This window comes from Pseudomonas fluorescens, assembly GCF_902497995.1.
GTDB classification, from domain to species: Bacteria; Pseudomonadota; Gammaproteobacteria; order Pseudomonadales; family Pseudomonadaceae; genus Aquipseudomonas; species Aquipseudomonas fluorescens_BK.
The window spans coordinates 1-54,014 of sequence record NZ_CABVII010000014.1; the positions used below are offsets into that span (position 1 = coordinate 1).

At 59.4% G+C, this 54,014-nt stretch carries 59 protein-coding genes and 1 pseudogene (1 of these 60 running past the window's edge); 19 read left to right on the forward strand and 41 right to left on the reverse strand.

Going from position 1 to position 54,014, the window contains the following annotated elements; all coding sequences use genetic code 11:
- Positions 1-233 precede the first annotated feature (233 nt).
- The 3 genes from F8N80_RS17060 to F8N80_RS17075 form a co-directional block, all read right to left on the reverse strand.
- Positions 234-578, reverse strand: a complete 345-nt coding sequence (locus tag F8N80_RS17060; protein ID WP_150748098.1) for a YegP family protein — start codon at positions 576-578, stop codon at positions 234-236.
- Between the two features lie 196 nt (positions 579-774).
- Positions 775-1,080 carry a ribbon-helix-helix domain-containing protein gene (locus tag F8N80_RS17070; protein ID WP_150748096.1) on the reverse strand — a complete coding sequence of 102 codons (306 nt, stop codon included), beginning with the start codon at positions 1,078-1,080 and terminating at the stop codon, positions 775-777.
- A gap of 14 nt (positions 1,081-1,094) precedes the next feature.
- Entirely contained in the window at positions 1,095-1,676 is a 582-nt protein-coding gene (locus tag F8N80_RS17075; protein WP_064679303.1) for a DJ-1/PfpI family protein, read from the reverse strand.
- A gap of 223 nt (positions 1,677-1,899) precedes the next feature.
- On the opposite strand from F8N80_RS17075, the pseudogene F8N80_RS17080 reads away from it, so the two are divergent.
- Positions 1,900-2,175: pseudogene (locus F8N80_RS17080) on the forward strand (EamA family transporter); the annotation flags it as partial.
- 46 nt (positions 2,176-2,221) lie between these two features.
- On the opposite strand, the gene F8N80_RS17085 reads toward F8N80_RS17080, so the two are convergent.
- The 3 genes from F8N80_RS17085 to F8N80_RS17095 all read right to left on the reverse strand — a co-directional run bounded on the left by F8N80_RS17085 (position 2,222) and on the right by F8N80_RS17095 (position 4,202).
- Positions 2,222-3,427: a class I SAM-dependent methyltransferase gene (locus F8N80_RS17085; protein ID WP_150748094.1), complete on the reverse strand. Its 1,206-nt coding sequence runs from the start codon at positions 3,425-3,427 to the stop codon at positions 2,222-2,224.
- 131 nt (positions 3,428-3,558) lie between these two features.
- Entirely contained in the window at positions 3,559-3,921 is a 363-nt protein-coding gene (locus F8N80_RS17090) for a hypothetical protein (protein WP_150748093.1), read from the reverse strand.
- Positions 3,918-4,202, reverse strand: a complete 285-nt coding sequence (locus F8N80_RS17095) for an ogr/Delta-like zinc finger family protein (RefSeq protein ID WP_150748092.1) — start codon at positions 4,200-4,202, stop codon at positions 3,918-3,920. Before F8N80_RS17095 ends, F8N80_RS17090 begins: the two co-directional genes overlap by 4 nt.
- Before the next feature lie 302 nt (positions 4,203-4,504).
- Here F8N80_RS17095 and F8N80_RS17100 point away from each other — a divergent pair, with 302 nt between their 5' ends.
- Positions 4,505-4,930, forward strand: a complete 426-nt coding sequence (locus F8N80_RS17100; RefSeq protein WP_224790709.1) for a helix-turn-helix domain-containing protein — start codon at positions 4,505-4,507, stop codon at positions 4,928-4,930.
- A 24-nt stretch (positions 4,931-4,954) separates the two neighbouring features.
- Here F8N80_RS17100 and F8N80_RS17105 read toward each other — a convergent pair whose 3' ends face one another.
- From F8N80_RS17105 to F8N80_RS17130, 6 genes are all read right to left on the reverse strand, one after another.
- Complete coding sequence (locus tag F8N80_RS17105) at positions 4,955-5,233, reverse strand: phage holin family protein (RefSeq protein WP_150784304.1); 279 nt, start codon at positions 5,231-5,233, stop codon at positions 4,955-4,957.
- Entirely contained in the window at positions 5,233-5,589 is a 357-nt protein-coding gene (locus tag F8N80_RS17110) for a putative holin (RefSeq protein WP_150748089.1), read from the reverse strand. Before F8N80_RS17110 ends, F8N80_RS17105 begins: the two co-directional genes overlap by 1 nt.
- Entirely contained in the window at positions 5,576-5,878 is a 303-nt protein-coding gene (locus F8N80_RS17115) for a helix-turn-helix transcriptional regulator (protein ID WP_150748088.1), read from the reverse strand. Before F8N80_RS17115 ends, F8N80_RS17110 begins: the two co-directional genes overlap by 14 nt.
- Positions 5,879-6,015: 137 nt before the next feature.
- Complete coding sequence (locus tag F8N80_RS17120) at positions 6,016-6,633, reverse strand: TPM domain-containing protein (protein ID WP_150748087.1); 618 nt, start codon at positions 6,631-6,633, stop codon at positions 6,016-6,018.
- Between the two features lie 39 nt (positions 6,634-6,672).
- A complete protein-coding gene (locus tag F8N80_RS31915) occupies positions 6,673-7,422 on the reverse strand; it encodes a TPM domain-containing protein (RefSeq protein ID WP_150748086.1) in 750 nt (249 codons plus the stop codon).
- A gap of 43 nt (positions 7,423-7,465) precedes the next feature.
- Positions 7,466-8,077, reverse strand: coding sequence for a LemA family protein (locus F8N80_RS17130; RefSeq protein ID WP_150784305.1), 612 nt, complete (start codon positions 8,075-8,077; stop codon positions 7,466-7,468).
- 238 nt (positions 8,078-8,315) lie between these two features.
- On the opposite strand from F8N80_RS17130, the gene bglX reads away from it, so the two are divergent.
- Positions 8,316-10,607: a beta-glucosidase BglX gene (bglX, locus tag F8N80_RS17135; protein WP_150784306.1), complete on the forward strand. Its 2,292-nt coding sequence runs from the start codon at positions 8,316-8,318 to the stop codon at positions 10,605-10,607.
- A 141-nt stretch (positions 10,608-10,748) separates the two neighbouring features.
- Here bglX and F8N80_RS17145 read toward each other — a convergent pair whose 3' ends face one another.
- From F8N80_RS17145 to F8N80_RS17165, 5 genes are all read right to left on the reverse strand, one after another.
- Positions 10,749-11,906, reverse strand: a complete 1,158-nt coding sequence (locus F8N80_RS17145) for a phospholipase D-like domain-containing protein (protein ID WP_150748083.1) — start codon at positions 11,904-11,906, stop codon at positions 10,749-10,751.
- 1 nt (position 11,907) lies between these two features.
- Positions 11,908-12,498, reverse strand: a complete 591-nt coding sequence (locus F8N80_RS17150; protein ID WP_150784307.1) for a YceI family protein — start codon at positions 12,496-12,498, stop codon at positions 11,908-11,910.
- A gap of 331 nt (positions 12,499-12,829) precedes the next feature.
- Positions 12,830-13,159, reverse strand: a complete 330-nt coding sequence (locus F8N80_RS17155) for an amidase (protein WP_150784308.1) — start codon at positions 13,157-13,159, stop codon at positions 12,830-12,832.
- Positions 13,156-14,247 (reverse strand): serine hydrolase domain-containing protein, encoded by a 1,092-nt coding sequence (locus F8N80_RS17160; RefSeq protein ID WP_150748080.1) that lies wholly within the window; start codon positions 14,245-14,247, stop codon positions 13,156-13,158. Before F8N80_RS17160 ends, F8N80_RS17155 begins: the two co-directional genes overlap by 4 nt.
- 180 nt (positions 14,248-14,427) lie before the next feature.
- Positions 14,428-15,315 (reverse strand): acyl-CoA dehydrogenase family protein, encoded by an 888-nt coding sequence (locus tag F8N80_RS17165; protein ID WP_150784309.1) that lies wholly within the window; start codon positions 15,313-15,315, stop codon positions 14,428-14,430.
- Between the two features lie 154 nt (positions 15,316-15,469).
- Between F8N80_RS17165 and olsB the strand changes: the two genes are divergently transcribed.
- Together olsB and F8N80_RS17175 are read left to right on the forward strand one after the other, a co-directional pair.
- Positions 15,470-16,225, forward strand: a complete 756-nt coding sequence (olsB, locus tag F8N80_RS17170; protein WP_150748078.1) for an L-ornithine N(alpha)-acyltransferase — start codon at positions 15,470-15,472, stop codon at positions 16,223-16,225.
- On the forward strand, positions 16,225-17,016 hold the full coding sequence (locus tag F8N80_RS17175) for a lysophospholipid acyltransferase family protein (RefSeq protein WP_150748101.1): 792 nt from the start codon (positions 16,225-16,227) through the stop codon (positions 17,014-17,016). The genes olsB and F8N80_RS17175 overlap by 1 nt, the downstream gene beginning before the upstream one ends.
- A 126-nt stretch (positions 17,017-17,142) precedes the next feature.
- Here the strand turns inward: F8N80_RS17175 and F8N80_RS17180 are convergent, their stop codons facing one another.
- Positions 17,143-17,721: an ACP phosphodiesterase gene (locus tag F8N80_RS17180; RefSeq protein WP_150784310.1), complete on the reverse strand. Its 579-nt coding sequence runs from the start codon at positions 17,719-17,721 to the stop codon at positions 17,143-17,145.
- Between the two features lie 171 nt (positions 17,722-17,892).
- Here F8N80_RS17180 and F8N80_RS17185 point away from each other — a divergent pair, with 171 nt between their 5' ends.
- From F8N80_RS17185 to F8N80_RS17195, 3 genes are read left to right on the forward strand one after another with little or no spacing between them, the layout of a single operon-like run.
- On the forward strand, positions 17,893-18,213 hold the full coding sequence (locus tag F8N80_RS17185) for an ArsR/SmtB family transcription factor (protein ID WP_074874210.1): 321 nt from the start codon (positions 17,893-17,895) through the stop codon (positions 18,211-18,213).
- Between the two features lie 3 nt (positions 18,214-18,216).
- Positions 18,217-19,383, forward strand: coding sequence for an MFS transporter (locus F8N80_RS17190; RefSeq protein ID WP_150748076.1), 1,167 nt, complete (start codon positions 18,217-18,219; stop codon positions 19,381-19,383).
- Between the two features lie 21 nt (positions 19,384-19,404).
- A complete protein-coding gene (locus F8N80_RS17195) occupies positions 19,405-20,454 on the forward strand; it encodes an alkene reductase (RefSeq protein ID WP_150748075.1) in 1,050 nt (349 codons plus the stop codon).
- Positions 20,455-20,732: 278 nt separating this feature from the next.
- Here the strand turns inward: F8N80_RS17195 and F8N80_RS17205 are convergent, their stop codons facing one another.
- The 3 genes from F8N80_RS17205 to F8N80_RS17215 form a co-directional block, all read right to left on the reverse strand.
- Positions 20,733-21,221: a GNAT family N-acetyltransferase gene (locus tag F8N80_RS17205; RefSeq protein WP_150748073.1), complete on the reverse strand. Its 489-nt coding sequence runs from the start codon at positions 21,219-21,221 to the stop codon at positions 20,733-20,735.
- 95 nt (positions 21,222-21,316) lie between these two features.
- Entirely contained in the window at positions 21,317-21,802 is a 486-nt protein-coding gene (locus F8N80_RS17210; RefSeq protein ID WP_150748072.1) for a GyrI-like domain-containing protein, read from the reverse strand.
- A 67-nt stretch (positions 21,803-21,869) separates the two neighbouring features.
- Positions 21,870-22,532 carry a LysE family translocator gene (locus F8N80_RS17215; RefSeq protein ID WP_150748071.1) on the reverse strand — a complete coding sequence of 221 codons (663 nt, stop codon included), beginning with the start codon at positions 22,530-22,532 and terminating at the stop codon, positions 21,870-21,872.
- A gap of 139 nt (positions 22,533-22,671) precedes the next feature.
- Between F8N80_RS17215 and alaC the strand changes: the two genes are divergently transcribed.
- Positions 22,672-23,889 (forward strand): alanine transaminase, encoded by a 1,218-nt coding sequence (gene alaC, locus F8N80_RS17220; RefSeq protein WP_150748070.1) that lies wholly within the window; start codon positions 22,672-22,674, stop codon positions 23,887-23,889.
- Positions 23,890-24,231: 342 nt separating this feature from the next.
- Here alaC and F8N80_RS17225 read toward each other — a convergent pair whose 3' ends face one another.
- From F8N80_RS17225 to F8N80_RS17235, 3 genes are all read right to left on the reverse strand, one after another.
- The gene (locus tag F8N80_RS17225; RefSeq protein ID WP_095147509.1) at positions 24,232-25,263 is read right to left on the reverse strand and encodes an IS110 family transposase; all 1,032 of its coding nucleotides are present in this window, start codon (positions 25,261-25,263) and stop codon (positions 24,232-24,234) included.
- A gap of 131 nt (positions 25,264-25,394) precedes the next feature.
- Positions 25,395-26,747, reverse strand: a complete 1,353-nt coding sequence (locus F8N80_RS17230) for a GntP family permease (RefSeq protein ID WP_150748069.1) — start codon at positions 26,745-26,747, stop codon at positions 25,395-25,397.
- 82 nt (positions 26,748-26,829) lie between these two features.
- Positions 26,830-27,363 (reverse strand): gluconokinase, encoded by a 534-nt coding sequence (locus tag F8N80_RS17235; protein WP_150784311.1) that lies wholly within the window; start codon positions 27,361-27,363, stop codon positions 26,830-26,832.
- Between the two features lie 212 nt (positions 27,364-27,575).
- On the opposite strand from F8N80_RS17235, the gene F8N80_RS17240 reads away from it, so the two are divergent.
- The 4 genes from F8N80_RS17240 (at position 27,576) to F8N80_RS17255 (ending at position 31,020) form a co-directional block, all read left to right on the forward strand.
- Positions 27,576-28,607 (forward strand): LacI family DNA-binding transcriptional regulator, encoded by a 1,032-nt coding sequence (locus F8N80_RS17240; protein WP_150784312.1) that lies wholly within the window; start codon positions 27,576-27,578, stop codon positions 28,605-28,607.
- Between the two features lie 12 nt (positions 28,608-28,619).
- Entirely contained in the window at positions 28,620-29,303 is a 684-nt protein-coding gene (locus tag F8N80_RS17245) for a hypothetical protein (protein WP_224790710.1), read from the forward strand.
- Between the two features lie 20 nt (positions 29,304-29,323).
- Complete coding sequence (locus tag F8N80_RS17250) at positions 29,324-29,956, forward strand: glutathione S-transferase family protein (protein WP_150748066.1); 633 nt, start codon at positions 29,324-29,326, stop codon at positions 29,954-29,956.
- A 413-nt stretch (positions 29,957-30,369) separates the two neighbouring features.
- Positions 30,370-31,020, forward strand: coding sequence for a peptidase inhibitor family I36 protein (locus F8N80_RS17255; protein ID WP_191632939.1), 651 nt, complete (start codon positions 30,370-30,372; stop codon positions 31,018-31,020).
- Between the two features lie 46 nt (positions 31,021-31,066).
- Here the strand turns inward: F8N80_RS17255 and F8N80_RS17260 are convergent, their stop codons facing one another.
- Positions 31,067-31,729 (reverse strand): peptidase inhibitor family I36 protein, encoded by a 663-nt coding sequence (locus F8N80_RS17260; RefSeq protein WP_150784314.1) that lies wholly within the window; start codon positions 31,727-31,729, stop codon positions 31,067-31,069.
- A 548-nt stretch (positions 31,730-32,277) separates the two neighbouring features.
- Between F8N80_RS17260 and F8N80_RS17265 the strand changes: the two genes are divergently transcribed.
- Positions 32,278-32,706: a GNAT family N-acetyltransferase gene (locus F8N80_RS17265; RefSeq protein ID WP_150748063.1), complete on the forward strand. Its 429-nt coding sequence runs from the start codon at positions 32,278-32,280 to the stop codon at positions 32,704-32,706.
- Between the two features lie 115 nt (positions 32,707-32,821).
- On the opposite strand, the gene def is transcribed toward F8N80_RS17265, so the two are convergent.
- The 3 genes from def to F8N80_RS17280 form a co-directional block, all read right to left on the reverse strand.
- On the reverse strand, positions 32,822-33,361 hold the full coding sequence (gene def, locus F8N80_RS17270; protein WP_150748062.1) for a peptide deformylase: 540 nt from the start codon (positions 33,359-33,361) through the stop codon (positions 32,822-32,824).
- Positions 33,358-34,320: a YihY/virulence factor BrkB family protein gene (locus F8N80_RS17275; RefSeq protein ID WP_150784315.1), complete on the reverse strand. Its 963-nt coding sequence runs from the start codon at positions 34,318-34,320 to the stop codon at positions 33,358-33,360. Before F8N80_RS17275 ends, def begins: the two co-directional genes overlap by 4 nt.
- A gap of 170 nt (positions 34,321-34,490) precedes the next feature.
- Positions 34,491-34,682 carry a CsbD family protein gene (locus F8N80_RS17280; RefSeq protein WP_150748060.1) on the reverse strand — a complete coding sequence of 64 codons (192 nt, stop codon included), beginning with the start codon at positions 34,680-34,682 and terminating at the stop codon, positions 34,491-34,493.
- 198 nt (positions 34,683-34,880) lie between these two features.
- Here F8N80_RS17280 and F8N80_RS17285 point away from each other — a divergent pair, with 198 nt between their 5' ends.
- Entirely contained in the window at positions 34,881-35,258 is a 378-nt protein-coding gene (locus tag F8N80_RS17285; protein WP_150748059.1) for a hypothetical protein, read from the forward strand.
- Positions 35,259-35,441: 183 nt separating this feature from the next.
- Here the strand turns inward: F8N80_RS17285 and fadD1 are convergent, their stop codons facing one another.
- Both fadD1 and fadD2 read right to left on the reverse strand, forming a co-directional pair.
- Positions 35,442-37,142 (reverse strand): long-chain-fatty-acid--CoA ligase FadD1, encoded by a 1,701-nt coding sequence (fadD1, locus tag F8N80_RS17290; RefSeq protein ID WP_150748058.1) that lies wholly within the window; start codon positions 37,140-37,142, stop codon positions 35,442-35,444.
- Between the two features lie 412 nt (positions 37,143-37,554).
- Positions 37,555-39,243, reverse strand: coding sequence for a long-chain-fatty-acid--CoA ligase FadD2 (gene fadD2 / locus F8N80_RS17300; protein ID WP_150748057.1), 1,689 nt, complete (start codon positions 39,241-39,243; stop codon positions 37,555-37,557).
- Positions 39,244-39,484: 241 nt separating this feature from the next.
- Here fadD2 and F8N80_RS17305 point away from each other — a divergent pair, with 241 nt between their 5' ends.
- Together F8N80_RS17305 and F8N80_RS17310 are read left to right on the forward strand one after the other, a co-directional pair.
- Positions 39,485-40,429 carry an alpha/beta hydrolase gene (locus F8N80_RS17305; RefSeq protein ID WP_150748056.1) on the forward strand — a complete coding sequence of 315 codons (945 nt, stop codon included), beginning with the start codon at positions 39,485-39,487 and terminating at the stop codon, positions 40,427-40,429.
- Positions 40,430-40,470: 41 nt separating this feature from the next.
- Positions 40,471-40,941 carry a MaoC family dehydratase gene (locus F8N80_RS17310; protein ID WP_150745970.1) on the forward strand — a complete coding sequence of 157 codons (471 nt, stop codon included), beginning with the start codon at positions 40,471-40,473 and terminating at the stop codon, positions 40,939-40,941.
- Positions 40,942-41,070: 129 nt separating this feature from the next.
- Here the strand turns inward: F8N80_RS17310 and F8N80_RS17315 are convergent, their stop codons facing one another.
- From F8N80_RS17315 to F8N80_RS17330, 4 genes are all read right to left on the reverse strand, one after another.
- Entirely contained in the window at positions 41,071-41,931 is an 861-nt protein-coding gene (locus tag F8N80_RS17315) for an efflux RND transporter periplasmic adaptor subunit (protein WP_150784316.1), read from the reverse strand.
- 10 nt (positions 41,932-41,941) lie between these two features.
- Complete coding sequence (locus F8N80_RS17320; RefSeq protein WP_150745968.1) at positions 41,942-42,148, reverse strand: DUF1656 domain-containing protein; 207 nt, start codon at positions 42,146-42,148, stop codon at positions 41,942-41,944.
- Positions 42,135-44,123 (reverse strand): FUSC family protein, encoded by a 1,989-nt coding sequence (locus F8N80_RS17325; protein WP_150745967.1) that lies wholly within the window; start codon positions 44,121-44,123, stop codon positions 42,135-42,137. The genes F8N80_RS17320 and F8N80_RS17325 overlap by 14 nt, the downstream gene beginning before the upstream one ends.
- A 157-nt stretch (positions 44,124-44,280) precedes the next feature.
- Positions 44,281-44,748, reverse strand: a complete 468-nt coding sequence (locus F8N80_RS17330) for a ferritin-like domain-containing protein (protein ID WP_150745966.1) — start codon at positions 44,746-44,748, stop codon at positions 44,281-44,283.
- Positions 44,749-44,951: 203 nt separating this feature from the next.
- Here F8N80_RS17330 and F8N80_RS17335 point away from each other — a divergent pair, with 203 nt between their 5' ends.
- Positions 44,952-45,188 (forward strand): DUF3820 family protein, encoded by a 237-nt coding sequence (locus tag F8N80_RS17335; RefSeq protein WP_128870220.1) that lies wholly within the window; start codon positions 44,952-44,954, stop codon positions 45,186-45,188.
- Between the two features lie 300 nt (positions 45,189-45,488).
- Here F8N80_RS17335 and F8N80_RS17340 read toward each other — a convergent pair whose 3' ends face one another.
- From F8N80_RS17340 to zwf, 3 genes are read right to left on the reverse strand one after another with little or no spacing between them, the layout of a single operon-like run.
- Positions 45,489-46,154 (reverse strand): bifunctional 4-hydroxy-2-oxoglutarate aldolase/2-dehydro-3-deoxy-phosphogluconate aldolase, encoded by a 666-nt coding sequence (locus F8N80_RS17340; RefSeq protein WP_150745964.1) that lies wholly within the window; start codon positions 46,152-46,154, stop codon positions 45,489-45,491.
- Positions 46,155-46,171: 17 nt separating this feature from the next.
- Complete coding sequence (pgl, locus tag F8N80_RS17345) at positions 46,172-46,885, reverse strand: 6-phosphogluconolactonase (protein WP_150784317.1); 714 nt, start codon at positions 46,883-46,885, stop codon at positions 46,172-46,174.
- The gene (zwf, locus tag F8N80_RS17350; protein WP_150745962.1) at positions 46,872-48,341 is read right to left on the reverse strand and encodes a glucose-6-phosphate dehydrogenase; all 1,470 of its coding nucleotides are present in this window, start codon (positions 48,339-48,341) and stop codon (positions 46,872-46,874) included. The genes pgl and zwf overlap by 14 nt, the downstream gene beginning before the upstream one ends.
- Before the next feature lie 240 nt (positions 48,342-48,581).
- Between zwf and F8N80_RS17355 the strand changes: the two genes are divergently transcribed.
- Entirely contained in the window at positions 48,582-49,442 is an 861-nt protein-coding gene (locus F8N80_RS17355) for a MurR/RpiR family transcriptional regulator (RefSeq protein WP_191632942.1), read from the forward strand.
- Between the two features lie 159 nt (positions 49,443-49,601).
- Here F8N80_RS17355 and F8N80_RS17360 read toward each other — a convergent pair whose 3' ends face one another.
- The 4 genes from F8N80_RS17360 to F8N80_RS17375 form a co-directional block, all read right to left on the reverse strand.
- Positions 49,602-50,456, reverse strand: coding sequence for a D-hexose-6-phosphate mutarotase (locus F8N80_RS17360; RefSeq protein WP_150784318.1), 855 nt, complete (start codon positions 50,454-50,456; stop codon positions 49,602-49,604).
- A 209-nt stretch (positions 50,457-50,665) separates the two neighbouring features.
- On the reverse strand, positions 50,666-52,012 hold the full coding sequence (locus F8N80_RS17365; RefSeq protein WP_150745959.1) for a carbohydrate porin: 1,347 nt from the start codon (positions 52,010-52,012) through the stop codon (positions 50,666-50,668).
- A gap of 170 nt (positions 52,013-52,182) precedes the next feature.
- Positions 52,183-53,343 carry an ABC transporter ATP-binding protein gene (locus F8N80_RS17370; protein ID WP_150745958.1) on the reverse strand — a complete coding sequence of 387 codons (1,161 nt, stop codon included), beginning with the start codon at positions 53,341-53,343 and terminating at the stop codon, positions 52,183-52,185.
- Between the two features lie 3 nt (positions 53,344-53,346).
- On the reverse strand, positions 53,347-54,014 hold the 3' portion of the coding sequence (locus F8N80_RS17375; protein WP_150745957.1) for a carbohydrate ABC transporter permease. Its footprint extends 178 nt past the window's final position; the window shows 668 of its 846 coding nt (coding positions 179-846); its start codon lies beyond the right edge, outside the window; it ends in the stop codon at positions 53,347-53,349.

The window sequence follows — 54,014 nt, forward strand, 5'->3', positions numbered from 1 at the left end:
AGCTCTTCCAATTTTGGCCAGAAGCCGATGACGGCTTCCTCGAATAGGCCTAATACATAGATGCAACGGGGCGGCAGTTTTTTTGAAAGCGGGTAGACAGTGGGGGCGAGTCCATACATAGGAGCTGGCTTGCCAGCGAAGAGGCCATCACATCCGATAATGATGTTGCCTGACACGCCGCCTTCGCTGCGGTGCGGCGATCCGACAAGCCAGCTCCTACAGGGGGGGTGTCGTTAAAGCACCGGCAGGGTCTTGTCCTTGATCACCTTGGTCGGGCCATTGGCCTTCACACTGGCGATGCCTTTGTCCATCGCGGCATCGGAGGCGTAAGCCTCGCTGCTGCCAATCGTCTCGTGGTTACCGGCCTTGAGGTTGAAGTAAGGATGGCCGTCCCTGGTGGTTTTTTTCTCGTAGCGTTCATCCAGCGAGCTGTTGGACTGAACCGATGCGATGCCTTTGTCGGCGGCCGCACGGGAGGTGTACAGCTCGCTGGTCAGAATGGTTTCGGCGTTGGCGGCCTTCAGTACAAACCTGAACTGGCCACTGCTGCTTTTGCTCACTTCGTACCATCCAGACATGTTCATGCTCCTTGGCGATTGAGAGGTTTCGCGCTTCAGAGTAAAGACCACCTCGGGATTTCTGTCGCCTGTAACGGCCCTTTCGCGAGCAAGTCGAATCGTCGCACCGCCGCTCCCACAGTAGATTTGTGTACGCCGGTCATTGTGGGAGCGGGCTTGCTCGCGAAGGGGCCTGCAGGGTCACCGCAAAACCACCCTACTTCACCGCCGCCCGCACCACCGATAACTCCGGCGCCTGCACCCGTCGCTGACTCAGGTATCGCGTACAACTCACCCGCAGAAACGAAGCAAAATTGACCACCTCACCGCGATAATCCATCACCTCTTCATACAGCTTGGCGATCAACTGATTGGTGGTCATGCCGTCGACCTCGGCGATTTCGCCGAGGATGTCCCAGAACTGATTCTCCAGGCGCAAGGTGGTGACCACCCCGCAGATACGCAGCGAGCGGGAGCGCGATTCGTAGAGAATCGGATCGGCCTTTACGTAGAGCTCGCACATGCACAGGTCCCTCGTTACAGCGTTATTTTGGTGCCCAGCAACCCGAGGAAACCGGCCAGCCAGCTCGGGTGCGCCGGCCAGGCCGGGGCAGTGGCCAGATTGCCTTGAACGTGACCTTGCGTCACCGGGATATCGATGAACGTACCGCCCGCCAGGCGCACTTCCGGGGCACACGCCGGGTAGGCGCTGCACTCGCGACCTTCCAGAATGCCCGCCGCCGCCAGCAATTGCGCGCCGTGACACACGGCAGCGATCGGTTTGCCGGCCTTGTCGAACGCTCGCACCAGCTCCAGGACTTTTTCGTTCAGGCGCAGGTACTCCGGCGCACGACCGCCCGGCACCAGCAGTGCGTCGTAATCAGTTTCGGCAACCTTGGCAAAATCGAAGTTCAGGGCAAACAGGTGGCCAGGTTTTTCACTGTAGGTCTGGTCGCCTTCGAAGTCATGGATCGCCGTGCGCACGGTCTGGCCGGCGGTTTTGTCCGGGCAAACGGCGTGCACCGTGTGGCCGACCATCAGCAGTGCCTGGAAGGGCACCATCACTTCATAGTCCTCGACGTAATCGCCGACCAGCATCAGAATTTTCTTGGCAGCCATGGGGTGGACTCCTCTGGGGAACAGGTGGGTTTGCAGGAGTATTCAAGGTAGTCCTTAATCTGCATGGCAGGTAATACCCGACTACTACGCTGATCCCTGTAATTGGATGGACTCGCCCTAGCCGAGGCGTCAATGCGCCACGGTGGCAGTCTAAACAGCCATCGACAGCGAGGGCGAGTCCATGAAAAAGCATAGTTCGATTGATCAATCCCTGTCTTCTACCGATTTGTCGGCCTGCACAACCTTGGCGTTCGGATACGTCTCGCTGTTTTCGCAGTTCATCGGCTTCTTTGCCTGGTACGCCGGGCTGGCCATGGGCGGCATAGCCCGGGTCAGTCAGATCCAGCTGTTGCAGATCTTCTTCACCATCGCGTTTTCAGCGTTGTTCTTCGGGGAGCACATCGAGCCGATTACCTGGCTGTTTGCCGCCGGGGTGATCGTGACGGTGATGTTGGGGCGCAAGACCGCGGTCAAACCGGCGCAGGTTGCCGCGGCGTAATCCTGTAGGAGCCAGCGGTGCGGCGATCCGTCGTCTCGCGACAGGATCAGAGGTAACCGTCAGCCCGCAGCAGGGTTTCCAGGCAATGCTCGCTGATGTGGTAGAAATCCTTCAACTCCTGGATCTTCACCAACAGCTGAGCCGGGTCCACCGGTTCTGCGCGCTTGACCGCCAGGATCATCTTGTTCTTGTTGGTGTGCTCCAGGGAAATGAACTCGAAGACCTTGGTTTCATAACCGCAGGCTTCCAGAAACAACGCACGCAAACTGTCGGTGACCATTTCCGCCTGTTGGCCCAGGTGCAGGCCGTATTGCAGCATCGGCTTGAGCAGTGCCGGGCTCTGGATCTGCAGGCGGATCTGCTTGTGGCAGCACGGCGAGCACATGATGATCGAGGCCCCGGAGCGAATGCCGGTGTGAATCGCATAGTCGGTAGCGATGTCGCAGGCATGCAGCGCGATCATCACGTCCAGCTCGCTCGGCGCGACGCTGCGCACGTCACCGCATTTGAACACCAGCCCCGGATGTTCCAGCTTTGCAGCCGCGGTGTTGCACAGGCTGACCATGTCTTCACGCAGCTCGACCCCGGTCACCTCGCCTTCGGCTTTCAAGGTATTGCGCAGGTAGTCGTGGATCGCGAACGTCAGATATCCCTTGCCCGAACCGAAGTCCGCGACCCGTACCGGCTTGTCCAGCGCCAGGGGCGAGGAGGTCAACGCGTGGCTGAAGACTTCGATGAACTTGTTGATCTGCTTCCATTTGCGCGACATCGCCGGGATCAGCTCATGTTGCTTGTTGGTCACGCCGAGGTCGGCGAGGAATGGCCGGCTCAGGTCGAGGAAGCGGTTTTTCTCGCGGTTGTGTTCGGCGGACGGCACTTCGCGTAATTGCTGGGGTTTGCTCTTGAACAGCGAAGACTTGCCCTTTTTGCTGTATTCGAGCTGGGCTTCGTCAGTCAGCGCCAGCAAATGCGCATTTTTGAACGAGGCCGGCAGCAACCCGGCGATGGTCGCGATGCCCTCGGCAAGCGTCAGGTTCTTGGTGATGTCGCGGGTCTTGTAGCGATAGACGAAGGACAGGCAGGGCTGATCCTTGACCGTCAATTGCTTGATGATCAGCCGCTGCAGGTCTGTCTCTGTGCCAACATGCTTGGCCAGCACCAGCTTGATGAAAGCGTTCTGCTGCAGACTGGTCGCCAACAGGTCGATAAATTGCGCGTGATGATCCGGCGTGAGGCTGGCGGTAACGGACATGTAAAAAACGCCTCGGCGTGGAAAATCGGGAATGACCGGCATTTTAAGGGGGATGGGGGTTTTCGGCACGGGGTTATTTTTTGACAGGTCCCGGCAACGCCACCCAGGACCTGAATACATCCACGCAAAACTCAGGGTTCCACCAGCCGAAGTTTACGGTTGGTGGGGGAGTTGATGACGTACTTGACAATCAACCCCACCGGCACTGCCCAGGTCAGGCCGTTCGCCGGATCAGTGACCACGGCGACGGTTTCGGAGCTGGCCGAGATATCCAGGCGCCGGCGATCATGGCTGGACTTGAGCATTCCATAGGCATGGCTGACCAGCCTTTCCGCCAGATGCATCGGCACCTCGACACTCTCCAGGTGCTTCACTGCACGACAGAACAGCACCTGATCATCGATCGATCCGTCGCCCTCATGGCGGGCCAGAAATGCCTGGGCAATGGCCAACAACTCCTCATTCAATGCCTGGCTTTCATCGCCGTCTTTCATGCCAACGACTCCACTGGCGTGTCCGCCGACAAGGTCGCCACCGCAACAGGCCGGGCGGCGCGACGCAGATCGGGCCCCGCACAGGGTAAGTGCACGGCGGGATTAGGCATTCCACTGGGCGAAAGTTCATGGGTCATTTCGAATTCGGCCCGAACCGACCAGCCGCACGCCTCCGACGTACATTGCAGATACGCCACCCGCAGGAAAATATGACGGCCCTCGCTGGTACGGATGCGCATCCGGTTCAAACAGTGCGGACACACCATTTTGTAAGTGCTCATGCTTGACTCCCCGCGGTGATCAGGTGGCAATCAACAGGATCAAACGCAATACTGCTTGAAACATTGATCATTACCCCGGTCCGGTCTTGCGAATAACGTCTGCCTGACAAAAGGAAGTGCAATGGGCCGGTCCGTATCAGGTACGAGTCAAGCTCGTAGGAAATCACCCTGATACCATTAGGAAGTTTCGACATCGTATTGTTCTGATTCATAGTTGACGATTGATCACTCACAAGAAAAAAATACGCGATATGCGTAATTTAGACACTCAAAATGCATGTGTCAAAAGGAAGAGGCTAAAATTGAGTAGCAAAAAATCACAAGATATTCTGACTCGCCTAAAGCTGATAACAGGCACGAAAACCGATGCCTCCTTATCTTCCGCGCTGCAGATCAGCCCCCAAACACTTAGCAGCTGGAAAGGACGCGACAGCACACCATACTCATTATGCGTAGAAATCGCGCAGTCGCGCGGCATCTCGCTCGATTGGTTGCTACTGGGGGAAGGACCTATCCTGCGGCCTGCACTGGCCGCGCCCCCCGATGACACCCAAGAAAGCAAAACCCGGGAAAACACTATTCTCGCGCTCTGGCGATTGCTCAGCGAAGATGATCGCTGTGCCATACAACACGCACTGGAAGAAAAATGGCGACTGCGCGACATGGAACTCAAACTGTCGAAAATGGCTTCTATCCTCGCGACACTGCAACATTCGAACGACACATAAAGCCCTATGTAATCCCCCACTTCGCTACTTCAAGGCATGCCACAACTGCATGATGTTGCCGCTGCTGCGAATAATCAGTGCGCATGACAAAACGCTCACCACTGCATGCCACGGACTCACTGGCACAAATGCCAGCAGTACATCCATGCCGGCAAGGCAAAACACCCCTCCGCACAGGCTGATCAATAGTCCGTCACACCAGCAATGACGTTGTTCGTCACGCTGATAACAGGCAAGCCTGAACGCGCTCAGCAAATGAGCAACACCGGTGATGAAGACTAGCGCGATCATTTCATTGCCCATCATCCCCGTCCTCGCAGATGCCGAATGATTTCGCCGATACCGGCACCGTCAATCCACTGCATCAGCTTGATGCTGATGGGGATGACGATCAGTGCGCAGAAAAAGGCCGTCACGCCCCCGGTCAGGAATGGAGCCAGCCGCAACGCAACCGGGGTAAACAGATAGCCGACGCCTGCCGACAGCAGCCAGGAGCCGATACGTTGCCAGGCCTTGAAATTGCTCCCGGTCGTCGTGACGAGCCATGCCCCCAGCGCCGCACCGAACAGCGCCTCGCCATCGATCGAGGGCAGCGTCGCGATGCCCAATCCCAGCATGAGCCCACTGAGGCTATTGTAGGTCGAGTCAGTCAGGCTCATGGACGCCTCGCGGATCGATCTCTGCAATAACAATGACGCCTGCCTCAATGGCTTTGAGCAACGCGCTACTGCGCGAGTTGACGGCAAACTTGCGGCGGATATTGGAGAAGTGAAAGTTGATCGTGGAGACCGAGCAATTCTGAATCCTGGCGATTTCCCAGGAGGTTTTCCCTTGGTAGCACCAGATCAGGGCTTGCTTCTCTTTCGCAGTCAGCCGGGCCGATGGGGCATTACCTCCGCCACCGGGCACTGCACACACAAAAGAGTCGAGCGGTTGATGCGTTGACATGACAAAAACTCCCTCTATGTCAGAACCCCCGTTACCGGGCGCTCACTGTTAGAGAGAGATGTTGAAGACAGGCCTGCACTCGGGCAACTTGCCAAGGTTGTAGCGTCGCGCGCTACACAAACGGACCTGCACAGTCCTCAGCCAAGCACCACCAACCGGTTGGGCAACTCATTGCGCACATGGGTCACCGGAACATGCACCTTGAGCAATTCGCCGCAGGCTTCGACGCAGGTGACAAACCCCTGCAAGGTCTGCCCCTGTTTCACCTGCTCAGTGAACGCCGTCACAATCGTGTCCCAGTTCTTGTTGTCCAGGCGCTTCGAAATGCCCTCATCCACCAGGATCTCGACATAGCGCTCGGCCTCCGAGACGAAAATCAGCATGCCGGTGCTGCCCATCGTGTGGTGCAGGTTTTGCTCCAGGAACTGCCGACGGGCCAGGTTCGAGGCGCGCCAGTGACGCACCGAACGCGGAATCAGGTGCGTGGTGACTTTGGGAATTCGAAACAACAGGCACAGCACGATGAAGGTGACCCATTGCACCAGCAGCAGGCTGTGCAGAGTCAGCCAGCCGCTCAGGTAATGCACGACACCCGGCACCACCAGCGCCAGCAGACTGGCCCAGAGCAACGGGATGTAGGCATAGTCGTCGGCACGGGCCGCGAGCACTGTCACCAGTTCGGCGTCGGTATCGCGCTCGACCCGGGCAATCGCCTCGGCGACTTTGCGTTGTTCGTGTTCAGTCAGTAATGCCATGATTGAAGATGCCTGCTCGCTATGGTTTTACCCGTGTCATCACCAGCCGCCCGACGAACCGCCGCCACCGAAACTGCCCCCGCCGCCACTGAAGCCCCCGCCTCCTCCGCCACCAAAACCGCCACCGCCAAACCCGCCTCCCGAGCTGCCTCGGCCGCCACCGCTTGGCAGGATACCGAGCATCTGGCAGACGAAAATCGTCAGGATGAACAGCATCACCAGAAACACCAGCAACCCCGGATGCCGCGTAACGAAGTCGCTTTGCTGATCGCCTCGGGATTCGTAGACCGTGGACGGCTCATCCAGCGGGTTCCCCCCCAATACCACCAGCATCGCCGCGACCCCGTCGCTGATGCCCTTGCTGAAGTTGCCGGCCTTGAACGCCGGGGTGATCACCTGATTGATGATCACCGAACTCTGCGCATCGGTCAGGCGCTCTTCCAGACCATAACCGACTTCGATGCGCAACCTGCGCTCATCGCGAGCGACGATCAGCAACGCGCCGTTGTTCCTGTCCTTCTGGCCGATGCCCCAGTGGCGCCCGAGCTGATAACCGAAGTCCGCGATGTCAGTGCCCTGCAAATCCGGCAACGTGACCACCACCAACTGCTCACCGGTGGCCTTTTCATGGGCGTTGAGCTGTTGGGTGAGCTGCTCGCGCACCGACGGCTCGATCATCCCGGCGTTGTCCACCACCCGCCCGGTCAGCTGCGGGAACTTCAATTCGGCCTGGGCCGCCAGGGCCAACACCCAGAGCAACAGCACCAGGCCAACTTTCAACACGCGCATTGGCAACCTCATGCATGGTGACGCATCCAACCTGAACCGGCGCTTACTGGAACTTCACTTCAGGCGCTTTTTGCGCTTCGGGGCTGGTGGCCTCGAAGGTCTCGCGCACAGGCAGATCGCTGTACATCACCGTGTGCCACAGCCGACCGGGGAAGGTACGGATTTCGGTGTTGTACTTTTGCACCGCCAGAATGAAATCCCGGCGCGCCACGGCGATGCGGTTCTCGGTGCCTTCAAGCTGCGACTGCAACGCGAGGAAGTTCTGGTTGGCCTTGAGATCCGGGTAGCGCTCGACGACCACCATCAAACGACTCAATGCGCCGGTCAGCTGATCCTGGGCCTGCTGGAACTGTTTAAGTTTCTCCGGATTGTCCAGGGTGTTGGCATCGACCTGAATCGAAGTGGCCTTGGCCCGGGCTTCGACCACCGCGGTCAAGGTCTCCTGTTCATGCTGCGCGTAGCCCTTGACGGTTTCCACCAGGTTGGGGATCAGGTCGGCGCGGCGCTGGTACTGGTTCTGCACCTGGCCCCAGGCGGCCTTGGCCTGTTCGTCGAGGGTCGGAATGTTGTTGATGCCGCAGCCTGCCAGCAAGGCGCTCAGCAACATCAAGGCTGCCAGCTGCAGGCGGGTCCGATAGTGGTGTCGTACGTTCATCTGGTTGACGCTCCCTTGCACATTCCGTTGAAAAAACAACCTGCGAACTTCGAAGACGGCTCTTGGGGCATAATCTGCGCCACCACTGGATTGCATCGAGCCAATGGGCTAAAACATGCCCCAGCGCAAAAAACACTACCAAAGTGTGCTGCATTTACCTGAACAACAATAGTCGCTCCCTAAATTTTGGCTGACCGGCGCGTATTCACTGCCGTTTAGGCTTTAGAGAAAACCATTCATGAAGAAGCTGTGTTTGCTGGGCCTGTTCGTCAGCCTGGCCAGTCATACCGTATTGGCCGCCACGACGCCCGCACCTCTGGAGAACAAGGACGCCTTCGTCAGCAACCTGATGAAGCAAATGACCCTCGATGAAAAAATCGGCCAGTTGCGCCTGATCAGCATCGGCCCGGAAATGCCTCGGGAGCTGATCCGCAAGGAAATCGCCGCCGGCAACATCGGCGGCACGTTCAACTCGATCACCCGTCCGGAAAACCGTCCGATGCAGGACGCGGCCATGCGCAGCCGGTTGAAGATCCCGATGTTCTTCGCCTATGACGTGATCCACGGCCACCGCACCATTTTCCCGATTCCGATAGCCTTGGCTTCGAGCTGGGACATGGACGCCATCGGTCTGTCCGGGCGCATCGCCGCCAAAGAAGCCGCGGCGGACAGCCTCGACATTACCTTCGCGCCGATGGTGGACATCTCCCGTGACCCACGCTGGGGCCGCACCTCCGAAGGCTTCGGTGAAGACACTTACCTGGTGTCGCGCATCGCCGGCGTCATGGTCAAGGCCTTCCAGGGCGCGGGCGCAAACGCGGCCGACAGCATCATGGCCAGCGTCAAGCACTTTGCCTTGTATGGCGCGGTCGAGGGCGGTCGCGACTACAACATCGTCGACATGAGCCCGGTCAAGATGTACCAGGACTATCTGCCGCCGTACCGCGCTGCGATTGACGCCGGTGCCGGCGGCGTGATGGTTGCGCTGAACTCGATCAACGGCGTGCCGGCCACCGCCGATACCTGGCTGATGAATGACCTGTTGCGCCAGCAATGGGGCTTCAAGGGCCTGGCCGTCAGCGACCACGGAGCGATTTTCGAGCTGATCAAGCACGGCGTCGCCCGTGACGGTCGCGAAGCCGCGAAGCTCGCCATCAAGGCCGGCATCCACATGAGCATGAACGACACGCTCTATGGCAAGGAACTACCGGGATTGCTGAAGGTCGGCGAGATCCAGCAGAGCGACATCGACAATGCCGTGCGTGCCGTGCTGGGGGCCAAATACGACATGGGCCTGTTCAAGGACCCGTACCTGCGCATCGGCAAGGCCGAGGATGACCCGGTTGACACCTACGCCGACAGCCGCCTGCACCGCGCCGAAGCCCGCGATGTCGCGCGCCGCAGCCTGGTGTTGCTGAAGAACCAGGGCGAAACCCTGCCGTTGAAGAAAACCGCGAAAATCGCCCTGGTCGGCCCGCTGGCCAAAGCGCCGATCGACATGATGGGCAGTTGGGCCGCCGCGGGCCGTCCGGCTCAATCGGTGACCCTGTTCGACGGCATGACTCATGCGCTGGGCGCGCAGTCGACGCTGATCTACGCCCGTGGCGCCAACATCACCAGCGACAGGAAAGTCCTCGATTACCTGAACTTCCTCAACTTCGATGCCCCGGAAGTGGTGGACGACCCGCGTTCGGCCCAAGTGCTGATCGACGAGGCCGTGAAAGCCGCCAAGGAGGCCGATGTGGTGGTGGCAGCCGTGGGCGAGTCTCGCGGCATGTCCCACGAATCGTCGAGCCGTACCGACCTGAACATCCCGGTCAACCAGCGCGAGTTGATCAAGGCCTTGAAAGCCACCGGCAAACCACTGGTACTGGTGTTGATGAACGGCCGCCCGCTGTCGATTCTCGAAGAGAAGGAACAGGCTGACGCGATCCTGGAAACCTGGTTCAGCGGCACCGAAGGCGGCAACGCCATCGCCGACGTGCTGTTCGGCGACTACAACCCGTCGGGCAAACTGCCGATCACGTTCCCGCGTTCCGTGGGCCAGATTCCGACCTACTACAACCACCTGAGCATCGGCCGGCCGTTCACGCCGGGTAAACCGGGCAACTACACCTCGCAGTATTTCGATGACACCACAGGTCCCCTGTTCCCGTTCGGTTTCGGCCTGAGCTACACCCGTTTCAGCCTGACCGATATGGCACTGTCGTCGACCACGCTGAACAAGACCGGCAAGCTCGATGCCAGCGTCATGGTGAAAAACACCGGCAAGCGTGACGGCGAAACCGTGGTGCAGTTGTACATCCAGGACGTGACCGGCTCGATGATCCGACCGGTCAAGGAACTGAAGAACTTCCAGAAAATCATGCTCAAGGCCGGTGAACAGAAAGTCGTGCATTTCACCATCACCGAAGATGATCTGAAGTTCTTCAACGCTCAGCTCAAATACGCGGCGGAACCGGGCACGTTCAATGTGCAGATCGGCCTGGATTCCCAGGACGTGACGCAGCAAAGCTTCGAACTGCTGTAATCGTCCAAACACTGCAAAAACCTGTGGGAGCGGGCTTGCTCGCGAAAGCGGACTGTCAGTTGACATCATTGTTGACTGACACGCCGCCTTCGCGAGCAAGCCCGCTCCCACATTAGGTTTCCGGTGTTTTGAAGATTGGGGTTAGCCCCTACGATCCAGCACGTTCACCACCAGCCGATCCACCCACCCCCACACCCTTTGCTTCACCCGCCGCCACAATGGCCGGCGTTGCCACGCCTCGAGGCTGACCTCCTGGCTCAGGGTAAAGTCCTTCTCGAAACTCGCCGCCACCGCACGTGTCAGCCCTGCATCCAGCGCTTCAAGGTTGGCTTCCAGGTTGAAGCGCAGGTTCCAGTGATCGAAGTTGCACGAGCCGATACTCACCCAGTCGTCGACCAGCACCATTTTCAGGTGCAGGAAACACGGCTGGTATTCGAAGATTTTCACCCCGGACTTGAGCAATCGCGGGTAATAGCGATGCCCGGCGTAGCGCACCGAGGGGTGATCGGTGCGAGGCCCGGTCAGCAGCAGGCGCACATCGATGCCGCGGGAGGCCGCCCGGCGCAGTGAGCGACGGACTTTCCAGGTCGGCAGGAAATACGGGGTGGCCAGCCAGATCCGCCGCTGGCCACTGTTCAGGGCGCGAATCAGCGATTGCAGGATGTCCCGGTGCTGACGGGCGTCGGCATAAGCGACCCGGCCCATGCCCTCGCCCATGGATGGCACTCGCGGCAGACGTGGCAAGCCGAAGTGCGACGCCGGTTTCCAGGCACGGCGATGGCGGTTGGCGATCCATTGACGATCGAACAGCAACTGCCAGTCGATGACCAGCGGTCCTCTGATTTCCACCATCACTTCGTGCCATTCGCTGATGTCTTCTTCCGGTGTCCAGAATTCATCGGTGACACCCGTGCCGCCGACCACCGCCAGACACTGGTCGACCAGCAACAGCTTGCGGTGATCGCGGTAGAAATTGCCCACCCAGCGTCGCCAGCTCAGGCGATTGTAGAATCGCAATTCGACACCCGCAGCCATCAGCCGCTGACGCAAGGTCAGCGTAAACGCCAGACTGCCGTAATCATCGAACAGGCAACGTACCCGCACCCCGCGCTCAGCGGCCTGGACCAGCGCCTGGACCATGGCCTCGGCACAGGCGCCCGCCTCCACCAGGTACAGCTCCAGCTCCACCTGTTCTTCGGCGCGGGCAATCGCGACCAGCATCCGGGGGAAAAACTGCGGGCCATCGATCAGCAGTTCAAAAGCATTGCCTTCACGCCAGGGGAAAATTGCGCCGGCCATGTCAGCGCGCCGTGAAAATCAGTACCGCAGCCACCGGCACCGACAGACTGATGGCCGACAAGCCGGCGACCTTGCGCAAGCTTTCCAGGCCAGGTGCCAGGTCGAAATCTTCGGCGTTGATCACCAGCGGTTCGAGGGTCGCGACCTGAAAGCGTCGATCATCGAGGCGGGTCGCCAGCAGTTCGGCGTGGTATTGGTGTTGCTTGCCATGCAGGTCGACAGTCAACGGCAACCGCAATTCCAGTTGCGCACCCGGCGCGAGGTCGTTGATCGGGCGCAGATCGATTTGCGTGGTGATCAAGGCTTCGGGGAATGTCTGGATCTGGAACAGCTCCTTGCGCATGCGTTCGTCGCGCAACGGGATGCCGCTGTTCACCGAATCCAGTTCGACTTCCACCTCGGCCAGGCCCGTGGGGCTGACCTTGCCGTGCAGCACCAGGAAGCGTTGCACTTCGCAAATGTTGGCGTTTTTGGTGCTGATGAATGACAGCCGCGAGGATTCGCCGTCCAGGTACCAATTGGCCTGGGCCGACAATGCAGTGCCGGCCAGCAGCAGGAAGGCGAGGATTTTGGCAAGGGGACGGTTGAACATAGAGACTCGTGGGTAGATGAACCTGCACGAACCTTAACCGTCCGCGGGCCAGATGCAAACTGTCCATCACTGACACCCGGCATTGTGGTGATGGGGTTTGCCCTAATGCCTGTCAGTTAAGGGTAAATCGGACCTGTAGGAGCCAGGCTTGCCGGCGAAGGCGTCCTTAAGAGCGCCTTCGCCGGCAAGTCGGATCGCCGCACCGCTGGCTCCTACAGAAAAGCGGCTCATTCGCTTAACTGACTGGCATTAGGGCAAGCCCGGGCTTGCCCCTCACCACAAAAGCCCCCTCCTCACAAAAGCTCCTTTGCTAAAGAGCGCGTCATCGTATTCAAGGCTGCAGGCGGCAGCCTTGGCGCTCACCGACCCACACCGAGCTGTTGCTGCGCCCCATGCCGCTGACCGTTACGCGCTTGCTCTCCGCATCTTCGGTAAACCCGCTGGTGGGCAACCACTGCTTCACATAGCCATGGCAATACTCGGCGTCGTTATCCATCACGTACCGGCATGAGCAATATTCCTTGGCGGTGTAGGCGCTGATGATGTCCGGGAACGCCCACAGCGCCACCCGCTCCTGCCAGATCCAGCCGAGCACAACGATCAGCAGGATCATCCACAGCGTGCTGAACGGTCGCCGACGAACCAAACCGTGGCGGTTCATGGCTGCACCTTTGCGACAAAGGCCTTGAGCGCGAGCTTGAGCAGTTCGTTGTGTCGATAGCTGCCGTCGCGATCATCGCCGTAGCGAACGATCACCAGGTGTTCACCGGGAATCACATACATCGCCTGCCCCCAATGACCCAGTGCGGCGAATGTGTCGGCGGGAGCGTCGGGCCAGGGTTTTGCGGCACCCTCTATCGAGCGATTGAGCCACCAATGGCCGCCGGGCACCGCTTCGTCCTGATTAGCCTGGTAGCGGGCGAAAGGTTCGCGGTTGAAGGCGACCCACTCTTTGGGCACCACTTGTCGATCGCCCCAACGACCGTCACGGGCCATCAACAGGCCGACTCGCGCCAGGTCCCGGGCAGTGAGGTAGGCGTAGGACGAGGCGACAAAGGTGCCGCTGGCGTCGGTTTCCCAGACGGCATGGCGAATCCCCAAGGGGTCGAACAGCGCGGTCCAGGGATAGTCCGGATAACGGGTCGGACCGACGATGTTTTTCAGCGCCGCCGACAGCAGATTGGTGTCACCGCTGGAATAGCGGAACGCCTGGCCGGGCTTGGCGTATTCGTCGTGGCCTGCGGTGAACGCGGCAATATCCTGGCGGCCACGGGTGTAGAGCATGGCCACCACCGAAGACTTCAGAGGCGCGTATTCATAGTCTTCCTGCCAGTCCAGGCCCGAGGCCCAGTGCAGCAGGTCGGCCATGGTCATCGTCGGATGCGTTTGCAGCGCTGGATAAAACTTCAGCGCCGGGTCCTGGAGTTTGAACAGGCCTTCGCCATAGGCCACGCCGAGGACCGTGGCCATCAGGCTTTTGCTGATGGACCAGGTCAGGTGCGGGGTATCGGCGGTGGTCGGGCCGGCGTAGCGTTCGTAGATCAGTTGACCGTCTCGGATCACCAGCAAGGCATCGGTGCGGATGCCCTGGCGGGTGGTGTCGTTGCGGGGTGGGAAGGCGTAGTTTTCCAGGGCTTGAAGCGCCGGGCCGGTAGCTGCCGGGGCGGTTGACCATTGCTTGGCCGGCCAGTTTTCGGCGTGGGCCGTGAGGCTGAGCAGCAGGAAAAGCAGGGGCAAGCCTTTGAACATGGTGGGGGCTCGGGGGGATTGGCCTGCTGAGCCTAGTCGAGGTTGATGACAGTTCTGGAATGTGTGTTGTCCATGAGGTCGCCTTCGCGGGCAAGCCCGCTCCCACAGGATTTGCGTAGTACACAATATTTTGCACACTAGAGATCCCTGTGGGAGCGGGCTTGCCCGCGAAGAGGCCCGTCAATTCAGCGAAGATTCGGCAAGTGCCTTGGCCAGTCGCTTCCCCCTGGTCCCCGCCGCCAAATCCATCACCGCCCGATCCCGCTGCCACATCGCCGCCCACTGCGCTGGCCCATCGGCCAGTGCCTGATCCACCTCCGCCTTGAGCCCATCGAACTGCGCAAACAAACCACCGAGCAACACATGCCCGGCCAGGTTGTTCGGCGCCTGTCGGCAAGCTTCCGCGCACCCGGCCAGCAGCGCCAGCAAGCGCAACTGCAGCGATTGCGGCCAGTCACTGTCGTGGCCGACGCCATACAGCCAGGCCGTCATCGCGCTCAATACGTAGATGTCTTCAAGGGTACGGAACGGTTTGACGTAAGCATCCCAGCCATCCCCCGCCAGCAATTCGCATGACGCGCCATCGAGAATCAAGCGGCTGTGGCTGATGTCGGGCATCAGAGGAATCGCCGGCAGTTTTTCCAGGCGCACGCCCGGTTCATCGGGATAGACCACCGCCAGACTCAGGCGCGGGCTCTCGCCGGGCTCTTCACTGCGGGCCGCGACCAGCAACCAGTCGGCCGCGTCGCCAGCGGTGACGAAATCCTTGCGCCCGCTCACGCGCAATCCGCCCAGGCGGGTCTGCATGTCCGCCACCCGCAGACTGCGCTGTTCCGTCGCGCATAACGCGCCGAGGCTCGGCGGCGCGCTGGGCCAGAGCATGCGCAACGCCGCCTGATACCCCACCAGAAACGCCAGCCCAGGCGTTGCCATCAGGCGCCCGCCGAGCACCGCCAGTTCAAACGGTGTGACCGTGCCCAGCTGCAGCTGCAAGTTCGCGAATCCTTCGCCCAAGTCCGGGTTGGCGGGCAGGCGATCGCGGCGGTTCAACAGGGTTTGCCAGGGCATAAGAGGGTCCTCGTGGGCTGTCATACAAGCATCACCAAAGCTTCATGGCGATGACACCGGGGCTACATAGCCTGACTTTGCACAACACGGCTGCATAAAGAAAGTCGATCGGCTGCAACCCACGACGGATGAACAGCCCGTACGGAGACTCGCAATGACTCAGATCGCCCGCATCAGCGACACCGGCAATGAACGCCGCCTGCAAGCCGAACGCCTGGTGGGCGCCAAGGCCCTGCAGGAAGCCCAGGCCTTGCGCTTCAACGTGTTCAGCGGCGAATTCAACGCCCGGCTCAAAGGCGCGGAGCTGGGACTGGACATGGATGACTATGATGTTCACTGCGCGCACATCGGCGTGCGTGACTTGAACAGCGGGCGCCTGGTGGCGACCACCCGCTTGCTCGACCATACCGCCGCCAGCAGTCTGGGCAAGTTCTACAGCGAAGAAGAATTCAGCCTGCATGGCCTGGTCCATCTGAAGGGGCCGATTCTGGAAATCGGCCGCACCTGCGTCGACCCGGCCTACCGCAACGGCGGCACCATCGCCGTGCTCTGGGGTGAACTGGCTGAAGTGCTGAACCAGGGCGGCTACAGCTATTTGATGGGTTGCGCGAGCATTCCGATGCAGGACGGCGGCATCCAGGCCCACGCGATCATGCAGCGCCTGCGCGAACGTTACCTGAGCACCGAACACCTGCGGGCCGAACCGAAGAAACCACTGCCGACCCTGGCTATCCCGTCCAACGTCATCGCCGAAATGCCGCCGCTGCTCAAGGCCTACATGCGCCTGGGCGCAAAGATCTGCGGCGAGCCGTGCTGGGACGAAGACTTCCAGGTCGCCGACGTGTTCATCCTGCTCAAGCGCGACGAACTTTGCCCGCGTTACGCCAAGCACTTCAAGGCGGCCGTATGATGGGCCGGTTGCGGGTGTACGCGCGGATTGCGCGAGTGTTGGTGGTGGTCGCCCTGGGATTGACCATGGCCGGTATGTTCGGGCTATTCGAACGTTCGGGGATCGCCCATTCGATGGTCCGCCGCCAGCGTTGGTCGCGGTTCTTCATGGCGCGCCTGAGCAATGCCCTGCCCTTTCGCGTGACCGTGCACGGGACATTGCCGAAGGCACCGATGCTCTGGGTCAGCAACCATGTGTCCTGGACCGATATCCCGCTGCTGGGCATGCTCACACCGCTGTCGTTCCTGTCCAAGGCCGAAGTGCGCACCTGGCCCGTAGCGGGCTGGTTGGCGGCCAAGGCCGGCAGCCTGTTTATCCGTCGCGGGTCGGGCGACAGCCAGTTGATCCGCAAACAGATGACCCGCCATCTGGAGCAGGAACACCCGCTGCTGATGTTCCCGGAAGGCACCACCACCGATGGTCGTTCGTTGCGCACCTTTCATGGGCGATTGCTGTCGGCGGCGATCGATTGCGAAGTGAAGCTGCAGCCGGTGGCAATTCGTTATCTGCGTGACGGCGAGCTCGATACCCTGGCTCCGTTCATTGGCGATGACGATTTGCTCTCGCACCTGATGCGTTTGTTTGCCAATGATCGGGGGGAGGTGGAGATTCATCTGCTCAAGCCGATCGCCTGCGAAGGTCGCGAGCGGGCCGCGCTGGCGTTTGAAGCGCAGCAGGCGGTGCAGAAGGCGTTGTTTGGGGCGATTCCCGAAACGCAGAAAGCGCCCATGCGTCCGGCAATTGCAGCCTGACACGCACTTATATGAAGAAACAAAAATCCCCTGTGGGAGCGGGCTTGCTCGCGAATGCGGTGTGTCAGTCGACATCAATGGTGAATGACACACTGCATTCGCGAGCAAGCCCGCTCCCACAGGGATTTATGTCGCTGGGTGGTTCTGTGCGAAATCCTGAAGCTGCGGATAGAACAACCGGAAATCCTCGCTCAACGGCTCATACAACACCCGCAATTCCTGCATCGCCCCCGCCAACTCCTCCGGCCGGGTCAAGCGCCGCGAAATCCCCCGCAACACCTGCTCCAACACCGCAAACTCCCGGTAAGACCCCAACCAGTCATTAGCCACCATATGCGGCGCAATCATCGCCAGGCGTTCCGGCAATTGCGGCTCGGCGGACAACACCCGGTACACGTCCGAAGTGAATTGCTCCAGCGGTTGGTCGGCATACAACGTCCAGTCCCGGGCCAGGCAATGGTCGAAAAACACGTCGAGCACGATCCCGGCATAACGCCGGCGGGTCACGGCAAATCGCGACAATGAGATATCCACCAACGGATGGCGGTCGGTAAAGACGTCGATGCGCCGATGCAGGTGGATGGCCGCCTCGATCTCCGGATCGAACTGCCCTTGCAGCCGTCCTTTGACGAAATCGCCATACAGGCTGCCGAGCAATTGACCGGGGCGCTGGCCACCGAGGTGCAGATGTGCGAGATAGTTCATGGACGCAGCTTAGCACTGCGGCTTTACATCTGGACAACCAACATATCGTTATAACCCGATATACCGATTTACGCGGTCATCAGACCAAAATCATATTGGTATATCGCGAAGTACCGATTTAAAGTTCGCCTCATCGCGATATAGCGTTTTACTCATCACGAGCCCAACCCCATGACCATCGACCTCGACGAAATAATAAAAGCGCTGGCACACCCAGTACGCCGAGACATCCTCATCTGGCTGAAAGACCCCAAGACCCAGTTCCCGGAACAACTGCACAACCACGAGTACGGCATTTGCGCCGGACAGATCGATCAACGCTGCGGCCTGTCGCAGTCGACCGTGTCCGCTCACTTGGCGACCTTGCAACGTGCGGGACTGATCAGCAGTCAGAAAGCCGGTCAATGGCACTTCTTCAAACGCAACGAGGACGTGATTCAGGCGTTCCTCGACGCCATCGTCAAAGAGCTCAGCGCTCCGACAAGGAATTAGACAATGCCCCTCTCGCTACTCATCCTGGCCTTGAGCGCCTTCGCCATCGGCACCACCGAGTTCGTCATCATGGGCCTGCTGCCCGATGTGGCGGCGGACCTCGGCGTGTCGATCCCCGGCGCCGGCTGGCTGGTGACCGGTTACGCCCTGGGCGTGGCCATTGGTGCGCCGTTCATGGCACTGGCCACCTCCCGCCTGCCACGCAAGGCCGCCCTGGTAGCGTTGATGGGGATTTTCATTATCGGCAACCTGCTGTGTGCAGTGGCCAGTGACTACAACGTGCTGATGTTCGCCCGGGTGGTCACCGCCCTGTGTCACGGTGCGTTCTTCGGCATCGGTTCGGTGGTGGCGGCAGGCCTGGTGCCGGCGAACAAACGCGCCTCGGCCGTCGCCTTGATGTTTACCGGCCTGACCCTGGCCAACGTGCTGGGCGTTCCACTGGGCACCGCGCTCGGGCAGGAAGCCGGCTGGCGCTCGACGTTCTGGGCCGTGACCGTGATCGGTGTGATTGCGCTGATCGGCTTGATCCGCTTCCTGCCGGCCAAGCGCGATGAAGAAAAGCTCGACATGCGCGCCGAACTGCGCGCCCTGAAGGGTGCCGGGATCTGGCTGTCCCTGAGCATGACCGCATTGTTCGCGGCTTCCGTATTCACCCTGTTCACCTATGTCGCCCCACTGCTCGGCGATGTCACCGGCGTCTCGCCCAAAGGCGTGACCTGGACCCTGATGCTCATCGGTCTTGGCCTGACCGTCGGCAACATCATCGGCGGCAAGCTGGCCGACAAAGCCATGGCCGCGACGCTGATTGGGGTCTTCATCTCGATGGCCGTGATCTCTACCGTGCTGACCTGGACCAGCGTCGCGCTGATCCCGACCGAAATCACCCTGTTCCTCTGGGCCACCGCGTGCTTTGCCGCCGTACCCGCCCTGCAAGTAAATGTCGTGACCTACGGCAAGGCCGCACCGAACCTGGTGTCGACCCTGAACATCGGCGCCTTCAACGTCGGCAACGCACTGGGTGCCTGGGTTGGCGGCAGCGTCATCGCCCACGGTTTCGGCCTGACCAGCGTACCTCTCGCGGCAGCGGCACTGGCGGTACTCGCCCTGCTGGTGACCCTGATTACTTTCCGTCAGCGCAGCAATCCCGAACTGGCCCCCGCCACTAACTGATCTCTACAGGAGAGCGACTTCATGACGACTATTTTCGATCCGATCACACTGGGCGACCTCGAGTTGGCCAACCGCATCATCATGGCGCCCCTGACCCGCTGCCGCGCCGACGAAGGCCGAGTGCCCAACGCGCTGATGGCTGAATATTACGTGCAACGCGCCTCGGCCGGCCTGATCCTCAGCGAGGCCACCTCGGTCACCCCGATGGGCGTCGGCTATCCGGACACCCCGGGCATCTGGTCCAACGATCAGGTACGTGGCTGGACCAACGTGACCAAAGCGATCCACGGCGCGGGCGGCAAGATCTTCCTGCAACTGTGGCACGTCGGCCGGGTTTCCCACGGGTTGTACCTGAACGGAGAAGCGCCGGTCGCACCGAGCGCCATCCAGCAAAAAGGCCACGTCAGCCTGGTTCGCCCACTGGCCGACTACCCAACCCCCCGTGCTCTGGAAACCGCTGAAATCGCCGACATCGTCGACGCTTATCGTGTAGGTGCCGAGAATGCCAAGGCCGCCGGCTTCGACGGCGTGGAAATCCACGGCGCCAACGGTTACCTGCTCGACCAGTTCCTGCAAAGCAGCACCAACCAGCGCACCGACCACTACGGCGGCTCCCTGGAAAACCGTGCTCGCCTGTTGCTGGAAGTGACCGACGCGGCGATCGAAGTCTGGGGCGCGGGCCGCGTGGGTGTGCACCTGTCACCACGCGCCGATCTGCATGACATGGGCGACGACAATCTGTCCGAGACCTTCACCTACGTCGCTCGCGAACTGGGCAAACGTGGCATCGCCTTTATCTGCTCGCGCGAAAATGAAGCCGGCGACAGCATCGGCCCACAACTCAAGGAAGCCTTCGGCGGACCCTACATCGTCAACGAACGCTTCACCAAGGACAGTGCCAACGCCTGGCTGGCCAGCGGCAAGGCCGATGCGGTCGCCTTCGGCGTGCCGTTCATTGCCAATCCCGACTTGCCAGCACGCTTGAAGGCGGATGCGCCGCTGAACGAGGTCCGTCCTGAATTGTTCTACGCCAAGGGGCCGGTTGGTTACATCGACTACCCAGTGATGTAAGCGCCAGCCTCTGCAGCGCAAAAAGCCCCGACTCGAAAGAGCCGGGGCTTTTTTGTGGTTATCCACGCAATCCCGGGGAACACTGATAACGCAGTACCTGTAGGAGCCGGCTTGCTGGCGATGGACTCAAGTGCGCCGCGTTTAACCAGATCGCACGCGTTATCGTTAACGATCATCGCCAGCAAGCCGGCTCCTGCAAGGGACCGTGGCCACGCTGAAAATAAAATGATCTCCAGTCCAGTGAAGAACCTTTTTTCAGCCTCGACTGCTTCTACAGGTCAGAGTTCGAGCACCATCTCATGCCACGCCATCCCGCCATGGTCGGAGGCGGAAGGCTTGATGTAGGCGAAACCAAAACCCGCGTAGAACGGAATATGCCGCTCCTTGCACATCAGGTTGACGCTGCTCTTGTTCAACGCGCGCATCCGCTCGATGAACTCAGCCATCAAACGTTTGGCCAGGCCTTGCCCCTGAAAAGCCGGATGCACCACCACCGACATGATCACCACATGCGGACCCGCGGGGTCGTGGCCGATCAGCTCCTTGAATGCCTCGTCCGACATCTCCACCTGAAACGCCGCGCCGGAATTGATGAAACCGGCGACGACGCCGTCCACTTCGGCCACGATAAACCCCTCGGGCCAGGTGGCAATGCGGGTGGCGATTTTCTCCCGGGTCGCGGCTTCGTCACCTTCGTAGGCAAGGGTTTCGATGGCGTAGCAACGGTCCAGGTCAGCGGGGGTGACGTGGCGGATGACGGTGTTCATGGCAGCTCGGAATCAGCGAGGGAAAGGCGCGAATCATAAATCAGCGCCAGCTCGACATCGAGAGGCGAATCGCCGATTCGCCTCTCATCCGGCCGTCAGGGCTTGAGCGGCAACCAGATTTCCAGCTTGCCGGTGTTGAGCTTCGGGTTGAAGTCTTCGCTGTAGCGTTCGAACTCCGGGGCATCCGCCGCTTGATAACCGGACTGCGGCAGCCAGGTTTTCCAGATGTACTGAAACGTCTGGGGCAAGGAATCCAGAGAGCCCTTGTGCTCGAACACGGCATAGTGCTGAGGCTGGACCTCAACCCAACGGTATTTTTCCGGCAGGTCGTCGAGTTTGTCGATCTCGACGCCGGCAATGTATTCGAAGCCACCCTTGCCATCTGGATTGCAGCAAATGCCGTAGGTCACTTCGCTTTTTTGACCGGGAATTTTGCCAATTTCGGGAATGAATTTCTCCCAGAGATCGGGAATACCCTGGGTCGTACCTGCCGTAAATCGCCCGCCAAGCCCTGCAATAAGCAGAAAGTGCCCGTGTGCGAAGCGTGGCTTGGCCGTTTCGACGCCTGTTTGCTCATCCATGACTCGACTCCTGATACAAAAAAGTGGGTTCGGCTGGGAGTATAGAAGCCAAACCCGATTCGCCCAGTCAGAGCCCGTGAAGCGGTCCGACGGCGCTGGCACCAATAAACTCGTTGTATCCCGATACAATCACGTAGACCGCGAAATAGCAGAATATCGCCGACGATGCCAGGTAGGAATAACGCAGCAGCTTGTCGCCCAGCAGCTTGCCGCCATGGCTCGCGGCGAAGCACAGGCCGATGCACCACAGCACCCCGGCACAGAGAAATCCGCCTAGAAACAGCGCTGAACTCAGCGCGCCTGCGCCGCCGGAACGAGCGATCAGGGTGCCGCCCACCGCCGCGAACCACAAAATGGCACTGGGGGAAGACATGGCGAGGAAAATCCCGCGTAAAAACTCGTGCCGATGGGAGTTCTGCCCCACCTCCCCTGCCTGGGCCAGCACCGCCTCATGGTGAATCGCCGAATGGATCATTTTCGCCGCGAAGTACACCAGCAGCGCCGACCCGCCGATCCACAGCACCCAGCGCACCGTTTCGTATTGCAGTAAAACAGTCATGCCCGCCAGCGCCAGCACTGCGTAGATCAGATCGCCAACACAGGTCCCCAACCCCAAGGCAAAGCCTTGGAAATAGCCGCGTTGCATCGCCAGGGTGATCATCGCGATATTGGCCACGCCTATGTCCAGGCACAGCGAAAGGCTCAGCAGGAAGCCACTGGTAAATTCCATCAACCGATTTCCTTCGGACAAATTTGTTTACGTAGACGCTGGACAGTTTGCCACAGCTGCCCGTACATTCCGCCACAGGCCACCGCAGTGGCCAGCGTCGCTCGGACGGTTCCGGGCGCTCACGTTATCCGAGGCAACAATGGCAAACCCAGGTTCGCCGCGCCGCTTTGCGCGCATAGATCGACTCCCCCCTTACGTATTCAACATCACTGCCGAGCTGAAGATGGCCGCCCGTCGTCGTGGCGAAGACATCATCGACTTCAGCATGGGCAACCCCGACGGGGCGACGCCGCCGCATATCGTCGACAAACTCGTCACCGTCGCCCAGCGCGAAGATACCCACGGTTACTCGACATCCAAGGGTATCCCCCGTCTGCGCCGGGCGATTTCCAACTGGTACAAGGATCGCTACGCGGTCGACATCGATCCGGAAAGCGAAGCCATTGTCACCATCGGCTCCAAGGAAGGCCTGGCGCACTTGATGCTGGCCACCCTCGACCAGGGCGACACGGTGCTGGTGCCGAACCCGAGTTATCCGATTCACATCTACGGTGCCGTGATTGCCGGCGCCCAGGTGCGCTCGGTGCCACTGATTCCGGGCGTGGATTTCTTCGCCGAACTGGAAAGCGCGATTCGCGGTTCGATCCCGAAACCGAAAATGATGATCCTCGGCTTCCCGTCCAACCCTACCGCCCAGTGCGTGGAGCTGGATTTCTTCGAGCGGGTGATCGCCCTCGCCAAGCAGTACGACGTGCTGGTGGTGCACGACCTGGCCTATGCCGACATTGTCTACGACGGCTGGAAAGCCCCGTCGATCATGCAGGTGCCTGGCGCCAAGGACATTGCCGTGGAGTTTTTCACCCTGTCCAAGAGCTACAACATGGCCGGCTGGCGCATCGGCTTCATGGTCGGCAACGCCGAACTGGTCAACGCCCTGGCGCGGATCAAGAGCTACCACGACTACGGCACTTTTACCCCGCTGCAAGTCGCCGCTATTGCCGCACTGGAAGGCGATCAGCAGTGTGTCAAAGACATTGCCGAGCAATACCGCCAGCGGCGCAATGTGCTGGTCAAAGGCCTGCATGAACTGGGCTGGATGGTCGAAAACCCGAAAGCATCGATGTACGTCTGGGCCAAGATTCCCGAGGCTTATGCGCACCTGGGTTCGCTGGAATTCGCCAAGAAAATGCTCGCCGAAGCCAAGGTCTGCGTCTCGCCGGGTGTCGGGTTTGGGGAGTATGGGGATGATCATGTGCGCTTTGCGCTGATCGAAAACCAGGACCGGATTCGCCAGGCCGTACGCGGGATTCGCGGGATGTTCCGGGCGGATGGGCTTATCGCCAAATCTAATACCTGACACATGACAATGTGGGAGCGGGCTTGCTCGCGAAAGGGCCATCACATTCAAAGTAGATATTGAATGTAAGTCCGTATATGGACTCCCCCTCATTGCAAGCCCCGTTGCTTTGGCGCCCGTGCCGACTGCACACGTATATTCGGCCTCTAAATACGGCATCGTTTCGATGCAGGGCCATGATGGGCTATTCGCGCGCCGGCTCCCGATCGCTTTTTCGTGCTTTTCGCACTTGGACATTCGAGGGTTTTGCCGACGCCGGTTCGACCGGTTTGCCATCGTTCAGGTTGCTTCGCAATCGTGGTTAAGAGTTGTTTCTCTCGTAGAACACGTCGGGTAAATAGATCAGGCCGCTGCCTGATTCGGTTGGTAATCAGTGCCGTGACGCAGCATCGCCCAAGCCATGCGTGCAGTTTTGTTGGCCAGCGCAATAGCGGCCACATTGGGATGCGATCGCTCGGCTAAACGAACGGCCCACTGGCTGAGCCGATCCTCTTTGGATTTGGCTGTGCGTAGCGCCGAGCGTGCGCCATGCACCATCAATGTTCGCAGATACGTATCACCGCGCTTGCTGATACCGAGTAGTCGATCCTTACCACCAGAACTGTGTTGCCTCGGTGTCAGTCCCAGCGAGGCGGCAAACTGTCGGCCATTGGCAAACTGACGGGCATCACCGAGAGCGACGACGAGCGCTGTGGCGATCATTGGACCGACACCGCGCAGCTGTTGAAGGCGAACGGCGGACGGCTCGTTTGTCGCGATCGCAGTGATCTCGCCGTCGAGCTGGCAAACACGCCCATCCAGCGCACGAAGGTCGTCCCACAAACCATCCAGCAGACGACGAAAGCGTGCCGTCAAACCGTTATCCGCATCCCCTAGCCAGCATGGTATTGCACGACGCAGCATCAGCAATTCCTTCGGTGCAACGAGACCGTACTCGGCGACCAGCCCACGGATCTGATTGGCTTTGGCCGTCCGCTGTTCGATTAAGCCGGCCCGGATGCGATGCGTCGCCTGGATATCCTGTTGTTCGATGGTCTTGATGGCGACGAAGCGCATGCTGGGGCGGCTCATCGCTTCGCAGATCGCCTCGGCATCGTTCGCGTCGTTCTTGTTGCTCTTGACGTACGGTTTGACGAACTGCGGCGCGACCAGCTTTACCCGAAATCCGTGGGCTTGTAGCTGCCGAGCCCAGTGATGCGCACCGCCACAACTCTCCATCCCGATCTCACAGCCAGGTTCGATCTTTTCCAACACCGTTTGCAGCCAGCGATCACGCGGTAGGCGCTGCCGCCAGACGGGTAGCTCATGACAATCCACGCCGTGGATCTGAAATACGTTCTTGGCCAGGTCGACCCCAATTCGCATAAGCTTCATGTGTGGACTCCTTCTCACCGTTGACTGTGGTTCGCACTTTCAGTCTGGCACTCAAGATGCCGAAGTGAGGAGGAGTCCATCCCATTGCTTTCGCGAGCAAGCCCGCTCCCACATTTGGTTTTGCGGTGTGCTTAGACGAACAACGACAACAGCAGGATAAAGCCCAGGCCCACCACGGACAGGAGGGTTTCCATCGCCGTCCAGGTCTTGAAGGTTTCCGCCACGGTCATGTTGAAGTACTGCTTCACCAGCCAGAAACCGGCGTCGTTGACGTGGGACAGGATCAACGAACCGGCACCGGTGGCCAACACCAGCAGCTCACGGTTTACACCCGGAATCATCCCTACCACTGGCACCACAATGCCTGCGCCAGTAATGGTCGCCACGGTCGCCGAACCGGTCGCGATACGAATCACCGCCGCCACCAGCCACGCCAGAAGGATTGGCGAGATCTGCGCTTCCACCGCCATGTTGCCGATGACATTACCAACGCCGCTGGTCACAAGCATCTGCTTGAAGCCACCACCGGCACCGATGATCAGGATGATTGCGGCGGTTGGCGCAAGGCTGGCATCCAGCCATTTGAGCATCTGGTTGGACCCAATGCCCTGCTTGTAACCGAAGGTGTACAGCGACAGCAGCAACGCCAGCAGCAGTGCCGAGATCGGATGACCGATCAGGTCCATGAAAGTGCGGAAGAAGTTGCCTTCCGGCAGCACCACATCGGCAAAGGTCTTGAGCAGCATCAGGAACACCGGCGACAGCACGGTGATCAAGGTGATGGCGAAGCTCGGGAGATCGGCAGAATCGTTATCACGCGCCAGTTGATCGACCAGTTCCTGGTTAGGATGACCCGGAATGTACTTGGCAATGAACGTGCCGTAGATCGGGCCGGCGATGATAGCCGTCGGCAGCGCAACGATCAGGCCGTACAGAATGGTTTTACCGATGTCGGCACCGAACACGCCGATCGCCAGCAACGGGCCCGGGTGTGGCGGAACCAGACCGTGCACGGCGGAAAGACCGGCCAGCAGCGGGATACCGATCTTGATGATCGACACGCCGGTACGTCGGGCGACGATGAACACCAGCGGGATCAGCAGCACGAAGCCGATTTCGAAGAACAGCGGAATGCCGACCAGGAAGGCGGCGAACATCATTGCCCACTGCACCTTGTCCTTGCCGAACGCACGGATCAGGGTCTGGGCAATCTGATCCGCCCCGCCCGACTCGGCCATCATTTTGCCGAGCATGGTCCCCAGCGCAAGGATGATCCCGACGAAACCGAGCACCCCACCGAAACCGTCCTGGAACGCCTTGATGATGGTGCCGAACGGCATGCCGGAAGTCAGGCCGAGAAAGGCCGCGGCGATGATCAGGGCAATGAAGGGGTGGAACTTGAACTTGGTGATCAGGACGATAAGCCCGATCACCGTGACCACTGCGTCGAGCAGCAGGAACGTTTCGTGGGACATGCCAAACATTAGGGGTGTCTCCTGGTTGTTGTTGTTATTAAAGCGGGTAATTGGCGAGCCATCAGGACAGCGCTATCTTTTCGCGGCACATTCATACCGCGTGCTTCAGGCCATGTGCCTGCCACCAGATATGCGCCTGCTTCGCCAGTTGCTCGACGCTGTGGTTCGAAGCGTCCAGAGCCAGGGTCAAGGGCTCGCCAACGGGGGATTCGAGGGTCGCGAACTGGCTGTCGATCAGGGTCGATGGCATGAAGTGGCCCGGCCGATGGGATACTCGATCAGCGGCGACTTCAGGCGTCAGTTCCAGGAAAACGAAACCCAGGCCAGGCAAGGCGCTGCGCAGACGTTCGCGGTAAACGTGCTTGAGGGCCGAGCAGGTCAGCACCGGGCGTTGACCCTTGGCGTCGATGCGGCGCAGTTCATCGCACAGGCTGTCGAGCCAGCCTGCACGGTCTTCGTCGTTCAGGGGGATACCTGCGCTCATCTTTTCGATATTGGCGACAGGGTGAAAAGCGTCGCCCTCAATGGCGGTCGCGCCGCTGAGTTGGCACAAGGCCTCGCTGACGCACGTCTTGCCGCAACCGGCAACGCCCATGATGACCAGGGCGGTGATAGGATGATTCATGTAACACCTCAGCGCGCAGACAGCGCTACCTTTGCCGGTTATGACACAAGAGCAAAAGCAGAAGCCGACGCCTTCTTGTCATTTTTGTGGGTTGCAGCATGTTCGTTCTCACTGCCAAAGAGCGGGAATCAGGCAGATCCCGCTCACGCATTTGCAGCTGCATCGAGACAGCGCTACCTTAGTACCTTGAATTTTGTTTGGCAAGCAGCCCGATGACCTCTCCTAAAAACGATAAGAATACCCGCACCACTGGCCGCCCTACCCTCAATGAAGTCGCACACCTGGCCGGTGTCAGCCCGATCACCGCGTCCCGCGCCTTGCGCGGCGTCAGCACGGTGGCCACCGAACTGGTGGAAAAAGTCCAGAAAGCCGCCCTCGAACTCAATTACGTGGTCAACCCCGCTGCCCGCGCGTTAGCCTCGGCCCAGAGCCATTCCGTGGTGGTTTTGGTGCCGTCGCTGTCGAACTTGCTGTTCATCGATACGCTGGAAGCCATTCATCAGGTTTTACGTCCAAAGGGCTTCGAAGTGCTGATCGGCAACTTCCACTACTCGCGCGACGAAGAAGAAAACCTGCTGCGCAATTACATGGCCTATCAACCGCGTGGCTTGCTGCTGACCGGGTTCGACCGCACCGAAAGTTCGCGACGGATGATCGAGGCCAGCAACGTTCCGTGCGTATACATGATGGAACTGGACAGTGCAGCCGGCCTCAACTGCGTTGGTTTTTCGCAGCTTGCGGCCGGTGAAACGGCGGCGGAACATTTGCTCTCCCGAGGTCGCAAGCGCCTGGCCTACATTGGCGCGCAACTGGACCAACGCACGTTGCTGCGCGGCGAAGGTTTCCGCAAAGCCCTGCAAAAGGCCGGTCTGTATGACCCGGATCTTGAAGTACTGACCCCGCGTGCCTCCTCCGTCGGTTTGGGAGGTGAACTGTTCCTGCAACTGTTGGCCAGTCATCCTGATGTCGATGCGATCTTCTTCGGCAACGATGACCTGGCCCAGGGCGCACTCCTCGAAGCCATGCGCTGCGGGATCAAGATTCCGCAGCAGGTCGCAATCCTCGGCTTCAACGACCTGCCGGCCTCGGCCCACATGGTCCCGCGGCTGAGCAGCATCAGCACGCCGCGCGAGGCCATTGGCAGGCGTTCGGCGGAGTTGATGTTGACCTTGCTGGCCGGCAACCAGGTGGCCAAACCGGTGCAGGACATGGGGTTTGAGTTGAAGGTGCGCGAGAGTACCTGACACGGCACTTGATTGTTCCCAATCGATGCGATCTGCAATTTGAAACATCTTTTATCCGAAGCTTCATGGGTGTCGCATGCAAAATCCGCAGCGCTTCACGCAAACAAGAATATCGGCCGGCAGACCTCCAACCCACCGGACACTCAGATGCGCCAGATAATCATCTTGACCTCCCTCCTGATGCTCAGCCTCGCGCCGTCGCTCCAGGCTTCAGAAACAGACGATTGGACGCACTATCTGAACGACCCTCGTTTCATGCCAGCGATTAAAAGTTGTCTCGCTGCTCATCCGAAAGGTCAGGGGCCGGCAGTGGTGATGAATGTCTGGCATGCCAATCGCGATGAAGCCGGCGTTATGACAACCGACCTGAGCGGGCGTAAAAACTCATGTATGGCCCGCAAGGATACTGGCCTGGAGCGCCAATCCGAGACGGTATTCGATCTGCCGGGGCCGCTATTTGTGTCAGTCGATCAGGTGACGACCGCCCCTGAAGGTAGGTGCATTGAATCCACCCCGGTTTTCATCGACCAACAGCTTCAAGGGTGGATTCTCAGACAACCGGTACTTCTTGAGAACATCCCCAGTGCCTGCTCGAGCCCGATCTGGAGCGAATTGTCATCAGTTCTACCGAACCGGGATCAAGCAGACTTGATGTCTCCCGTTGGCAGGCACACTATTAAATCCCCGAAGCCTTGATCCGCTAACGGAGCAGCCCGATGGAACATCCACTGAAAATTCTGGGTAAAGCTTCATCAATCAACGTCAGAAAGGTCCTGTGGACCTGTGAGGAACTGGGCATTACCTACGAACGCGAGGATTGGGGCGGCGGTTTTGCCTCGACCCACACGCCAGAGTTTCTCCGGCTCAATCCCAACGCGCTGGTGCCCGTGATCATCGATGAGGCCGGCGTGCTGTGGGAATCCAACGCCATCTGCCGTTACCTGGCCGGCAAACACCAAAATACTGATTTGCTGCCGCACGAACCGGCTGCCCGCGCCCGGGTGGAGCAGTGGATGGATTGGCAAGCCACCGAACTCAACGCGGCCTGGAGCTATGCGTTCACGGCATTGGTGCGCAAGGATCCGGAGTTCCAGGACCCGCATCACATCGCCGCCGGCGTGCGCGGCTGGAATCAGAAGATGGGCATCCTCGAGCATCAGCTCGCGGCCACCAAGGCTTATGTCGCCGGGCCACGGTTCACCCTGGCCGATGTTGTCATCGGGCTGTCGGTCAATCGCTGGCTGATGACGCCGATGGATCGACCCGACTATCCGGCCATCGACGAGTACTTCCAGCGCTTGGCACAACGTCCGGGGTTCCTGAAACACGGCTGCAACGGCCTGGCTTGATGCCATGCCTGCGGACGACCGCTGCTGCCCGGCAGTAAAGGTTAACCGCCGGTATGGCATCGACCGCCTGCCAGACAAAAGATAACCTGATTATGCCGTTTGCCAAGGCGACCCCTGGCCCGGTTTCGTAACGCTCTTAACAACGTCAGCCCGGAAACAGGCCAGCCCTGATGTTTTCATAAGTAATCACGTTTTCACGCGCATTAATGACTACTGATCCAATGCTACCTGTTACTTCTGCCAGTAGATATCTTCCGAGCCCTGAGCGATTCTTTGCTTAGATGCTTCATATTTTCCAATAAGCGCGTGACTGCGTTTCATGTCATTTCAGACAATCGTTCAACAGAACGATGAAGAGGCATCGCTTGCTATTTATTTATCGAATTTCAATTCAAGGAAGGCCGGAGCAATATATGAAAAGAGTCTCAATGATTTGTAAAATTGCATCGGGCGTCATGGCCATCACCAGTATGGCCATGCCCCTGATCGGTATGGCGAAAGAGTCCGAATCATCAGGCAAGTACACTTTATTTGATCCATCGATGCAGACGCAGCAGAAAGCCGACATTCAGAAAAAAATCGACACGCAGCTACTTCTCAAGCCTGGCGGCCAGCAAATCAGCCCTACTCAGGTTGCCTATGACAATGGGGACGCCGTGATCACATTTGCTGTATCAAGCACCCCCAACACGACCTGCGACTTTGGTTATGTGTGTTTCTGGGAGCACGTTAATTACGTGGGGAAAAAATTGTCACTTAGAAGCTACCCGCCTGAAATCTCACTCACGGTGAATCTCGCGCAATACGACATGAGCAACAAAATTTCATCCTGGAAACATAATAACAATTTTTTCCACGTTGCCATCGGTGGAGCATCACAGGCATATGGCGGAGGTCAAATGGTCATGACCAACACTATGGATGACCATCTTGGAGGCGGGTGTTGCCCATTTGCTATCGACCACTCAACCCAAAAGGGACCACCACCGGAATTTATTTTTCGAGCTTCATTAAAATATGACAACGCAATGGTAAGCGTCGTGTTTAAACCATACCCATGGTAGTCAATCGCTGCGTGCGCCGTGAACGGTGCGGACTTGAAAAGGCGATCTACCGGGCAAACAAAATAAACAAGGGAGAAAAAGCGACGCTGACCATTCTGTCGTTGTGCTCGATCAACCTGCTCTGGGCATCTATTTCGGTCCACGTGCCTGTAGGGCTGACCTGTTCGGGAATACTGAACGGACAGCAGCCCCGCCCGAGGACGATTTCCTTGATATTACTCATCATCATGTTGCCTTTCGCGCCAGGCCCATCCACGCCGAAAACCTTCACGGAGTGAGCTTTATTATTGTGCTGCCAGGATGAAACCTGACGGCTCATGTTGAAGTCCGCGAGGTTAACGGGACGGCTGACCGGCGTGCTGGCCAGCGACAATTTCCTGCCTGTGTAATCCCAGCCATCCCAGACACAGAAGTAACCATAGTCACAGATGGGATCGGTTTGATTCGCGTCACCCGGGACCGGGAACGTCATCACGACGGCCCCGTTATCGTAAATCACTTGAGTGGTACTGACCTGGCGCCCTGCGGGCTTTCGACTGAGTTGTCGATCAATCTGCAGCTGGATTTCTGCTGTCTGTTCGGCAGTCATCGCCGGATTGAACAACGCATACCGGTTTTGTTTGCCCGGCGCTTGATCGGCATAAAAATAGAACAATGCACCCAAGCCGAGACAAAGCGCCACGAAGCCTGCGAGCCATTTGATTTGCATGTGGAAAAACTCCGTTCCCTGAAGCGCTGAATAATCCGGCGATACAAGAAAGAGTTAAAGGCATTGCAATGATGTGTCTACTGTCAGAAATATCAGGTTCGACGGTCGGCGCAACCCGGGTGGGACCACTCGGTGCGAGCGGCAGGCGTTGGCGGGGAAATCTTGCAGATTATTTGGTTATTTCATCGCCCCCCTGCAGGAGCTGGCTTGCCAGCGAAGGCGGTATAACAGGCAACATTGATGTTGAATGTGCCGGCCTCTTCGCTGGCAAGCCAGCTACTACAGGGGGGTGACGGGGTGCCTGGACAATCGAATTGCCTGTGTGGCTTACATTTCAGTGCCCGAACACATCCACCTTCTTGGCCTTTTTGTCCGCGCGCTTTTCATCGGCGGTTTTCGCCGGTTTCTTCTTTGCCGCTTTTTTTGAATCCATGCCTTTGGCCATGATACGTACTCCACTCATACGGGATGTGAGATCAGGTATACACCTATCCCCGCGCCCGCGTTCTTTTATAATCGCCCGCTTTGCGCACCGACAGTCGAAGATCATGCCCAACACCCGGTACACCTTACTCGCCGAGCCATTATGGCCATTGATGAACAAGTTCTATCGCGCCCATCAATCGTCGATGAAAGCGGTCCGCGATGCTCAACTGTGGGTCGCCAGGCGCGACGAAATCATTGGCGCGCTGTGTTTGCGCCCGGTGGCGGACGGGCATTGGCTGACGGGTTTGTTTGTCGACCCGGCCTGCCGGGAACAGGGGATCGCCGCCGCGTTGATTGCCGAAGCGGTCAAAGGTCTCCACAGCCCGGTCTGGCTGTTCTGCCATCCGGACTTGCGTGGCTTTTACGAGCGGCGTGGCTTTGTCTTCGATCCGCCAATGCCTTACGCCATGGTCGAACGGTTGAGCCGCTATGCGCGCAGCAAACCGATGATTGCCATGGGCCTGGAGGCGAGTGAAAAAGTTAATGACTGATGAAAATCCACTGTGGGAGCGAGCTTGCTCGCGAATGCGGTGTGTCAGTTCATATTACTTTGACTGACACACCGCATTCGCGAGCAAGCTCGCACACATTAGGTTTGTGGTGATCTCAGTCGTCGGCGTTGGGATCAAGCTCCGGGAACATCACTTCGGTAAACCCGAATTTGCTGAAATCGGTAATGCGCGACGGATACAACCGACCGATCAGGTGATCGCATTCATGCTGCACCACCCGCGCATGGAACCCCTCGGCGATGCGCAAGATCGGCTGCCCCTTGGGATCGACACCTTCGTAGCGAATCTGCCGATAACGATCCACCGCGCCGCGCAGTCCGGGTACCGACAGGCAGCCTTCGAACCCCTCTTCGAGGAGCGGGCTCAACGGCGTGATCAGCGGATTGATCAGAATGGTCTGCGGCACCGCTTCGGCATCCGGGTAGCGTTCGCTGTGCTCGAAACCGAAGATTACCAGTTGCAGGTCGACGCCGATCTGCGGTGCAGCCAGGCCGACACCGCCGACGCTTTCCATGGTCTGGAACATGTCGTCGATCAGTTGCCACAACTCGGGGCTGTCGAACATTTCTGCCGGTACCGGCGGGGCAATGCGCAGCAGGCGCTCATCGCCCATTTTCAGGATTTCACGGATCATTTGATGACTTCGTCAGTGGTCGGCTTGATCGAGTGGTCCCGACCCAGTCCCGAAACGTGGTGTTTTTCCTCATGGCCCGGACCGTGCTCGCCGGGGACTTTTTCGCCAGGGTCCTTGCCCTCTCGCGACATGTGCTCGATCACTGCATTCATCTCCGCGCCGAGCAGCAGCACTGCGGCGGAAATATAGAAGTACAGCAACAGCACGATGATCGCACCGATACTGCCATACATGGCGTTGTAGTTGGCGAACTCCTTGACGTACAGACCAAAGCCCAGGGATGCGAGGATCCACACCACCACTGCCAGCACCGAACCCGGCGTGATAAAGCGAAACTCCTGCTTGACGTCGGGCATGACGTAATAAATCAGCGCCACCGCCACCATCAGCAGGATCACCACCACCGGCCAGCGGGCGATGGTCCAGAGGATAACGATGAAGTCTTCAAGGCCGACTTGCGAAGCGATCCAGCCTATCACCTGCGGCCCGAGCACCATCAGCGCGGCGGCGATCAACAGCATGCCGGCGATGCCGATGGTGTAGATGATCGACAGCGGGAAACGCTTCCACGCCGGACGGCCTTCGACCACATCGTAGGCGGCGTTCATCGCGCTCATCATCAGCCGTACACCGGCAGACGCCGTCCACAGGGCAATCACGATACCCACCGACAGCAAGCCACCCTTGGATTGCTGGAGTTGATCGATCACCGGATTCACCTGTTCCAGTGCCTGGGGCGGCAGGACCAGTTCCGATTGCAGGCGCAGCCAGGAGAAGAAGTCCGGCAGGTGCAGGAAACCGATCAGGGCGATCAGGAACAGGATGAAGGGGAACAGCGAGAACAGCATTTGATAGGCCAGCGCCGAGGCATAGGTCGACATCTCGTCGTCGACGAACTCGGTGACCGTGCGCACCATCACACGGTGGATGGGCAGACCTTTCATGTCCGGGAAAATCATAAGCGTCTCCTTTCGCCGCTCAATGGGTGAAGTCGTGGCGACTCAGGGGCCGTTTTTTACATCAAAGTAGCCTAATTGGCGCCTTTGAAACAATTTTCAGGCGCAAGTTCAGGCTGACACAAAAACGGCCATCCGCAGATGGCCGTTCCCGATAGTCGTCAATGGCCCAATCAAGCCTTGTCGACCCCTTTCTTGACCGCGTCCTTGGCTTTGCCCAGCGCTTGCTGAGCTTCGCCTTTCTTTTCCTGCACCACGCCTTCGGCGCGCATTTTGTCGTTACCGGTGGCCTTGCCGACGCCTTGCTTGACGTTGCCGGCGGCTTCGTTGGCCATGCCTTTTACTTTATCGCCAGTGCTGCCCATGGTGTTTCTCCTGTGAACAATTGAACGGGAAAGTAGTTACACAAGGTTGACCGGGGTCGTTTGCGTGGAGTTTCATTTATTTTCAGCGCGACATTTCATCGTTCAGTGCAGGTTGGGCTTTATGTTTGCCGACCAACCCCCGAGAATGCGCAACGTATTCAGGCCTTGGCGCTGAAGATCCAATCCCGTAGGAATGTTATGAAACTCGATAAAAAGCAGGCCATTGCCCGCAGAAACCAGGAACTCGGCGGTGCTGTGCTTGGCGTCAACAACTGCCACTTCACCGAATTGAACCGCAACCGCAACATCTGGTGGTTCGATATCCCGGTGGCGCGCCTGGCCATCGGTCAGTACGAATGGATTCACCTGCTGATGCACACCCCTGATACCGACGAATTGCTGCATTTGAAAGTGCCGACGGTGTTCTTGCGCGAGAAGCTCGAAGGCTTGGTGGTGCGCAACCAGGGCAAGCGCAAGGCCGCCTTGAGCCTGGAGTTGAGTGCGGACAAGGATTCGTACTTGCAGGACATGCGCCCGGCGGGTACCAACGTCAATTTCGCGCAATTCCGCCTGTAAAGGCAAAAGCAAAAGCTTCGCGAGCAAGCCCGCTCCCACATTTGACCGAGTTTTTCAGAAGGAATGCGATCAAAATGTGGGAGCGGGCTTGCTCCGGGCGGCGCTCCGACGAAGGCGGCCTGACAGGCGCTGAACATTTCCAGCCTGATAAAAAAAGCCCCGCTTCTGCGGGGCTTTTGTTTGTTATGCGCTGACCTTCTTTGCAGCCAGCTTCTTCAGCTCTTCGTCGCGCAACTCGCGGCGCAGGATCTTGCCGACGTTGGTGGTCGGCAGTGCGTCGCGGAACTCGACAGACCGTGGAACCTTGTAGCCAGTGACATTGGCGCGCATGTGTTCCATCACCTGCTCCTTGGTCAGGGTCATCCCCGGCTTGGCGACGATGAAGATCTTGATCGCCTCGCCGGATTTCTCGTCCGGCACGCCGATAGCCGCGCATTGCAGCACGCCCGGCAGGGTCGCCAGCACGTCTTCGAGCTCGTTCGGGTACACGTTGAAACCGGACACCAGGATCATGTCTTTCTTGCGATCGACGATACGCATATAGCCATCAGGCTGGATCAGCGCGATGTCGCCAGTCTTCAACCAGCCTTCGCTGTCGAGAATTTCATCCGTGGCTTCCTGACGCTGCCAGTAGCCTTTCATGACCTGCGGACCTTTCACGCACAGTTCACCGATTTCGCCCAACGGCCGTTCAACGCCGGCGTCGTCGATGATTTTGCACACAGTCGACGGCACCGGGATGCCGATGGTGCCGATCTGGATGTTCTGGATCGGATTGACCGTGGCCACCGGGCTGGTTTCGGTCATGCCGTAACCTTCGCAGATGGCACAACCGGTCACCGCTTTCCAGCGCTCGGCCGCCGCCAGCTGCAGGGCCATGCCGCCCGACAGCGTGATTTTCAGCGCAGAGAAATCCAGCTTGCGGAAGCCTTCGTTGTTGCACAGGGCGACGAACAGCGTGTTCAGGCCGACGAAGCCGCTGAACTTCCACTTCGACAGTTCCTTGACCATCGCCGTCAGGTCGCGCGGGTTGCTGATCAGGATGTTGTGGTTGCCGATCAGCATCATCGCCATGCAATGAAAGGTGAAGGCATAGATGTGGTACAGCGGCAGCGGCGTGATCAGGATCTCGCAGCCTTCGTTGAGGTTGGACCCCATCAGCGCCTTGCACTGCAGCATGTTCGCCACCAGGTTACGATGGGTCAGCATCGCGCCCTTGGCGACGCCGGTGGTGCCGCCGGTGTATTGCAGCACCGCGACGTCGCTGCTGGCCGGGTTGGCTTCAGCCACTGGCTGGCCGTGGCCCTTGCTCAGCACGTCGTTGAACTTGATGGCCTTGGGCAAGTGATACGCCGGGACCATTTTCTTCACGTACTTGATGACGCTGTTGACCAGCAGACGCTTGAGCGGCGGCAGCAGGTCGGCCACTTCGGTGACGATCACGTGCCTGACGCCGGTTTTCGGCACGACGGCCTGGGCCAGGTGCGCCATGTTGGCCAGACAGACCAGGGCCTTGGCACCGGAGTCGTTGAATTGGTGTTCCATCTCCCGCGCGGTGTACAGCGGGTTGGTGTTGACCACGATCAGCCCGGCGCGGATGGCACCGAAGACGGCGACCGGGTATTGCAATACGTTGGGCAGTTGCACGGCGATTCGATCGCCTGGCTGCAAGTCGGTATGCTGTTGCAGGTAAGCGGCAAAGGCACCGGACAACTCGTACAGTTCACCGTAGGTGATTGTCTTGCCCAGGTTGCTGAACGCCGGTTTGTCGGCAAAGCGTTGGCAGGACTGCTTCAACACCGCCTGAATATTCGGATACTCGTCTGGATTGATCTCGACAGCAATCCCGGCAGGGTACTTATCCTTCCAAAAGTCTTCGATCATGGAAGCCCACTCCTCAGCAACGCGAATTCATCACCGCATTTGATGCGATTATTATTGGTGTGTGTTTTTGGTGTCTATTTGTTGGTGAGTCTGGCTTTTTTCTTAGGCCGAGATGTCACAAAGCGGGCCGAGAGTAGCAGCTTTGCCGAGGGTCGACTAGAGCCAAAAGCGGGCTCTATGGTCACATTTACGACCAATAATTGTTTAATGGTCATTTTTAGAGTAAAAATCCTATAAATACTTGAAAGGCCCATGAATTGGGGCTTCAGGCCCATTAAAAGCTTCGCGGGCAAGCCTCGCTCCTACAGGTTCAGTGGTGTTCACAAAACTGGTGGACGACACTTAACTGTAGGAGCGAGGCTTGCCCCGGGCGGCGCTCCGACGAACCGCGCGAAGCGCGGCCATTCACCGATCAGGCAATATCGCGCAACTCCCGCCGCAGGATCTTGCCCACCGGCGTCATCGGCAACGACTCACGCAACACAATGTGCTTGGGCACTTTGTAGGCCGTAAAATTTTCCTTGCAGTACGCCTTGAGCTCTTCAAGACTGACACCCGTTTCCCGGGCCACGACGAACAGCTTCACCGCCTCCCCCGACCGCTCGTCCGGCACGCCGATCACCGCACAATTGGCGACTTTCGGGTGGGCCATCATCACGTCCTCGATCTCGTTGGGGTACACGTTGAAACCCGAGACGATGATCATGTCTTTCTTGCGGTCGACGATGCGCACAAAACCGTCCGGGTCGATCACCGCGATGTCGCCGGACTTGAACCAGCCTTCGGCATCCAGCACTTCGGCAGTGGCTTCGGGTTTCTGCCAATACCCCTTCATGATCTGCGGGCCCTTGATGCACAGTTCGCCGCGCTCGCCCAAGGCCTGCTCGACGCCTTCATCGTTGATCACCTTCAGCGTGGTGCCCGGCACCGGCAGGCCGACCGTGCCGATTCGCGACTGGTCGCCGTACGGATTGGTGCAGGCCACCGGCGAGGTTTCGGTCAGGCCGTAACCTTCGGTGATGCGGCAACCGGTCAGTTGTTCCCAGCGCTCGGCGGTAGCCTTGACCAGCGCGGTACCGCCGGAGTTGGTGAGTTTGAGGCGGGAGAAATCCAGGGTCTTGAAGTCGGGATGGTCCATCAGCGCGACGAACAGCGTATTGAGCCCCAGCAGCGCCGAAAACCGCCAGTTTTTCAACTCCTTGATGAAGCCGCCGATATCCCGTGGATTGGTGATCAGCACGTTGTGGTTGCCGGTCACCATCATGCACATGCAGTTCGCCGTGAAGGCATAGATATGGTACAGCGGCAATGGCGCGATCATCACCTCCTGCCCTTCGCGTAGCAGGGGTTGGCCATCGGCACCGAACTGCCCCAGGCAGGCCCGCGCCTGCTGCATGTTGGCGACCAGGTTGCCATGGGTCAGCATCGCACCCTTGGCCAGGCCAGTGGTGCCGCCGGTGTATTGCAGCACGGCGATGTCGTCCAGACCGGCATTCAGTGGCTTGATGCCCAGTCCCCGGCCCAGGCGTAGCGCGCTCTTGAAGGAAACGGCCTGGGGCAAGGAATAGGCCGGGACCATTTTCTTGACCTTGCTTACCAGGGTATTGACCAGCCAGCCCTTGGCGGCGGGCATCAGGTCGCCCATCTTCGCTTCGATCAGGTACTGGATGTCGGTGTCGGCCAGCACTTCCTGGACCTTCTGCCCGAACATGTTCAGGTACACCAGCGCCCGGGCACCGGAGTCCTTGAACTGATGGCGCATCTCCCGGGCGGTGTACAGCGGGTTGGTGTTGACCACGATCAGGCCGGCGCGCAAGGCGCCGAACACGGCAATCGGGTAATGCAGGACGTTGGGCATCTGCACCGCGATGCGATCCCCCGGCACCAGGTCGGTGTGGGCTTGCAGGTAACCGGCGAACGCGGCGCTGTAGCGTTCCAGTTCGGCGTAGGTCAGGGTGATGCCCATATTGCTGAAGGCGGGGCGGTCAGCAAATTTCTTGCAGGAACGCTCGAACACCTCGATCACCGACATATAGGCCCCTTGGTCGATATCCAGGGGCACGCCGGCCGGGCGTTTGTCATTCCAGAAATCAGGTTGCATTGTTGTTGTCCTCTTTACCTGAGCCTATCCGGGACCGCTTTTCTGTACTTTTTTGTAAACCAAAAGTGAAAAGCGGAGCTCCCCGGACACTAGCAGCTATGACGAATCAGGCAAATATGCCAATAGCCGTCATTGACCGTATGAATCTTCCTGCCGTGGTGTGGGCTGTTCAGACGGCAAGCGACGGATGCGCTATACAATGCAACGACGCCCATGTCACATGCCGTGCAAAGGAATCGCCATGATCCACGACACTTTCTGGCTGACCGCGAGTGACCGCAGCCGCCTTTTCGTCAATCAGTGGCTGCCGGCCGCGCCTTTGAACGCAGTGATCCTGCTGGCCCACGGCATGGCGGAACACAGTGCTCGCTACGCCCGCCTGGCAGAAAAATTCTGTGAGCAGGGCTACGGTGTGTATGCACCGGATCTGCGTGGACATGGCAAAACTGCCGAAAACGGGACCCTGGGGCATTTCGCCGACGACGATGGCTGGTGCAAGGTGGTCGGCGACCTGGCCAGCCTCAATCAGCACATTGGTCAACACCATCCCGGCGTGCCGATCGTGTTGCTCGGGCATAGCATGGGCAGCTACATCGCCCAGGCGTATCTGCTGCACCACAGCGCCAGCCTGCACGGCGCCATACTCAGCGGTTCGAACTGCCAGCCGGTGGCGCTTTATCGAGCGGCCCGCCAGATCGCCCGACTCGAACGGTTGCGCCAGGGGCCCAAGGGCCGTAGCGCCCTGATCGAATGGTTGTCATTCGGCTCGTTCAACAAGAAATTCAAACCGGTGCGCACACCGTTCGACTGGCTCAGCCGCGATCCGGCCGAGGTCGACAAGTACGCCAACGACCCGCTCTGCGGCTTTCGTTGCACCAATCAGTTCTGGATCGATTTGCTTGGCGGCTTGCAGCAAATCAGCAAAGCGTCCAATCTCGCCCAGATCGATCCGGGCCTGCCGCTGCTGGTGATTGGCGGCGAATGTGATCCGGTGAGCGAAGGCAAGCGTCTCAAGGATCTGGCTCACGCGCTGCGCGCCGCGGGTAGCCAGAATTTGCAACTGAACATTTACCCGCAGGCACGGCACGAACTGTTCAACGAGAGCAACCGCGATGAAGTGACTGCCGATGTACTGAACTGGATCGCCCAGGCGCTGAGCCATCGACGGCCGCCCCGATCCGAATAGTTTTTTGTGGATTTTTAAATTCGTCACAGGAATCGAGACAGATGACCCAGGTTTCAAACACCCCTTACGCAGCCCTCGAAGTCGGCCAGACCGCCAGCTACAGCAAGACGGTCGAAGAGCGCGACATTCAGTTGTTCGCCGCGATGTCCGGCGATCACAACCCGGTGCACCTGGACGCTGAATTCGCCGCCGGCACCATGTTCAAGGAGCGCATCGCCCACGGCATGTTCAGCGGCGCGCTGATCAGCGCAGCCGTGGCCTGCGAGCTGCCTGGGCCGGGGACTATTTATCTCGGTCAGCAGATGAGCTTCCAGAAGCCGGTGAAGATTGGCGATACCCTGACCGTGCGCCTGGAGATTCTCGAGAAACTGCCGAAGTTTCGTGTGCGGATTGCCACTCGCGTGTTCAACCAGCGCGATGAGCTGGTGGTGGATGGCGAGGCGGAGATCCTGGCACCGCGCAAGCAGCAGACCGTGACGTTGACGACCCTGCCCGCAATCAGCATCGGCTAGGATCGCCGGTCTGTAGGAGCCAGGCTTGCCGGCGAAGGCGTCCTTGAGATCGCCTTCGCCGGCAAGCCTGGCTCCTACGGGTGTACGCACAACCCTGCAGGAGCTGCCGCAGGCTGCGACCTTTTGATCTTACCGCCCTTCCTGCACCTGCACACTCGCGGTCATCCCCGAACTCAAATTGATCCCCTCCGGCACGTTGTCCAGCTTGATCCGCACCGGAATCCGCTGTGCCAGCCTGACCCAGTTGAACGTCGGCTCCACCTCTGCCAGCAACTGCCCATCCGGCGTGGTGTTGCGATCAGTAATCCCACGACTGATGCTTTCCACGTGCCCCTGCAGCGCCTCCCCGGCGCTCATCAACCAGACCTTCACCGGGTCGCCGATGCGAATCCGCGGCAGTTTGGTTTCCTCGAAATACGCCTGCACATAAAAAGTCGAGTCGTCGATCAGCGCCATCACCGGTTGCCCGGCGTTCACATAGTTGCCCTGGGCCAGGCGCAGGTTGGTGATGTGGCCACTGCGCGGCGCATGGACCTGGCTGCGGTCCAGGTTGAGTTGCGCGACCTTGGCTTCGGCCTGGGCTTCACGCAGTTCGCCACGGGCGATGCCAGCGTTGATTTGCGCATTCTCCCGCAGCTCGGCACTGATCGCCTGCGGCCCGAGGCTGGCGCGGCGGCTGGCTTCGCGCTCGCGCAGATTGAGTTGTTGCTGGCGGGTCTGGACCACCGCTTGCGCTTTCTCCAGCGCGGCTTCGAAGCGGTCGCGGTCGATGCTCAGCAACAGATCGCCCGCCTTGACCTGTTGGTTGTCGACAGCCTTGAGTTCACGCACCCAGCCCGACACGTCAGGGGCGATGACCACCACGTCGGCCCCGATCCGCGCGTCGCGGGTCCAGGGCGTCAACATGTAGTACTGCCACAAATGGAAACCGGCAAAGATCGCCACTGCCACCAGGCACAGGGTTACTGCTACACGTACAGGTGTACGCATGTTCAACTCCTTATAAAGGTCCGAGGACGACGGTGATCAGCGTCAATACACAGACGTACAAGGCGCAATCGAATAACGCTTCGTGCCAGATCCAGCGGCCGACCGGCGTCAGGCGCAACAACAGGCGCAAGCCGGCGGTCACCAGCAGCGCCAGCAGCACATAAATCAGAAACGGGCTGAGCAGCACACCCCCCATCGACCACTCACGCAAGCCCATGGCTCTCCTCCTGCTGACGGCACCAGGCGCGCCAGCTGTTCTGCAATTGCAGCACTGCACCCTGGGCCAGTTTCACCGCATCGCTGGGGGGCAACGCGTACAAGGTGTTCAAGAATTCTGCGCTGGGTTGTTCCAGCACATCGGCGCGATTGCCGGCCGGACCTTGCTCGAGGACTTTTTCCAATTGATCGAGGTAACGCCGTTGCGCCGCACTGACCGGTGCCTGCGCCACCGCCAGGCTCAAGCGCAAATGCAGCAATTCGTCGCCGATGTCCAGCCCCAGCAGCCCATCATCCCAGCGACTGCGCGCCGGTTCCGGCAATTCGGGATAGTGTCGCGCCAGTTGCAGCAAACGATCGGCCATGCGTCCACCGAACCAGCTTTCGGCACCGCGCAGATTGCGCCGGGTCAGGCGCACCAGATCGTGCAGCGTCGCCACCAGCAAGCGGCGGCCATGCCAAGTCGGATTGCGCAGGATCAACAGCCGGAAGGCCAGCACCGCCGCGCCCACACCGATCACCATCGCCTGGGCGCTGTTGAAAAACGTCGCGACATCGAACCTCATCATATTGAGCGGCGAGATCAGGACAATGAAGTGCAGGCAGAACGAGGTCGCCGTGGCGCCGATTTGCGGTTTGGCCATGCCCAGCGCACCGAGAAACAGCGGCACACCCATCCCCAGACAGAGCAGTGCGAAGCTGCTCCATTGCGGCAGCAGAATCTGCCCGACGAAAAACGCCGCCGGAATCGCCAGGAAAATCCCCCGCATGAAACTCATGCCGATCTGCGCGCCGTTTTCGCGACTGGCAAACAGGCTGCACACCACACAGGTCAGCAACAACGCACCCGAGGCGGCGGGCCAGGCGGTCGCCAGCCAGAAGCATGACACCACCAGAAACGCCAAGGCGCTGCGGGCACCGAATACCAGCGCCAATGACAGGTCGCGATGCGGGGCCAGGGTTCGCGGCGGATCGACCGTGTCCTTGCCCTCCTCCACCGCTTTCAGCGCCGCGCTCGCCGCCAGGGCGGTATCGAGCAGCAAGGCAAAACGAGCCAGGCAGAAACTTTGCGCGGAACTGATCAGCGGGTCATGGGTGGCATCGAGCAACCTCGGGCGCAAGGCTTGCAGGGTCGCGTTATCCGCACGGGCGAGCGCCTCCTGGACTGCGCTCATCCACGGCATCAGTTGCCCGGCCTCTTGCGGTTCCAGTTGCTTCCACTGCCGGCGCACCGAACGGGCGATGCGCAGCAACATCAACAACTTCTGGCTCAAGCCACTGATGGACCGCGCGCGCTGACGGCCAAGACTGCCTTCGAACCAGGCATGTTCGCGCTGGGCATCCACCGCAACGATCCTGCCGAGGATTTCCAGCAGACCTTTGCGCGCCTGGCCATCGCCGGCCAGCGTGGCTCGAGCGGCGTTCATCCCGCTCTGCCACGCCGCCCGCGCCTGGTCCGCCAGTTGCTGTTCCACCCGCATCGGCCACAGCAGCGCACTGGCGGCGGTGGCGCACAGAATGCCCAGGCAGATTTCCGTACAGCGAGCCACGGCTTGATCAAACACCGTCAGCGGATGGGCAATGGCCGGCAAGGCGATGATCGCCACCGTATAACCGGCCAGCACAAACGAATAGGACCAGGCACTGCGCAACATCGTCGAACTGGCCGTACACAGACCGAGCCATAACGCCAACGCCAACAGGAACAGCCAGGGCGTCTGGGCAAACAACCCCATGAACACCACCGACATGATCGTCCCGACCAGGGTGCCCAGCAGACGCGCCAGCCCCTTCTGCACCACCATCCCGGACAAGGGTTGGGCGACGATGAAGGCGGTCATCAGCGCCCAGGCCGGTTGCTCCAGGCCCCAGCGCAATGCCAGCCACAACGCGAGGCCGCCGCCGATCAAGGTCTTGATCGCGAACTGCAGGGCGCGGCGGTCAGGCGCAAACAAAGCCTGCAAAGTGATAGGCACTAAAAGCACTCTTGAAAGGACGATTTAACGATAGACGCGATCGGCGGGGTAACTTGAAAAACAAATTATTAGCTAGCTAACTATATCCCGTCCAGCATTAAATCCCGGGCACAAAAAAACGCCAGACTGGCTGGCGTTTTTGACAGACTATGGGCGCTTACGAGCGAGCGCGAGCCTGATTGCGCAGGGCTTTCACCTGATCGTGATTACGTTGCACGCCATGGTACTGACGTTCAACCAGGTCACGAATGCCCACCAGGTTGTGCTTGTCGATTTTTTCCAAGGCGTCTTTGTATGCCTTCTTTGCATGGTCTTCACCACGTTCGGCTTCGTTCAGCACGGCTTCCTCGTCCTTGCCGGTGAACATGGCCTTCACGTCGACCCAGCGACGGTGCAGGTCACCGCTGACACTGGTGGAGGTTTCCGGATCGCCGCCCATCGAACGCACGGCGGCCTGCAGTTCGGAAGCAGCGGTGGCGCAGTCGGCGGAACGCTGCACGAACAGCGATTTCAGTTCCGGATTCTTGATGTCTTCAGCGCAAGTCTTGAACCCTTCCTGACCGTCTTTGCTGGTTTCAATCAGGTCGTTGAGTACAGAGATGGCTTCTTTATTCATGTCGGTCATTTTCAATTCCTCGCGGGTTGATGAAAGATGCAATAGCTATTGCACCCTGCATGCCAGTTTTCAATTGACAATTTAATCCTTATATTTCAAATAGTTAGGTTTAATCGGCAAATCTGTATCCGCGTTTTTTGCATGATCTGTCATTTGGCCTGCATGCAGAATGCCTGTATTTTCCAGACTGATTGAATCCAGACGGCTGATAGATGAATCCTGAAAAGCTCGAACTGCTGGTCACCCGTGAAATGCCCTTCGGCAAATACAAGGGTCGAATCATTGCCGACCTGCCCGGCCAATACCTGAACTGGTTCGCCCGGGAAGGCTTCCCCCACGGCGAACTGGGCGGCTTGCTGGCACTGATGCAGGAAATCGATCACAACGGCCTGTCGGAGCTGCTCGAACCGCTGCGCGCCAAACATGGCAAACCTGCCCCTCGGCACTGAATCGCTCCTTGCCTGCCCCTGATTGAGTAAACCCATGCATGGATTTACTGATCCGGACGCTGACCGAACTGCGTTGATGTCACACGGTGTTTACCTGTAGGAGCGAGCTTGCTCCGGGCGGCGTTCCGACGAAGGTCGTTAACGATGACGCGCGTTTACTGGCTAAACACGGCGCCCATGAAGACGCCTTCGCCAGCGAGCCGGCTCCTACAGGTTTTTTTCAGGCAAAAAAAAACGGTGCACCGACCAAGCGCACCGTAAAAGCCGTAGAACACACAACGAAGTGTCTGGTATAGCCGATCAGTCCAGCAGCGCCAGTGCCTCGGCGGTGCATTCCTGAATGCGGGCCCAGTCGCCGTTCTTGATCCACTCGGGATCAAGCATCCAGCTACCGCCCACGCACATGACGTTTTTCAACGCCATGTAGCTCTTGATGTTGGCCGGGCTGACGCCGCCGGTCGGGCAGAATTTCACTTCGCCGAATGGGCCACCCAGGGCCTTGATGGCCGCGACGCCACCGCTGACTTCCGCCGGGAACAGCTTGAAGCGGCGATAACCCAGGCCGTAGCCTTCCATGATGCCCGAGGCGTTGCTGATGCCCGGCAACAGTGGAATCGGGCTGTCGACGCTGGCTTCGAGCAGATCACGGGTGATGCCCGGCGTGACGATGAACTGCGAACCCGCGGCCTCGGCAGCCGCCAGCATGCTGCGATCGAGCACGGTACCGGCACCGGTCATCAGCTCCGGACGCTGCTCGCGCAGAATCTGGATGGCCTTGAGGCCGAACTGCGAACGCAACGTCACTTCCAGGGCGGTCAGGCCACCGGCCGCGAGGGCGTCGGCCAGCGGCAGGATGTCCTGTTCGCGAGCGATGGTGATCACCGGCAGGATCCGCGCCTTGGCACAGAGGCTGTCGATCAGGGCAACTTTGTCCGCCATGGAAACGGTCGGGGATGGGTTTGTCATAGCGGCTGATCCTTGGCTCATGGGCACCAGTAAATCTCTAACGTAGGTTGCAGAAAAGCGCGAATCGGCATGGCGGCGACATCGTCGCCGGCCAATGCGGCACTCAGGGTGGTCAGCTTGGACTGACCGGAAATCGATAAAACGGTGTGCTCGGCCGACGCCAGCAGCGCGCGACTCATGGTCAGGCGCTGATGCGGCACGGTCGGCGCCAGCATCGGCCAGCAACGACGGCTGCCGTCGACTTTCAAGGCGTCGGCCAGGTTCGGGCTGTTCGGGAACAGCGAAGCGGTGTGGCCATCGTCGCCCATGCCCAGTATCAGCACGTCGATTTGCGGCAATTCGCCCAGCAAGCGATCAGCCTGCTCAGCCGCCTGTTCAAGGTTGGCCGAAGCGCTATAGAGGCTCAGGAACTGCGCCTTGGCCGCCGGGCCTTGCAACAGATAGCGCTTGAGCAGGCCGGCATTGCTGTCGGCGTGTTCCACCGGCACCCAGCGCTCGTCCGCCAGGGTGACGACGACGTTGGGCCAGTCCAGCGTCTGCTTGGCCAGGTGCTGGAAAAACGCTACCGGGCTACGACCACCGGACACCACCAGGGTGGCGGTGCCCCGGGCATCGATCGCGTCGCTCAGTTGCTTGGCCACCTTCAGCGCCAGGCCTTCGGCGAGCAGCACCGGGCTTTTGAACTCATGGGCGCTGACGCCCTGAGGCAGTTTCAATTCAGATATCGCCATACCACGACCTCCCATCCCGCGTTATCAGTGCAATGGAGCTCATAGGCCCCCAGGACCCGGCCGCGTACGGCTTGGGCGCATCACCGGATTTTTTCCAGCCGGCGATCAACTGGTCACACCACTTCCACGCGGCTTCGATTTCATCTTTACGGACAAACAGGTTCTGATTGCCGCGCATCACTTCCAGCAACAACCGCTCGTAGGCATCGGGAATCCGGGAGCTGCGATAGGTGTCGGAAAAATTCAGCTGCAACGGACCGCTGCGCAGCTGCATGCCCTTGTCCAGGCCTTGTTCCTTGGTCATCACGCGCAAGGAAATGCCTTCGTCCGGTTGCAGGCGGATGATCAGCTTGTTGCTGATCTGCAGGCGCTGCTCGGGGGCGAAGATGTAGTGCGACGGTTCCTTGAAGTGGATGACGATCTGCGACAGCTTCTGCGGCATGCGCTTGCCGGTACGCAGGTAGAACGGCACGCCGGCCCAACGCCAGTTGCGGATGTCGGCACGCAGGGCGACGAAGGTTTCGGTGTCGCTCTGGGTGTTGGAGTTCGGCTCTTCCAGATAACCCGGCACCGACTTGCCTTCGCTGTGCCCGGCGATGTATTGGCCGCGCACCACTTGCGTGGTCAGGCCTTCCGGGCTGATCGGCGCCAGGGCCTTGAGGACTTTGACTTTCTCGTCACGGATGCTGTCGGCGGACAGGTCGGCCGGCGGGTCCATGGCGATCAGGCAAAGCAGCTGCAGCAGGTGATTCTGGATCATGTCCCGCAGCTGGCCGGCCTTGTCGAAGTAACCCCAGCGGCCTTCGATCCCGACCTTCTCGGCCACGGTGATTTCCACGTGGGAGATGTAGTTCTGGTTCCACTGGGTTTCGAACAGGCTGTTGGCAAAGCGCAGGGCAATCAGGTTCTGTACGGTTTCCTTGCCCAGGTAGTGGTCGATGCGATAGGTGCGGTTCTCCGGGAAGAACTGCGCCACGGCATCGTTGACCTTGCGCGAGGATTCCAGGTCCGAACCGATGGGTTTTTCCAGCACCACTCGGGTGTTTTCGGTAAGGCCGACCTTCGACAGGTTCTCGCAGATCGCGCCGTAAACCGCTGCCGGCGTCGCGAAGTAAGCAATCACTCGCTGGGCAGTGCCGGCCATTTCGGCCAGGGCGACGTAATCGTCAGCCTTGAGGAAATCGACGTGCAGGTAACTCAGGCGGGCCAGGAAGCGTTCGAGCACTGCTTCGTCCAGCTCTTTGTCACTGACGTAGCGGCGCAGCTCGGAGGCGATGAACCCCAGATGCTGCTGCTCGCTGCCCGACTCACGGGCCAGCGCGATGATGCGCGTATCCTCATGAAGCAGGCCTGCGCCATCGAGTTGATAAAGAGCAGGAAACAGCTTGCGCAGGGCCAGATCGCCGAGGGCGCCGAACAAGGCAAAGGTGCAAGGTTCAACCGTAATCGAAGGCATGATGTTTGTTCTTTTATCAAGTTAAGCTACAAATACCTTTTTTCAAGGCATGATTCAAGGGAAAATGTAGTAATAACCACAACATTTTCGCAAAATACAGATTCCGAGTGGTGGTCGGTCGGAGCCATCAGTAGGATAGGCCACCGTGACGGGCCCGATCAAAGTCCCAATTTGCATAGCCGGGGCCCTTATTTGCATTGCTCTTTTGTTAGTGGAGCTAAGGAAACATCTATGGACCGCGTGCGAAATTTACTGGAGCAGATCCAGAGTCGCCTTGAAGACCTGAACAAGGCAGAACGCAAAGTAGCCGAAGTGATTCTGCTCAACCCACAGCAGGCCACCCGGTTCAGCATCGCCGCCCTCGCCCAGGCCTCGAAGGTCAGCGAGCCGACGGTCAACCGTTTCTGCCGTTCGTTCGGTGTCAGCGGTTACCCGGAACTCAAGCTGCAGCTGGCCCAAAGCCTGGCCAGTGGCGCGGCGTATGTCAGCCGTGCGGTCGAGGCCGATGACAATCCTGAAGCGTATACGAAGAAGATTTTCGGCAGCGCCATCGCCTCTTTGGACAGCGCCTTGCAGGCGCTGGATCCGAGCCTGATCAGCCGCGCCGTCGACCTGTTGATCCAGGCCCGACAGATCCACTTCTTCGGCCTCGGCGCCTCGGCTCCGGTGGCGCTGGACGCGCAGCACAAGTTCTTCCGCTTCAACCTGGCCGTCACCGCCCATGCGGACGTACTGATGCAGCGCATGATTGCTTCGGTCGCCCACACCGGCGAGTTGTTCGTGATCATTTCCTACACCGGCCGCACCCGCGAACTGGTGGAAGTGGCGCGTCTGGCCCGGGAAAACGGCGCTTCGGTGCTGGGCCTGACCGCCGAAGGTTCGCCATTGGCCAAGGCCAGTACCTTGAGCCTGAACATTCCGTTGCCGGAAGACACCGACATCTATATGCCGATGACGTCGCGGATTATTCAGCTGACCGTGCTGGATGTGCTGGCGACCGGCATGACGCTGCGCCGGGGGGTGGATTTCCAGCCGCATTTGCGCAAGATCAAGGAAAGCCTGAATGCCAGTCGGTATCCGATTGGGGATGAGTTTAATTAGTCGGGCTTGAGGTCTTTTTCGCCTGTTAAGCCGTCTTCGCGAGCAAGCCCGCTCCCACATTGTGATCTGCAGCGAACACAACGTTTGTGCACGTCGGTGATCCAATGTGGGAGCGGGCTTGCTCGCGAAGGGGCCAGCCGCAACACCATAGCTTTCAAATTAAACCCCCACCCGCGCCTGCAAACTCAAATGCGCCCGCTCCCCAGGCGCCAGGCTCAGGCTATCGGTCCCGCCGCTCGCCGCTTCCACACACACAAATTCCGATATCTCGTTCCAGCTCACCCCCAGCAGCGGCCGCGTGCCGGGATGCCAGACCACCGTGTCCGCGCTGTCGCCCGTATCGATGCATAATTCGCGCTGCCAGGCGTGGTCCTTGAGTTGCAATTCCCCTTCCTGCTGAAACACTCGCTGACAGCCGCCCTCGACTCGCAACTCGCCTTCCTGCTGGCAAACCTGGCGGTTCAACTGGTCGTAGCCGTGCGCACCATCGAGCCCAGACAGCGCTACCTCACCGACGTCGCCAATACGCCAATACGCGTGCAACGCCTGGCTCAACTGGCACGGCAGGCTGTCCTGGTGCTCGGTGCACAGGCGCAAAGCCATGCGCTCGCCCAGGTGCGCATGCAGGTCCACTTGCCAGTCACACAACTGCAGTTGCCAGTGCAGACGCACGCCATCGTCGTCACTGCTACTGTCCAGCAGCTTCCAGTCGAGCAGCCGGGCCCAGCCATGGGATGGCCAGGCGTTTTCACTCGGATGGCGACCATACCAGGGCCAGCACACCGGCACCCCACCACGAATCGCCCCGACATGCGGCCATTTGGTTGCGCACCAGAGCCAGGGTTTCTGGTCCCGGGGCTGAAAGTGCAACAACTGCGCGCCCTGCCGACTGAACACCGCCTGACACAGCGGATGATCGATCACCAGCACATCGCGCATCTGATAGCGCTCCCAGGCGAATACCGGACGTTCGCGCAAGGCTTTGAAGAAGCGTTGTAGCGGATGCTCATGCATGGGCCACGGTCCTGAAAATCATGGGTGTTCTCATCAAAACCTGAAACAACAGTGTTTTTTGGTCAGTGACATCTTTGTGGCGAGGGAGCTTGCTCCCTCGCCACAAATGCGCACGGCACACTCACGCGTGATCTAGACCCCAAAAAAAAACGGACAGCCTTGGCCGTCCGCAAAAATGCGCACATGGAGAGGAGCTTATCGCAACAACGTTAGAACACCGACTGAATTTTCAAGCCGGCCACCAGAGCATCGTCGACTTCGTCCACACCGCCCGGGTGAGTGATGTATTGCAGGTTGGGACGCACGGTCAGCCAGTTGGTCACGTGGAAGCCGTAGTTGATCTCGTAGTTGTACTCGGTGTCACGCAGTGGCGAGAACAGCGGGTCCTGGTAGTCGGAAACCCCATTGGAGGCGTTGACCAACTCGGCGTTTTTCTTCACGTCATCGTTGACATGGATACGGGCGAAGCCGATACCCATGTCATCTTTTGGACGTGCATCGAACGGACCCTTGTACACAAACATCAGCGACTGGTAGTTGTCGACGATGTTGGTGTCCTTGTCGTGGAAGGTGGCGTTGGCGGCGATGTTCAGGCCGCGGGACGCGTCACCGTTGTGACTGGTGAGTTGTTGCTGCGCCACGAACCAGTAGCCGGATTTGCTGCTGTGGCTGCGATAGGCATTGCCGCTGGTTGCCGCATCATCGCCGTTGTCGTCTTCACGAACGTCATCGGCCTTGGCCGTGCTTTTGTAGTAACCGACACGGTATTCGCCCGGCAGGTTGTTGACCTTCGGTGACCAGACCAGTTCGACCGGCAAGACGGTGCCCTCGGTACCACTGCCGCTGAGCTTGAAGCCGTTACCGTGCTCCAGTTGCGACGGGTTCTGGTTGTACGCGCCGATCTGCGCATAGAACTCGGGCGAGATGTTGTACTTCACGCGGATCGCGGCCTGGCTGACCGGCCAGTTGTACCAGATATTGGTCGCCCAGTTACCCACTTGGGAACCGCAGAACGCCAGGTTCTGGAACTCGCAGGGGAAGGTGTTGAAGTCTTCGCCTTCGCCGAAGTAACCGGCCTTGACGTCCAGTTTACCGTCGAGGAACTGGTGCTTGATCCACAACTGGGTCAGACGGACCATATGGCCACGGCCGTAGACTTCCTGGGAGGAACTCAAGGTGCCGGCACGCGGGTCGCCGACACGGTCATTGGAGATGTTCTCACCGTTACGGTTGGTGAGCTGGATCTTGGCCTGGGTGTTATCCCAGCCCCACAGCTTTTCCAGGTCCAGCGCCACGCCCAAGCCAAATTGGTCGGCGTAACGCGCCGTCTTGTCGTCGTTGTAGCCGCCGTGGAGGTTGCCGCCCACTTCGCCGACGTAGTCCATCTTGATGTCGATACCCTGCTCGATCAGCCGGGTCCGCTCGCCACCCCAATCACCGGTCATCCATTGGGAATCGGCGCTGAACGCGTCAGCCGCGTGCACACTGCCGGCCAGCGTCATTGCCGCAATCGCTGACAACTGGCAGATAAGCTGAGCGTTGTTGTTGTTCTTCATCCCTAGATCCTCGTTTTATTGTTATTAACTTTTTTATCTAACGCGGTGACATCAGTTGCGGCGGATGACAGGCCATCCACGGGGTATCCCCTTGCAGGAGCCAGGCTTGCCGGCGAAGGCGTCCGTGAAATCGCCTTCGCCGGCAAGCCTGGCTCCTACAGTTTTGATCTTCAGCGGCCTTTGAGTTGGGTCACTTTGGCAGCTCGGGTTTCAGCTTGTGGTTGGCCGGCCACCCCCAGGCGCTCCCCGGTCTTCGCATCGAACAACAGCACTTTCGACGGGTCGAACTGCAAGGTCAGGGTCTCGCCCACGGCCGGTGCAACGTCCGGCGCCAGGCGGCAGCAGACCTTGGTGTCGTTGAGGTTGACGAAAACCAGGGTGTCGGGTCCGGTCGGCTCGGTGACCTGGACTTCGGCGCGAATGGTCGGCAAACCATTCGCCTCGCTGCCCGCCAGCACGATCTGCTCCGGGCGCATGCCAAGGATCACTTCGCGATCTTCGAGCCCGGCGTCCTGCATGCCCAGCGGCAATTCGCAGCGCGCCTGGCCGCTGTCGAGCAGCGCCACCAGACGACCTTCCTTGCGCTGCAAACGCAGGGGGATGAAGTTCATCGGCGGCGAACCGATGAAGCTCGCCACAAACAGGTTGGCCGGGTTGTTGTAGATGTCTTTCGGCGTGCCGAACTGCTGAATGATCCCGTCCTTCATCACCGCCACCTTGTCGCCCAATGTCATGGCTTCGATCTGGTCGTGGGTCACGTAAACCGTGGTGGTTTTCAGGCGCTGGTGCATCAGTTTCATTTCGGTGCGCATCTCGACCCGCAGCTTGGCGTCGAGGTTGGACAGCGGTTCGTCGAACAGATAAATCTTCGGCCGCCGCGCCAGGGCACGGCCCATCGCCACACGCTGCTGCTGGCCGCCGGAGAGCTGGCCTGGCTTGCGGCTGAGCAGGTGTTCGATTTGCAACAACTTGGAAACCCGAGCAACTTCTTCGTCGATTTCGGCGGCCGGCATTTTGCGAATCTTCAGGCCGAAGGCGATGTTGTCGCGCACGCTCATCGTCGGGTACAGCGCGTAGGACTGGAACACCATGGCGATGTCGCGATCCTTGGGGCTCATGCCGCTGATGTCGGCGTCATCCACCAGGATCGCGCCGCCGCTGATGTTTTCCAGACCGGCGATGCAGTTCATCAAGGTGGATTTACCGCAGCCCGACGGGCCCACCAGGATCAGGAACTCACCGTCATCGATCTTCAATTCGATGTTTTTCAGGGTGTCCGGCAAACCGGCGCCGTAGGTCTTGTTGACGTTGCGTAATTCGAGAGTTGCCATGCTTTACCCCTTGACCGCGCCGGACGTCAGCCCACGCAGGAAATACTTGCCAGCGAATATGTAGACCAGCAGTGTCGGCAGCCCGGCGATCATCGCGGCGGCCATATCAACGTTGTATTCCTTGGCCCCGGTGCTGGTGTTGACCAGGTTGTTCAGGGCCACGGTAATCGGCTGGGCATCGCCACTGGCGAAGACCACGCCGAACAGGAAGTCATTCCAGATCTGGGTGAACTGCCAGATCAGGCAGACCATCACGATCGGGATCGACATCGGCAGCAGGATCTTCCAGAAAATCGTGAAGAAGCCTGCGCCATCCAGGCGTGCCGCCTTGACCAGCGCATCCGGGATGCTCACGTAGTAGTTACGGAAGAACAGCGTGGTAAACGCCAGCCCGTAGACGATGTGCACCAGCACCAGACCCGTGGTGGTGTTGGCCAGGCCGAGTTTGCCGACAGTAAACGAGGCTGGCAGCAGCACGGTCTGGAACGGCAGGAAGCAGCCAAACAGCAACAGACCGAAGAACAGTTGCGACCCGCGGAAGCGCCACATCGACAGCACGTAGCCGTTCATCGCGCCAATAAACGTAGAGATCAGAACCGCGGGCACGGTGATTTTCACCGAGTTCCAGAAGTACCCCCCCACCACGTCCCAGGCCTTGATCCAACCGATGC

What these genes read in the sequence shown, in the direction of transcription:
- F8N80_RS17060 (WP_150748098.1), bottom strand. Translation starts at nt 578, where the DNA reads ATGTCTGGATGGTACGAAGTGAGCAAAAGCAGCAGTGGCCAGTTCAGG.
- F8N80_RS17070 (WP_150748096.1), bottom strand. Translation starts at nt 1,080, where the DNA reads ATGTGCGAGCTCTACGTAAAGGCCGATCCGATTCTCTACGAATCGCGC.
- F8N80_RS17075 (WP_064679303.1), bottom strand. Translation starts at nt 1,676, where the DNA reads ATGGCTGCCAAGAAAATTCTGATGCTGGTCGGCGATTACGTCGAGGAC.
- F8N80_RS17085 (WP_150748094.1), bottom strand. Translation starts at nt 3,427, where the DNA reads ATGTCCGTTACCGCCAGCCTCACGCCGGATCATCACGCGCAATTTATC.
- F8N80_RS17090 (WP_150748093.1), bottom strand. Translation starts at nt 3,921, where the DNA reads ATGAAAGACGGCGATGAAAGCCAGGCATTGAATGAGGAGTTGTTGGCC.
- F8N80_RS17095 (WP_150748092.1), bottom strand. Translation starts at nt 4,202, where the DNA reads ATGAGCACTTACAAAATGGTGTGTCCGCACTGTTTGAACCGGATGCGC.
- F8N80_RS17105 (WP_150784304.1), bottom strand. Translation starts at nt 5,233, where the DNA reads ATGGGCAATGAAATGATCGCGCTAGTCTTCATCACCGGTGTTGCTCAT.
- F8N80_RS17110 (WP_150748089.1), bottom strand. Translation starts at nt 5,589, where the DNA reads ATGAGCCTGACTGACTCGACCTACAATAGCCTCAGTGGGCTCATGCTG.
- F8N80_RS17115 (WP_150748088.1), bottom strand. Translation starts at nt 5,878, where the DNA reads ATGTCAACGCATCAACCGCTCGACTCTTTTGTGTGTGCAGTGCCCGGT.
- F8N80_RS17120 (WP_150748087.1), bottom strand. Translation starts at nt 6,633, where the DNA reads ATGGCATTACTGACTGAACACGAACAACGCAAAGTCGCCGAGGCGATT.
- F8N80_RS31915 (WP_150748086.1), bottom strand. Translation starts at nt 7,422, where the DNA reads ATGCGCGTGTTGAAAGTTGGCCTGGTGCTGTTGCTCTGGGTGTTGGCC.
- F8N80_RS17130 (WP_150784305.1), bottom strand. Translation starts at nt 8,077, where the DNA reads ATGAACGTACGACACCACTATCGGACCCGCCTGCAGCTGGCAGCCTTG.
- bglX (WP_150784306.1), top strand. Translation starts at nt 8,316, where the DNA reads ATGAAGAAGCTGTGTTTGCTGGGCCTGTTCGTCAGCCTGGCCAGTCAT.
- F8N80_RS17145 (WP_150748083.1), bottom strand. Translation starts at nt 11,906, where the DNA reads ATGGCCGGCGCAATTTTCCCCTGGCGTGAAGGCAATGCTTTTGAACTG.
- F8N80_RS17150 (WP_150784307.1), bottom strand. Translation starts at nt 12,498, where the DNA reads ATGTTCAACCGTCCCCTTGCCAAAATCCTCGCCTTCCTGCTGCTGGCC.
- F8N80_RS17155 (WP_150784308.1), bottom strand. Translation starts at nt 13,159, where the DNA reads ATGAACCGCCACGGTTTGGTTCGTCGGCGACCGTTCAGCACGCTGTGG.
- F8N80_RS17160 (WP_150748080.1), bottom strand. Translation starts at nt 14,247, where the DNA reads ATGTTCAAAGGCTTGCCCCTGCTTTTCCTGCTGCTCAGCCTCACGGCC.
- F8N80_RS17165 (WP_150784309.1), bottom strand. Translation starts at nt 15,315, where the DNA reads ATGCCCTGGCAAACCCTGTTGAACCGCCGCGATCGCCTGCCCGCCAAC.
- olsB (WP_150748078.1), top strand. Translation starts at nt 15,470, where the DNA reads ATGACTCAGATCGCCCGCATCAGCGACACCGGCAATGAACGCCGCCTG.
- F8N80_RS17175 (WP_150748101.1), top strand. Translation starts at nt 16,225, where the DNA reads ATGGGCCGGTTGCGGGTGTACGCGCGGATTGCGCGAGTGTTGGTGGTG.
- F8N80_RS17180 (WP_150784310.1), bottom strand. Translation starts at nt 17,721, where the DNA reads ATGAACTATCTCGCACATCTGCACCTCGGTGGCCAGCGCCCCGGTCAA.
- F8N80_RS17185 (WP_074874210.1), top strand. Translation starts at nt 17,893, where the DNA reads ATGACCATCGACCTCGACGAAATAATAAAAGCGCTGGCACACCCAGTA.
- F8N80_RS17190 (WP_150748076.1), top strand. Translation starts at nt 18,217, where the DNA reads ATGCCCCTCTCGCTACTCATCCTGGCCTTGAGCGCCTTCGCCATCGGC.
- F8N80_RS17195 (WP_150748075.1), top strand. Translation starts at nt 19,405, where the DNA reads ATGACGACTATTTTCGATCCGATCACACTGGGCGACCTCGAGTTGGCC.
- F8N80_RS17205 (WP_150748073.1), bottom strand. Translation starts at nt 21,221, where the DNA reads ATGAACACCGTCATCCGCCACGTCACCCCCGCTGACCTGGACCGTTGC.
- F8N80_RS17210 (WP_150748072.1), bottom strand. Translation starts at nt 21,802, where the DNA reads ATGGATGAGCAAACAGGCGTCGAAACGGCCAAGCCACGCTTCGCACAC.
- F8N80_RS17215 (WP_150748071.1), bottom strand. Translation starts at nt 22,532, where the DNA reads ATGGAATTTACCAGTGGCTTCCTGCTGAGCCTTTCGCTGTGCCTGGAC.
- alaC (WP_150748070.1), top strand. Translation starts at nt 22,672, where the DNA reads ATGGCAAACCCAGGTTCGCCGCGCCGCTTTGCGCGCATAGATCGACTC.
- F8N80_RS17225 (WP_095147509.1), bottom strand. Translation starts at nt 25,263, where the DNA reads ATGAAGCTTATGCGAATTGGGGTCGACCTGGCCAAGAACGTATTTCAG.
- F8N80_RS17230 (WP_150748069.1), bottom strand. Translation starts at nt 26,747, where the DNA reads ATGTTTGGCATGTCCCACGAAACGTTCCTGCTGCTCGACGCAGTGGTC.
- F8N80_RS17235 (WP_150784311.1), bottom strand. Translation starts at nt 27,363, where the DNA reads ATGAATCATCCTATCACCGCCCTGGTCATCATGGGCGTTGCCGGTTGC.
- F8N80_RS17240 (WP_150784312.1), top strand. Translation starts at nt 27,576, where the DNA reads ATGACCTCTCCTAAAAACGATAAGAATACCCGCACCACTGGCCGCCCT.
- F8N80_RS17250 (WP_150748066.1), top strand. Translation starts at nt 29,324, where the DNA reads ATGGAACATCCACTGAAAATTCTGGGTAAAGCTTCATCAATCAACGTC.
- F8N80_RS17255 (WP_191632939.1), top strand. Translation starts at nt 30,370, where the DNA reads ATGAAAAGAGTCTCAATGATTTGTAAAATTGCATCGGGCGTCATGGCC.
- F8N80_RS17260 (WP_150784314.1), bottom strand. Translation starts at nt 31,729, where the DNA reads ATGCAAATCAAATGGCTCGCAGGCTTCGTGGCGCTTTGTCTCGGCTTG.
- F8N80_RS17265 (WP_150748063.1), top strand. Translation starts at nt 32,278, where the DNA reads ATGCCCAACACCCGGTACACCTTACTCGCCGAGCCATTATGGCCATTG.
- def (WP_150748062.1), bottom strand. Translation starts at nt 33,361, where the DNA reads ATGATCCGTGAAATCCTGAAAATGGGCGATGAGCGCCTGCTGCGCATT.
- F8N80_RS17275 (WP_150784315.1), bottom strand. Translation starts at nt 34,320, where the DNA reads ATGATTTTCCCGGACATGAAAGGTCTGCCCATCCACCGTGTGATGGTG.
- F8N80_RS17280 (WP_150748060.1), bottom strand. Translation starts at nt 34,682, where the DNA reads ATGGGCAGCACTGGCGATAAAGTAAAAGGCATGGCCAACGAAGCCGCC.
- F8N80_RS17285 (WP_150748059.1), top strand. Translation starts at nt 34,881, where the DNA reads ATGAAACTCGATAAAAAGCAGGCCATTGCCCGCAGAAACCAGGAACTC.
- fadD1 (WP_150748058.1), bottom strand. Translation starts at nt 37,142, where the DNA reads ATGATCGAAGACTTTTGGAAGGATAAGTACCCTGCCGGGATTGCTGTC.
- fadD2 (WP_150748057.1), bottom strand. Translation starts at nt 39,243, where the DNA reads ATGCAACCTGATTTCTGGAATGACAAACGCCCGGCCGGCGTGCCCCTG.
- F8N80_RS17305 (WP_150748056.1), top strand. Translation starts at nt 39,485, where the DNA reads ATGATCCACGACACTTTCTGGCTGACCGCGAGTGACCGCAGCCGCCTT.
- F8N80_RS17310 (WP_150745970.1), top strand. Translation starts at nt 40,471, where the DNA reads ATGACCCAGGTTTCAAACACCCCTTACGCAGCCCTCGAAGTCGGCCAG.
- F8N80_RS17315 (WP_150784316.1), bottom strand. Translation starts at nt 41,931, where the DNA reads ATGCGTACACCTGTACGTGTAGCAGTAACCCTGTGCCTGGTGGCAGTG.
- F8N80_RS17320 (WP_150745968.1), bottom strand. Translation starts at nt 42,148, where the DNA reads ATGGGCTTGCGTGAGTGGTCGATGGGGGGTGTGCTGCTCAGCCCGTTT.
- F8N80_RS17330 (WP_150745966.1), bottom strand. Translation starts at nt 44,748, where the DNA reads ATGACCGACATGAATAAAGAAGCCATCTCTGTACTCAACGACCTGATT.
- F8N80_RS17335 (WP_128870220.1), top strand. Translation starts at nt 44,952, where the DNA reads ATGAATCCTGAAAAGCTCGAACTGCTGGTCACCCGTGAAATGCCCTTC.
- F8N80_RS17340 (WP_150745964.1), bottom strand. Translation starts at nt 46,154, where the DNA reads ATGACAAACCCATCCCCGACCGTTTCCATGGCGGACAAAGTTGCCCTG.
- pgl (WP_150784317.1), bottom strand. Translation starts at nt 46,885, where the DNA reads ATGGCGATATCTGAATTGAAACTGCCTCAGGGCGTCAGCGCCCATGAG.
- zwf (WP_150745962.1), bottom strand. Translation starts at nt 48,341, where the DNA reads ATGCCTTCGATTACGGTTGAACCTTGCACCTTTGCCTTGTTCGGCGCC.
- F8N80_RS17360 (WP_150784318.1), bottom strand. Translation starts at nt 50,456, where the DNA reads ATGCATGAGCATCCGCTACAACGCTTCTTCAAAGCCTTGCGCGAACGT.
- F8N80_RS17365 (WP_150745959.1), bottom strand. Translation starts at nt 52,012, where the DNA reads ATGAAGAACAACAACAACGCTCAGCTTATCTGCCAGTTGTCAGCGATT.
- F8N80_RS17370 (WP_150745958.1), bottom strand. Translation starts at nt 53,343, where the DNA reads ATGGCAACTCTCGAATTACGCAACGTCAACAAGACCTACGGCGCCGGT.